Origin of the sequence: Flavobacterium sp. (genome assembly GCF_040383245.1) — a bacterium.
GTDB lineage: Bacteria > Bacteroidota > Bacteroidia > Flavobacteriales > Flavobacteriaceae > Flavobacterium.
This window is the reverse complement of the sequence record NZ_JBEIDX010000017.1, coordinates 1-56,305: the sequence shown is the minus strand read 5'-3', so window position 1 is coordinate 56,305 and position 56,305 is coordinate 1. Positions and strand designations below refer to the sequence as shown.

At 33.5% G+C, this 56,305-nt stretch carries 47 protein-coding genes, 2 tRNA genes and 1 pseudogene; 28 read left to right on the top strand and 22 right to left on the bottom strand.

Annotated elements, in window-relative coordinates:
* A pseudogene (locus tag ABWO08_RS08215) lies at positions 1–139 on the bottom strand (30S ribosomal protein S12); the annotation flags it as partial.
* Positions 140–428: 289 nt separating this feature from the next.
* Between ABWO08_RS08215 and ABWO08_RS08210 the strand changes: the two are divergent.
* From ABWO08_RS08210 to rlmB, 4 genes are all read left to right on the top strand, one after another.
* Entirely contained in the window at positions 429–2,093 is a 1,665-nt protein-coding gene (locus tag ABWO08_RS08210) for a BamA/TamA family outer membrane protein (protein ID WP_353085054.1), read from the top strand.
* A 93-nt stretch (positions 2,094–2,186) separates the two neighbouring features.
* On the top strand, positions 2,187–5,288 hold the full coding sequence (locus tag ABWO08_RS08205) for a SusC/RagA family TonB-linked outer membrane protein (RefSeq protein WP_353085053.1): 3,102 nt from the start codon (positions 2,187–2,189) through the stop codon (positions 5,286–5,288).
* A 6-nt stretch (positions 5,289–5,294) separates the two neighbouring features.
* A complete protein-coding gene (locus ABWO08_RS08200; protein ID WP_353085052.1) occupies positions 5,295–6,872 on the top strand; it encodes a RagB/SusD family nutrient uptake outer membrane protein in 1,578 nt (525 codons plus the stop codon).
* Between the two features lie 73 nt (positions 6,873–6,945).
* On the top strand, positions 6,946–7,680 hold the full coding sequence (gene rlmB, locus ABWO08_RS08195) for a 23S rRNA (guanosine(2251)-2'-O)-methyltransferase RlmB (RefSeq protein ID WP_353085051.1): 735 nt from the start codon (positions 6,946–6,948) through the stop codon (positions 7,678–7,680).
* Here the strand turns inward: rlmB and ABWO08_RS08190 are convergent.
* Positions 7,677–8,450: a rhomboid family intramembrane serine protease gene (locus ABWO08_RS08190; protein ID WP_353085049.1), complete on the bottom strand. Its 774-nt coding sequence runs from the start codon at positions 8,448–8,450 to the stop codon at positions 7,677–7,679. The genes rlmB and ABWO08_RS08190 overlap by 4 nt on opposite strands.
* Before the next feature lie 179 nt (positions 8,451–8,629).
* Here ABWO08_RS08190 and ABWO08_RS08185 point away from each other — a divergent pair, with 179 nt between their 5' ends.
* Positions 8,630–9,907 carry a replication-associated recombination protein A gene (locus ABWO08_RS08185; RefSeq protein ID WP_353085048.1) on the top strand — a complete coding sequence of 426 codons (1,278 nt, stop codon included), beginning with the start codon at positions 8,630–8,632 and terminating at the stop codon, positions 9,905–9,907.
* Here ABWO08_RS08185 and ABWO08_RS08180 read toward each other — a convergent pair.
* The 10 genes from ABWO08_RS08180 to hpt form a co-directional block, all read right to left on the bottom strand.
* Entirely contained in the window at positions 9,904–10,617 is a 714-nt protein-coding gene (locus tag ABWO08_RS08180) for a hypothetical protein (RefSeq protein WP_353085046.1), read from the bottom strand. The genes ABWO08_RS08185 and ABWO08_RS08180 overlap by 4 nt on opposite strands.
* Complete coding sequence (locus ABWO08_RS08175) at positions 10,617–11,300, bottom strand: YjjG family noncanonical pyrimidine nucleotidase (RefSeq protein WP_353085044.1); 684 nt, start codon at positions 11,298–11,300, stop codon at positions 10,617–10,619. The genes ABWO08_RS08180 and ABWO08_RS08175 overlap by 1 nt, the downstream gene beginning before the upstream one ends.
* A gap of 3 nt (positions 11,301–11,303) precedes the next feature.
* Positions 11,304–11,987: a RadC family protein gene (gene radC, locus ABWO08_RS08170; protein WP_353085042.1), complete on the bottom strand. Its 684-nt coding sequence runs from the start codon at positions 11,985–11,987 to the stop codon at positions 11,304–11,306.
* A gap of 55 nt (positions 11,988–12,042) precedes the next feature.
* A complete protein-coding gene (locus ABWO08_RS08165) occupies positions 12,043–13,398 on the bottom strand; it encodes a UDP-N-acetylmuramate--L-alanine ligase (protein WP_353085040.1) in 1,356 nt (451 codons plus the stop codon).
* A 2-nt stretch (positions 13,399–13,400) separates the two neighbouring features.
* Positions 13,401–14,099 carry a tetratricopeptide repeat protein gene (locus tag ABWO08_RS08160; protein ID WP_353085038.1) on the bottom strand — a complete coding sequence of 233 codons (699 nt, stop codon included), beginning with the start codon at positions 14,097–14,099 and terminating at the stop codon, positions 13,401–13,403.
* A 128-nt stretch (positions 14,100–14,227) separates the two neighbouring features.
* Entirely contained in the window at positions 14,228–16,375 is a 2,148-nt protein-coding gene (locus ABWO08_RS08155; RefSeq protein WP_353085036.1) for a S46 family peptidase, read from the bottom strand.
* A 54-nt stretch (positions 16,376–16,429) separates the two neighbouring features.
* Positions 16,430–17,701: a zinc-dependent metalloprotease gene (locus ABWO08_RS08150; RefSeq protein ID WP_353085034.1), complete on the bottom strand. Its 1,272-nt coding sequence runs from the start codon at positions 17,699–17,701 to the stop codon at positions 16,430–16,432.
* Positions 17,702–17,755: 54 nt separating this feature from the next.
* Positions 17,756–18,790 (bottom strand): GTPase ObgE, encoded by a 1,035-nt coding sequence (gene obgE / locus ABWO08_RS08145; RefSeq protein ID WP_353085033.1) that lies wholly within the window; start codon positions 18,788–18,790, stop codon positions 17,756–17,758.
* Positions 18,791–18,900: 110 nt separating this feature from the next.
* Complete coding sequence (locus ABWO08_RS08140; protein ID WP_353085031.1) at positions 18,901–19,473, bottom strand: adenylate kinase; 573 nt, start codon at positions 19,471–19,473, stop codon at positions 18,901–18,903.
* Between the two features lie 25 nt (positions 19,474–19,498).
* Positions 19,499–20,029: a hypoxanthine phosphoribosyltransferase gene (gene hpt, locus ABWO08_RS08135; protein ID WP_353085030.1), complete on the bottom strand. Its 531-nt coding sequence runs from the start codon at positions 20,027–20,029 to the stop codon at positions 19,499–19,501.
* A 98-nt stretch (positions 20,030–20,127) separates the two neighbouring features.
* Here hpt and ABWO08_RS08130 point away from each other — a divergent pair, with 98 nt between their 5' ends.
* From ABWO08_RS08130 to ABWO08_RS08115, 4 genes are all read left to right on the top strand, one after another.
* The gene (locus ABWO08_RS08130) at positions 20,128–20,661 is read left to right on the top strand and encodes a HEAT-like fold family protein (RefSeq protein ID WP_353085028.1); all 534 of its coding nucleotides are present in this window, start codon (positions 20,128–20,130) and stop codon (positions 20,659–20,661) included.
* Positions 20,662–20,697: 36 nt separating this feature from the next.
* A complete protein-coding gene (locus ABWO08_RS08125; protein ID WP_353085026.1) occupies positions 20,698–21,843 on the top strand; it encodes a 5-(carboxyamino)imidazole ribonucleotide synthase in 1,146 nt (381 codons plus the stop codon).
* A 10-nt stretch (positions 21,844–21,853) separates the two neighbouring features.
* Positions 21,854–22,339 (top strand): 5-(carboxyamino)imidazole ribonucleotide mutase, encoded by a 486-nt coding sequence (gene purE / locus ABWO08_RS08120; protein ID WP_353085024.1) that lies wholly within the window; start codon positions 21,854–21,856, stop codon positions 22,337–22,339.
* A 127-nt stretch (positions 22,340–22,466) separates the two neighbouring features.
* Positions 22,467–24,491 (top strand): M3 family metallopeptidase, encoded by a 2,025-nt coding sequence (locus ABWO08_RS08115; RefSeq protein WP_353085022.1) that lies wholly within the window; start codon positions 22,467–22,469, stop codon positions 24,489–24,491.
* A gap of 30 nt (positions 24,492–24,521) precedes the next feature.
* Here ABWO08_RS08115 and ABWO08_RS08110 read toward each other — a convergent pair whose 3' ends face one another.
* The gene (locus ABWO08_RS08110; RefSeq protein WP_353085020.1) at positions 24,522–25,295 is read right to left on the bottom strand and encodes a hypothetical protein; all 774 of its coding nucleotides are present in this window, start codon (positions 25,293–25,295) and stop codon (positions 24,522–24,524) included.
* A 172-nt stretch (positions 25,296–25,467) separates the two neighbouring features.
* Between ABWO08_RS08110 and gcvP the strand changes: the two genes are divergently transcribed.
* From gcvP to ABWO08_RS08075, 7 genes are all read left to right on the top strand, one after another.
* A complete protein-coding gene (gene gcvP / locus ABWO08_RS08105; protein WP_353085018.1) occupies positions 25,468–28,311 on the top strand; it encodes an aminomethyl-transferring glycine dehydrogenase in 2,844 nt (947 codons plus the stop codon).
* A 114-nt stretch (positions 28,312–28,425) separates the two neighbouring features.
* Positions 28,426–28,812, top strand: coding sequence for a group III truncated hemoglobin (locus ABWO08_RS08100; RefSeq protein WP_353085016.1), 387 nt, complete (start codon positions 28,426–28,428; stop codon positions 28,810–28,812).
* A 115-nt stretch (positions 28,813–28,927) separates the two neighbouring features.
* On the top strand, positions 28,928–29,986 hold the full coding sequence (locus ABWO08_RS08095) for a 3-oxoacyl-ACP synthase III family protein (RefSeq protein WP_353085014.1): 1,059 nt from the start codon (positions 28,928–28,930) through the stop codon (positions 29,984–29,986).
* Between the two features lie 108 nt (positions 29,987–30,094).
* Entirely contained in the window at positions 30,095–30,619 is a 525-nt protein-coding gene (locus tag ABWO08_RS08090; RefSeq protein ID WP_353085012.1) for a methyltransferase, read from the top strand.
* Entirely contained in the window at positions 30,620–31,468 is an 849-nt protein-coding gene (locus ABWO08_RS08085) for a glycosyltransferase family 2 protein (protein ID WP_353085010.1), read from the top strand.
* A gap of 82 nt (positions 31,469–31,550) precedes the next feature.
* Complete coding sequence (locus ABWO08_RS08080; RefSeq protein ID WP_353085009.1) at positions 31,551–32,300, top strand: MlaE family ABC transporter permease; 750 nt, start codon at positions 31,551–31,553, stop codon at positions 32,298–32,300.
* A complete protein-coding gene (locus ABWO08_RS08075) occupies positions 32,297–33,067 on the top strand; it encodes an ABC transporter ATP-binding protein (RefSeq protein WP_353085007.1) in 771 nt (256 codons plus the stop codon). The genes ABWO08_RS08080 and ABWO08_RS08075 overlap by 4 nt, the downstream gene beginning before the upstream one ends.
* Before the next feature lie 46 nt (positions 33,068–33,113).
* Here ABWO08_RS08075 and ABWO08_RS08070 read toward each other — a convergent pair whose 3' ends face one another.
* From ABWO08_RS08070 to ABWO08_RS08060, 3 genes are all read right to left on the bottom strand, one after another.
* Positions 33,114–33,716 (bottom strand): SprT-like domain-containing protein, encoded by a 603-nt coding sequence (locus ABWO08_RS08070; RefSeq protein WP_353085005.1) that lies wholly within the window; start codon positions 33,714–33,716, stop codon positions 33,114–33,116.
* 2 nt (positions 33,717–33,718) lie between these two features.
* Entirely contained in the window at positions 33,719–34,396 is a 678-nt protein-coding gene (locus ABWO08_RS08065) for an SDR family NAD(P)-dependent oxidoreductase (RefSeq protein ID WP_353085003.1), read from the bottom strand.
* Positions 34,397–34,484: 88 nt separating this feature from the next.
* The gene (locus ABWO08_RS08060; protein WP_353085001.1) at positions 34,485–35,621 is read right to left on the bottom strand and encodes an acyl-CoA dehydrogenase family protein; all 1,137 of its coding nucleotides are present in this window, start codon (positions 35,619–35,621) and stop codon (positions 34,485–34,487) included.
* Between the two features lie 94 nt (positions 35,622–35,715).
* Here ABWO08_RS08060 and ABWO08_RS08055 point away from each other — a divergent pair, with 94 nt between their 5' ends.
* From ABWO08_RS08055 to ABWO08_RS08045, 3 genes are all read left to right on the top strand, one after another.
* Positions 35,716–36,783, top strand: coding sequence for an anhydro-N-acetylmuramic acid kinase (locus ABWO08_RS08055; RefSeq protein WP_353084999.1), 1,068 nt, complete (start codon positions 35,716–35,718; stop codon positions 36,781–36,783).
* Between the two features lie 67 nt (positions 36,784–36,850).
* Positions 36,851–37,990 carry a Na+/H+ antiporter NhaA gene (nhaA, locus tag ABWO08_RS08050; protein ID WP_353084997.1) on the top strand — a complete coding sequence of 380 codons (1,140 nt, stop codon included), beginning with the start codon at positions 36,851–36,853 and terminating at the stop codon, positions 37,988–37,990.
* 55 nt (positions 37,991–38,045) lie between these two features.
* Positions 38,046–38,996 (top strand): energy transducer TonB family protein, encoded by a 951-nt coding sequence (locus tag ABWO08_RS08045; RefSeq protein WP_353084994.1) that lies wholly within the window; start codon positions 38,046–38,048, stop codon positions 38,994–38,996.
* Between the two features lie 47 nt (positions 38,997–39,043).
* Here ABWO08_RS08045 and ABWO08_RS08040 read toward each other — a convergent pair whose 3' ends face one another.
* On the bottom strand, positions 39,044–40,327 hold the full coding sequence (locus ABWO08_RS08040) for a UDP-N-acetylmuramoyl-tripeptide--D-alanyl-D-alanine ligase (protein ID WP_353084993.1): 1,284 nt from the start codon (positions 40,325–40,327) through the stop codon (positions 39,044–39,046).
* Positions 40,328–40,393: 66 nt separating this feature from the next.
* The gene (gene gldJ, locus ABWO08_RS08035; RefSeq protein WP_353084991.1) at positions 40,394–42,112 is read right to left on the bottom strand and encodes a gliding motility lipoprotein GldJ; all 1,719 of its coding nucleotides are present in this window, start codon (positions 42,110–42,112) and stop codon (positions 40,394–40,396) included.
* Positions 42,113–42,309: 197 nt separating this feature from the next.
* On the opposite strand from gldJ, the gene porU reads away from it, so the two are divergent.
* The 5 genes from porU to ABWO08_RS08010 all read left to right on the top strand — a co-directional run bounded on the left by porU (position 42,310) and on the right by ABWO08_RS08010 (position 50,728).
* Positions 42,310–46,143, top strand: coding sequence for a type IX secretion system sortase PorU (gene porU / locus ABWO08_RS08030; RefSeq protein WP_353084989.1), 3,834 nt, complete (start codon positions 42,310–42,312; stop codon positions 46,141–46,143).
* Positions 46,144–46,188: 45 nt separating this feature from the next.
* Entirely contained in the window at positions 46,189–47,400 is a 1,212-nt protein-coding gene (gene porV / locus ABWO08_RS08025) for a type IX secretion system outer membrane channel protein PorV (protein ID WP_353084987.1), read from the top strand.
* Between the two features lie 66 nt (positions 47,401–47,466).
* Positions 47,467–47,949 (top strand): cytidine deaminase, encoded by a 483-nt coding sequence (cdd, locus tag ABWO08_RS08020; RefSeq protein WP_353084985.1) that lies wholly within the window; start codon positions 47,467–47,469, stop codon positions 47,947–47,949.
* Positions 47,950–48,131: 182 nt separating this feature from the next.
* Complete coding sequence (pdhA, locus tag ABWO08_RS08015; RefSeq protein ID WP_353084983.1) at positions 48,132–49,130, top strand: pyruvate dehydrogenase (acetyl-transferring) E1 component subunit alpha; 999 nt, start codon at positions 48,132–48,134, stop codon at positions 49,128–49,130.
* Positions 49,131–49,132: 2 nt separating this feature from the next.
* Positions 49,133–50,728 (top strand): dihydrolipoyl dehydrogenase family protein, encoded by a 1,596-nt coding sequence (locus ABWO08_RS08010; RefSeq protein WP_353084981.1) that lies wholly within the window; start codon positions 49,133–49,135, stop codon positions 50,726–50,728.
* Positions 50,729–50,780: 52 nt separating this feature from the next.
* Here ABWO08_RS08010 and ABWO08_RS08005 read toward each other — a convergent pair whose 3' ends face one another.
* A complete protein-coding gene (locus ABWO08_RS08005; protein WP_353084980.1) occupies positions 50,781–52,010 on the bottom strand; it encodes a glycosyltransferase family 4 protein in 1,230 nt (409 codons plus the stop codon).
* 60 nt (positions 52,011–52,070) lie between these two features.
* On the opposite strand from ABWO08_RS08005, the gene ABWO08_RS08000 reads away from it, so the two are divergent.
* Positions 52,071–52,652, top strand: coding sequence for a MiaE family protein (locus ABWO08_RS08000; protein ID WP_353084978.1), 582 nt, complete (start codon positions 52,071–52,073; stop codon positions 52,650–52,652).
* A gap of 32 nt (positions 52,653–52,684) precedes the next feature.
* On the opposite strand, the gene ABWO08_RS07995 is transcribed toward ABWO08_RS08000, so the two are convergent.
* Entirely contained in the window at positions 52,685–53,080 is a 396-nt protein-coding gene (locus ABWO08_RS07995) for an ExbD/TolR family protein (RefSeq protein WP_353084976.1), read from the bottom strand.
* Positions 53,064–53,774 carry a MotA/TolQ/ExbB proton channel family protein gene (locus ABWO08_RS07990; RefSeq protein ID WP_502902961.1) on the bottom strand — a complete coding sequence of 237 codons (711 nt, stop codon included), beginning with the start codon at positions 53,772–53,774 and terminating at the stop codon, positions 53,064–53,066. The genes ABWO08_RS07995 and ABWO08_RS07990 overlap by 17 nt, the downstream gene beginning before the upstream one ends.
* 127 nt (positions 53,775–53,901) lie before the next feature.
* Here ABWO08_RS07990 and ABWO08_RS07985 point away from each other — a divergent pair, with 127 nt between their 5' ends.
* The 3 genes from ABWO08_RS07985 (at position 53,902) to ABWO08_RS07975 (ending at position 55,390) form a co-directional block, all read left to right on the top strand.
* Positions 53,902–55,122 carry a bifunctional folylpolyglutamate synthase/dihydrofolate synthase gene (locus ABWO08_RS07985; protein ID WP_353084974.1) on the top strand — a complete coding sequence of 407 codons (1,221 nt, stop codon included), beginning with the start codon at positions 53,902–53,904 and terminating at the stop codon, positions 55,120–55,122.
* Positions 55,123–55,187: 65 nt separating this feature from the next.
* Positions 55,188–55,262 (top strand) — tRNA-Val (locus tag ABWO08_RS07980).
* Positions 55,263–55,316: 54 nt separating this feature from the next.
* A tRNA-Val gene (locus tag ABWO08_RS07975) sits at positions 55,317–55,390 on the top strand.
* A gap of 96 nt (positions 55,391–55,486) precedes the next feature.
* Here ABWO08_RS07975 and ABWO08_RS07970 read toward each other — a convergent pair.
* Positions 55,487–56,284 (bottom strand): TPM domain-containing protein, encoded by a 798-nt coding sequence (locus ABWO08_RS07970; protein WP_353084972.1) that lies wholly within the window; start codon positions 56,282–56,284, stop codon positions 55,487–55,489.
* Positions 56,285–56,305: the final 21 nt, after the last annotated feature.

The following is a 56,305-nucleotide window of genomic DNA, read 5'->3' as shown; positions in this document are numbered from 1 at the left end:
AGTTTGGTTTTTTTGGAGTAGTTGTGTAAACACGCGTACATACACCTCTTCTTTTAGGACAAGAATCTAAAGCAACCGATTTACTCTTCTTAGTGATTTGAGTTCTTCCTGTTCTTACTAATTGTTGAATAGTTGGCATAATTAAATACTAAAAATTACTTGTTTATAAAATTCCCGCTTTTTACGGGGTTGCAAATGTAGTACTTTTTTTTAAATAAAAAAATCATAATTAATTAATTTTCAATAAGATTTCTCAACTAAAGAAAATTTATATTAAACTCTGAATTTTTGCGTTATTTTTACATCGGTAACAAAAATTCAAAAATGTTGGCTCTCTAGCCCCGATTGAAGCGGTTGCCTTGCACTAGCGTAAAGCGGGAATTACCTTCACCGATAAATCCAAATGCTTCGCTCAAAAAACAATACAATTGAATAGAATTAGTTTCATTTTACTTTTTTTGATTTCTCAAAATAGCTTTGGGCAGCAATTGTATTTGAAAATTATAGGCAATAATGAATTGCAAACAAAAACTATAGACAGTATTGGATACATCAAATCATTTAATGATGCCAAGGGTGTTTTGGATGAAACCAATTTGTTTTCAAAAAAGCTTTCCCAAGTAGGATTTTTAGAACACCAATTAATAGAAAATAAAAAGGTAAACGACAGCACTTTTTCATACCTCTATAATATAGGTGCAAAAACAAATTTCATACATATATATATAGGTAAAAATTTTGCGGCTGGAAATTGGAATTTATACACCGTAAAAAATGATACTTTAAAGTTGCCATTTGGCGAAAGTGAAGCCTTTTTAAATTATGCAATAAAAAAGTTGGAAACAGAGGGATTCTCAATGGCAAAAGTACAATTGAAGAATCTGAAAAAATACAGCAAATTCGTGACTGCCGATTTAAGCGTAACGTCGGACAAGAAAAGACAGCTGAACGATATTGTAATTAATGGTTATGACAAATTTCCGGAAGGTCATAAAAACAACTTGAAGCGACTTTACAAGAAACGGATTTTTAATCAAACAAATTTAGACAAGTTATATAAAGACATTTCGCAGTTTCAGTTTGTTAAACAAACTAAATATCCAGAGATTTTATTCACCAAAGACTCAACCAAAGTGTTTGTGTATGTAGAAAAAGCAAAGTCGAATTCATTTGACGGCTTTATTGGTTTTACAAATGACGAAAATAAAAAGTTGATTTTTAACGGATACTTAGATTTGACTTTAAACAACGCCATGAATAGCGGGGAAAAATTAGAACTTTATTGGAAAAGCAACGGTCAAGACCAAAAGACATTTCGTGTAGGCGCTGAAATTCCGTATGTTTTTAAAAGTCCGATTGGGATGAAAGTGCAGTTGCATATTTTTAAACAAGATAGTACGTTTCAAAATACACAAACAGCAATTGATTTTGGGTATTATTTTAACTACAATACCCGTTTGTATCTTGGCTATCAATCGGCAGAGTCTAGTGATATAAAAAATAGCAACACTTTATTATTAAGTGATTTTACAAATAAATTCTACACAAGCAACTTTGAATTTATAGCTTATAAAGAAGACGATTATTTATTTCCCGAAAAAAGTAACATTAACGTTAAAATTGGAGCCGGAAGTCGTAATTCAAAATTTCAAAGTAACAATCAGTTTTTTGGAAGCTTGAATGTTAGCCATAATTTTTATTTTAATCAGAAAAATATTATAAATATAAAAAGCTTCAATTACTATCTTCAAAGTGATGAATATATAATAAATGAACTTTATAGATTTGGAGGGATCAACTCTATTAGAGGTTTTAATGAGAATAGTTTACAAGGAAATCTGTTTTCATCCCTACTTACCGAATACCGTTTGGTGCTCTCGCCAAGCATCTACCTTCACTCAATAATCGATTATGCTCATTTTCAAGACAAAACAACCAACTTAAACGGCAATCTACTTGGCTTGGGATTTGGTTTTGGATTACTAACCAAAAACGGATTATTTAATTTTGTATACGCCAACGGAAGTACAAAAGATCAAGCGATACAAATATCTAATTCTGTTGTTCATATTAGTTTGAAGGCTACATTTTAAATTGAATTAAAATAAATTGAAAAAAATTAAGATAATATTAGGATAATTAAGATTAATTTAAGAATTTTGTTAAACTAACTAAATACTTATATTATGAAATCAAAGTTAAATTTATTATTAACGCTATTTCTATCGTTAATTATTCAAAATGCTTTAGCGCAAGAAAAAGTTGTTTCCGGGGTTGTAAAAGACGCTAACGGAAAAACTTTGCCTGGGGTTAACATTATCGTTAAACAAACCAAAACTAGTGCTCAAACTGATTTAGATGGAAAATATTCCATCAAGGCTAATGAAGGAAGTGTATTAGAATTTTCATTTGTTGGAAATAAAAATTCAACTATTACTGTAGGTAAAAGTAATTCCTACAACATTTTAATGCAGAGCAATTATGAGGTAATGGACGAAGTAGTTGTTGTGGGATATGGAACCCAAAAGAAAAAAGAAGTTACCAGTTCTGTATCAAAGATTAAAGGATCAGATATTCAAGGCTTGATAACTCCAAGTTTTGAAAGTCAGTTAGCTGGTCGTGCTTCGGGTGTACAAGTAACAACATCAACTGGAATAGTTGGTGCTGCTCCAAGAGTAAGAATTAGAGGTGTTGCTTCTATCAATTCTGGAACACAGCCCTTGTATGTAGTAGATGGCATCCCTATGTATTCAGGAGATCTAGGAGGATATGCTGATGCAAACGCTTTAGGAGATATTAATCCAAATGATATTGAATCTTTTGAAATATTAAAAGATGGAGCTGCCGCTGCTATTTATGGCTCAAGAGCTGCAAATGGAGTAATCCTTATAACAACTAAAAAAGGGAAAAAAGGTACAATGAGGGTAGACTACAATATTACTTCTGGTTTTGCTTCACCTTTTAAAACATTTGATTTATTAAAAACTGCAGATTTTTTAACTATTTCAAATGAAAAAAGAACTAATGCTGCACAAGCTCCATGGGCTGCTGGAAGTGATTATGATACGGATTGGCAAAGCGCAGTATTAAATAGAAGTGCATATCAAATGGATCATAATTTATCTTTTAATGGTGGAAATGACAAAACAAAATACTATATGTCAATGGGTTATTCTACTCAAGAAGGAGTTGCGGTATCAAATGAAATGAATCGTTACTCATTTAGAAGTAGTCTTGATCATCAAGTTGCTAATTGGCTTACAATTGGAGCAAATATTGGATTAACAAGAACAGAATATGATGGACTTAATACCGGTAGAAATTCATTGTCAGGTAATATGTTTAATGCCATTAGACAATTACCTAATACCTCTATTTATGATAGTTCAAACCCAACTGGATATAACATAAACTTATCAACTGGAAATGTAGGGCAAGGTACAAACTTGCAACCTGTAGGTGACAACATTTCAAATATTGCTTATGTATTAAATTTCAATAAATTTAAATCAAAAATTAACAGAACTATAATTAGTGCTTTTGCTTCTGCTGATATTGTAAAAGGTCTTAATTACAGATTTCAAGCAAGTGCTGATAATGCTATTACTGGTGGATTTTTATATTGGAACCCTATTCATGGTGATGGACGCGGATCTAATGGTAGATTACAAAATAGTAATACTGATTTAATGAGATGGAATACTCAAAACATATTAAATTACAATACAACTTTTTATGATAACCACAACATTTCTGCAACAGCAGTTGTTGAATATCAAAAAGAAAGAAATCAAAGTTTTTTTGGTGTAGGAACTAATTTATTAGATGAATTTTACAACCAAAACTTAGTTACAGGTTCTTATGGAACTCAAGAATCTGGAGGAGGAATTACCGAAATTGGAATTATGTCATATTTAGGAAGACTTAGCTACAATTATAAACAAAAGTACTTTATACAAGGTTCATTTAGAAGAGATGGTATTTCAAAACTTGCTCCAGAAACCAGATGGACTTCATTTACAGGATATTCTGCTGGTTGGAATATTGCAAAAGAGAGTTTTATGTCTAATCTAAATAAATATATTTCAGATTTTAAATTAAGAGCTTCTTATGCAGAAATTGGAAATACAGAGATTGGAACTTATCCATACCTAGGTCTTACTTCTGCTTCGCAATATGGGGCGTTAAATGGAATTGCTTTCACTCAATTCGGAAACGATCAATTACAATGGGAAACTAGTTTAAAGACAAACTTTGGAATTGATTTAGCTTTTTACAACAATAGAGTAAAACTAACTTTTGATTATTTCAAAAATGAAACTGATGGATTAATTTTAAATTCACCTGTTCCGCCTTCTTTAGGTGTACCTAATAATTCTATTAGCAAAAATATAGGATCAATGCTAAATGATGGTTATGAATTTGGTTTAGATGTAAATTTAATTAACAATCAAAATTTTAAATGGGATGTGAATGCTAACTTAACGCTTCAATCAAACAAAGTGACTAGTACTCCTAATGGAGTAGATTTAATTGGAGGTTCTTCAAGTGATGTTAATATTGCTCCAAATATAATTATAAGACAAGGTGAATCATTGAACTCTTTATATGGTTTTCAATATTGGGGTGTAAATCCAGCAAATGGATTCCCAGTATATTATAAAGCTGATGGTTCATTAGTACAAGGAAATCCTGCAAGTCAATCTTATTCAGTTTTTGATCCAAACAACCCTTCAAATACATCAACTGGAGCAACATTAACTCAAGCTGACAAAAAAATATTAGGAAATACAATACCGAAATATTTTGGTGGTTTCAGCTCAAGAATGTCATATAAGAATCTTGACTTAAGTTTCTTAATTCGTTTTAGTGGTGGTAACAAGATTTTTAACTCTACTCGACGTGAATTAATGAATCAAAACTTAAACAACAATGGAGCAGAAATATTAGGAAGATGGCAAAGTGCTTCAAATCCTGGAGATGGATGGACACCTATTTTATATGCTAACTCTAATACCTTTTTAAATCAATCAAGTAACGCTACAACAAGATTTGTAGAAGATGGTGACTTTATTAGCTTTGACAACATAACTTTAGGGTATAATTTTCCAAAAAAATTAATGGAAAAAATTAAAGTGGAAAATATTCGTCTTTTTATTCAAGGACAAAACTTATTTATGATCACAGATTATACTGGATTAGATCCTGAAATGGAAACAGCAGGAGTTGATATAAATGGAACTCCTAGAGGTACAATATTTTCAATGGGTATTAATGTAAAACTATAAAACAATATGAAAAAATATATAAAAATAATCTTATTAAGCTCAATTGCTTTAGGATTAAATTCTTGTAATGAAGATAATTTACTTGATTTAAAACCAATAAATCAAATCTCAGTTGACGACTCCTTTTCTACTCCAACTTTAATTGCTAGCACAATTAATGGTATGTATAATGCCGCAGCTATAGGTCAATATAACTCTACTAGCCCTAACGGCGGTAGAGGATACATTTGGGGAGCAGCGTTTATTCAACAAAATGATTGTAGGGGTGAAGATGTAGTAAATACACAGGCTTTTTATCAACTTACTTACACCACAACTTACGATACAGGAACAGCTAATAATGTGTATTATTGGGTAGATGGGTATCGATTAATTAATAGATGTAACCTAGCTATTGAGGGTATAACAAATGCAGTTAGCAAAGGTGTAATTTCAAGTGCAATAGGTGATGACTACATAGGTCAAGCTAAATTTTTGAGAGCAATTACTCATTTCGAGTTATTAATGCATTTTGCAAGACCTTATCAATTTACTGCCAATGCATCACATGCTGGAATTCCATATAGAGAAGTTGGCATTGATACACAAGCTGAAATTGATTCTGAAATTGTAAAAGGAAGAAATACAGTAGAAGAATGTTACACAAAGATTATTAATGATTTGAATGATGCTGAAATCAAAATTACAAATATTACTAAATCAAAAGCTACCAAAAATGCAGCAATAGCATTTAAAACTAGAGTTTATCTGCACAAAAGAGATTGGAATAATGTTATTTTAGAAGGAAATAAATTAACTAGTAGTGGACTTGCATTAACAACAAATCCTAAAGATCCATTTATATTAGCAAATAATCTTTCAAACACAGAAACAATATTTTCAATACAACACGCTGCAACACTTAACCCAGGAGTTAACGCAGCTTTAGCTTCTCAATATAGAAGAAGATTATTGGTTTGTATTAGTCCAATAATTTGGAGAGATCCTAGTTGGTTAACCGACGATAAAAGAAGAGAAGATAATTCTACTTCATCAAGTCCAGGAACTGGAATGGTATTTACAAATGCTGGAAGAAAATATACAAACAAATACACTGATGATGTAAATTATACAGATGCTGCACCTATTATTCGATATGCAGAAGTTGTTTTGAATATGGCAGAAGCACATGCGAGAAAATCTTCACCAGATTTAACATCTTCATTAACTTTATTAAATAGTGTTAGAAATAGAGCATTAGCTAATCCTACAACACAAGCTTATACTTCTACAACTTTATCAAATCAATCAGATATGGTAGGTGCTATATTAAAAGAAAGAAGAATTGAGTTTTTAATGGAAGGTCGTCGTTGGGGTGATATTCATAGACTTCAGGGTGATAATTTATTTCCTATAGATGGTATTCCAGCTAAATTAGCTAGTGGAAATCCAGCTGCTTCAACATTTACCTTGGGTACACCATATACAGGTCCTTATGGTTTAGCAAATATTCCATCTACTGACTTCAAATTTTTATGGCCAATACCTCAGTTAGAAACTGCTAGTAATCCAACTCTTGCAGCACAACAAAATCCAAGTTGGTAGTAAATATAAAAGTTAGTTATATTTATAAAAACCATCACTTTATTAGTGGTGGTTTTTTTTATACCTTTGCCCCATGGAAAAAGAAAATCAAATCTTCGGAATTAGAGCTATTATTGAAGCTATTAATGCTGGAAAAGAAGTAGACAAAGTGTTTATTCAAAGTGATGCTCAAAGCGAATTGATGCAAGAGTTGATGAAAACTATGAAAAAACACAGTGTGAATTTTTCTTATGTTCCTGTCGAAAAACTTAATCGATTAACACCAAATAACCACCAAGGTGCTGTAGCTACCATTGCTCCTATTTCGTTTATAAAACTAGAAACTCTAGTTGACAGTGTGGTAGAAAGCGGAAAAATGCCTTTGTTCTTAATATTAGACCAATTGAGTGATGCTCGAAATTTTGGCGCAATTATTAGAACTGCCGAATGTACAGGAGTTGACGGAATAATCGTTCAAAAGACTGGTTCTGCACCTGTAAATGGAGACACCGTAAAAACTTCTGCCGGAGCGGTATTCAATGTGCCTATTTGCAAAGTAGATCATATTAAAGATGCGATTTTTTACCTTAAAGGAAGCGGAATTAAAACGGTGGCTGCTACCGAAAAAACTGAGGATAGTATTTATGACATTACTTTAAACGAACCTGTTGCTATCATCATGGGAAGTGAAGACCGCGGAATCAATCCATCGGTATTGAAAATTGTTGACGCAAAAGCTAAGTTACCGATGTTTGGAACTATTGGCTCTTTAAATGTTTCTGTGGCTTGTGGTGCTTTTTTATATGAAACGGTGAGACAAAGAGGTTAATTTACATCTTCTTTTTCTGAATTTTCTTCCTTATAAATATACACATACTGTATAGGCTCAGTAATTTGCTCCTCTAATTCTTCTGGCGGTGGTGGCGGATTTACAAAATTTCCGTTTTCATCAAATCGTTTCATAAACGGATCGGTGCTTGGATCAAAATCGGGTTTTTCCCAATCGTACTGAATGTCTTTCACATAATCGGGAGTTTTAAACTTAACCGAAAAAACAAACCCTGTAATTAATCCTGCCAAATGTCCTTCCCAAGATATCGTTTTATCTATTTCAGGAAAAACATACCATACCATACCGCCATACAAAACTACAACTGCCATTGACAATGCCATCAATCTATAATATTGTGTTCGCAATCCTTTAAAGAAAATAAAGGAAACCAAAACATAAATCAATCCGCTTGCGCCAATATGGAATGATTCGCGACCAATAATCCAGGTTATTAATCCGGAAAGTAAAATTCCATAAACTAAAACCTTTAATGAAACTTCTCTATAAAAATAGATTAGTGCGGTAGTTAAAATAAAAAGTGGCAACGAATTATTTAAAATATGATTCAAATCGCCATGTAAAAACGGACTAAAAATTACCCCCTGCAAACCAGAAAAGGTGCGTGGTAAAATGCCATGTTGATTTAAATGTAAATGAAAATTGGAATCTAAATAAAAAACAAACCAAATCACAACCAACAAAAACGAAGGAATTATCCAAGTTGCTGGGGAAAATTTAAAATGATTTAGTTCGTTAGCGTGTCTCATAAGAAATTGTTGCTCTTAAATTTGTTTATCAAAAATACAACCAAAATAATTTTAATGCTATTTTGTCAGCGCATTCTTGTCATTCCGAAGTATGAGGAATCTCATTAAGTTATCAAGATTATACGATTTCTCTTTCGTAGAAATGACAAAAAAAGAGAATAAATATGTAATTTTACCCCATGGAAGCACCATTAGCCGAACGCATTCGTCCGCAGAAACTAGAAGATTACATTAGCCAATTACATTTAGTTGGACCTAATGGATCGCTTACGCAACAAATTGCGCGAGGGGTTATTCCGTCTATGATTTTTTGGGGTTCGCCAGGCACCGGAAAAACTACTTTGGCGCAAATAATCGCCAATCAAAGCAACCGTCCTTTTTATGAATTGAGTGCTATCAATTCGGGCGTGAAAGACATTCGCGATGTAATTGAAAAAGCCAAACAAAGTGGCGGATTGTTCACAGCTAAAAATCCAATTTTATTCATTGATGAGATCCATCGATTTAGCAAATCACAACAAGATTCATTATTAGCAGCCGTAGAAAAAGGCTGGGTAACTTTAATTGGAGCCACAACCGAAAATCCAAGTTTTGAGGTAATTCCGGCTCTACTTTCTCGTTGTCAGGTTTATGTGTTGAATCCGTTTTCTAAAGAAGATTTAGTGTCACTTTTAGACCGAGCGATAAAAAAGGATGCAATTATTTCTGCAAAGAAAATTAAAATCAAAGAATCCGAAGCACTATTGAGACTTTCTGGAGGTGATGGACGCAAGCTATTAAATATTTTTGAACTCGTTGTAAACGCAAGCCCTGAAGGTCAAATTGTGATAACAAATGACAAAGTTCTTGAATTGGTACAACAAAATACTGTTTTGTATGACAAAACAGGCGAACAACATTATGATATTGTTTCGGCATTCATCAAATCCATCCGCGGAAGCGATCCTAACGGAGCAGTTTATTGGCTTGCCCGAATGATTGAAGGCGGTGAAGATGTAAAATTCATTGCCCGACGCATGCTGATTTTATCTAGTGAAGATATTGGAAATGCAAATCCAACCGCTTTCATAATGGCAAATAATACGTTTCAGGCGGTTTCAACAATTGGTTATCCAGAAAGCCGAATTATTTTGAGTCAATGTGCCGTATATTTAGCAACTTCTCCAAAAAGTAATGCAAGTTATATGGCGATCAATGAGGCACAAGCGCTTGTAAAACAAACTGGCGATTTGCCAATTCCAATACATTTACGAAATGCACCAACCAAGTTAATGAAAGAGTTGGGTTATGGAGAAGAGTACCAATATTCGCATAATTATGCCAATAACTTTAGCGAACAAGAATATTTACCAGACGCCATTAAAGAAACGAAGTTATATGATCCTGGAACTAATTCCCGTGAAAATGGAACCCGTGAATTTTTAAAAAACCGTTGGAAAGATAAGTACGGATATTAAAATGTAATATTAATCAATTCTGATTTTAAAACATTCCCTTCATAATATTCAAAAAACCAATTGCTATCTTTTTTTAATAGCACACCTGAAATAGAATCTCTTTTAGCTAAATAAATATCTTTTGAAGTTGTTTTAAATAATTGAAATAACTTATAATCACTTGCTACAGTAATAAGATTATATCCGGTTTCTGTAGCAATTACATTATACTTTTTCTCAGCTATTTGACCTTGAGCAATTTCTTTTTGTAAAGGCTCACCAATCATACCAAGGCTTTTTTGAGAATTCTGAAACTGATGTGTTTTCAATATTGAAAAATTATCAAATGCCATTCTGAGTGCTTCATTGTAGGCAACTCTATACTCTTTTTCTTTACTTGTACCTTGTTCTGAAGTTGCAAGAATATTCCCTTTGCAATCTTTTATAGTTATTTTCAACTTGGTAATAAAGATAGTACTGTTTTCTGTTACATCTACAAATATTTTATTACAATAAGAAAGTATAAATTCATCAGGAGCAGCTTCATTGTGAAAATAAGTTTCGAAACCATATTTTTGAAGATACATTTTAGATAATGTATTTAAATTATGTGCGTTTTCCTCCTTTGAAAAAGCAAATTTTGAAGGCAAAATGGCATATTTATATTCGTTGAGATTTTGAGCAATTCCAACAAACGAACTCAATAAAAACAATACTAAATACTTTTTCATTATAAATAATTTTTAATTTCAATTAAATGAGTGACTTGCTTAATTCCACTTGGAACTTCTTTATTATTCTCGTTAAAATAGATCGCATCCATTCCAAAATTTAATGCGCCATTCACATCAGCATCTATGCAATCTCCAATCATAATGCTCTTTTGCTTGTCGGCATTAGCCGTATGCAAGGCAAATTCAAATATTCTTGGATTGGGTTTCTTAACCCCTGCCATTTCAGAGTTGGTGATGGTCTTAAAATACTTTTCGATACCTGAATTTTTCATCTTTCCGGCTTGAACTTCATGAAATCCGTTGGTAATAATATGCAAATTATATTTCGGCTCCAAATAATCTAAAATGGCAATTGCGCCATCAAAAAGATGATTGGATTCAGGCAAATATTTAATATATTCAACAGAAATCAAATCGATTAACTCATCGGAAATTTCATAATTTATTAGATCAAAAGTATCCTTCAACCTGCCATAACGCAACTCAGCTTGAGAAACTTTTTCATGTCGGTATAATTCCCAATATTTCAAATTTAAAGGAACATAATGCTTTAAAAAAACATCCAAATCAACTTGAATTTGATTCATCGCAAGCACTTTTTCAAATGCCAACGCAGAGTTTTTTTCAAAATCCCAAAGGGTATGATCTAAATCAAAAAAAATATCGGTAATGTGTTCCATTGGCTATAAAATTCCTTCATCTGCAAAGCTATAAAAACTGGATTCGGTTATGATTACATGATCCAATACCATAATTTCCATATGCTTTCCAGCTAATTGTAGCTTTCGGGTAATATCTTTATCCGATTCACTTGCAAGCAATTTTCCTGAAGGATGATTGTGGGTCAAAATTAGTGAAATTGCATTGTATTCTAAGGCCGTTTTAAAAATTATTCTAGTATCAACAACGGTGCCTGTCATTCCGCCTTTTGAAAGTTGGGCTTTATGAATTACTTTATTGGAATAATTCAAAAATAACACCCAAAATTCCTCATGTAACAACTCCCCTATTAGGGGCTGCATGATGTTAAATACCGCTTTACTGGATGTAATTTTTTGCAACTCCGCTGCATCTTCCGAGCGTCTGCGACGCCCTAATTCTAATGCTGCTGCGATCGAAATGGCTTTGGCTTCGCCAATTCCTTTAAAGTCCATTAACTGCTGAATGGAAAGCTTGCCCAATTGGTTCAAATTATTATTTGCAGAGGCTAAAATGCGCTGACACAATTGCACAGCACTTTCGTTTCTAGAGCCTGAACCTATTAAAATAGCAAGTAACTCCGAATCGGATAAAGCTGCTTTTCCTTTATGTAAAAACTTCTCTCTAGGTCGATCGTCTTCTGCCCACTGATTTATTGGAGTATACATATTTTGGCATATTTGAATTATACCTAAAATACGATTTTAAATCGGCATTAAAAAACTATTTCATCAAATCCTTAACCTCATCAAAGTTCAATCCTCCATAATTTCCTGAACTCATCAGTAACAAAGCGGAATTTTCAAAATTTTGACTGAATAAGAAATTCTTAAAATCGGAAGGATTGGTGTAAATAATCAAATCATCGCGCTGAAACGATTGTGCAATTTGATCGTAAGTCACTTCTTCTAGTTGCTTAATCTTAACTGCATCTGGCGAATAGAAAACCACAGCAACATCTGCAGCATCAAGAGCTCCCTGATATTCTTTAAGGAATTCGGCATTCAAACTACTATAAGTATGTAATTCCAAACAAGCAATTAAATTTCGATTTGGATATTGATTTTTTACCGCTTGAGTTGTAGCAGAAACTTTACTTGGTGAATGAGCAAAATCTTTGTAGGCAACTTTTCCTTTTCCTTCTGCGATTTTTTCTAATCGTTTGCTTGCACCTTTAAAGCTAGCGATGGCTTCATAAAAATCGGCTTCATCTACTCCCATACATTGGCAAACCCATTTGGCGCCAGCTAAATTATTTAAATTATGCGCTCCAAAAACCTCAATTGGCATTGGCCCTTCTGGTGTTTCCAGCATGGTTGTTCCATCTTCTACAGTATATGATGGAGTTGCATAAGGCATTCTACGAATGGAATTGGTAGTTTCTTCGGCTACTTTTTTAACCGTTACATCCTCTTCATTATAAACTAAAATACCGCCTTTGGTAATTTGGTTTACAAAGATTTCAAATTGCTCTACATAGTTTTCAAATGTTGGAAAAACATTAATATGATCCCAAGCAATCCCAGAAAGCAAAGCGATATTGGGTTGATATAAATGAAATTTTGGTCTTCTATCCATTGGAGAAGACAAATACTCATCCCCTTCTAAAACAATAAAATCATTGGTTTCCGTTAAATGCACCATGGTATCAAAACCTTCCAATTGTGCTCCAACCATATAATCCACCTCTATATTATGGTAATGCATCACGTGTAAAATCATAGAAGTAATGGTTGTCTTCCCGTGAGATCCACCAATTACAACTCGGGTTTTATTTTTTGACTGTTCGTATAAAAATTCTGGATAGGAATAGATTTTCAAACCCAATTCTTGTGCTTTAAGCAACTCAGGATTGTCAGCCTTAGCATGCATTCCAAGAATTATTGCTTCAATATCTTGAGTAATTTTTTCGGGGAACCAACCTAGTTCCATTGGCAATAATCCTTTCTTTTCTAGTCTCGATTTGGAAGGTTCAAAAATAGCATCATCGCTACCTGTAACTTGGTAACCTTTACTGTGTAATGCTAAAGCTAAATTGTGCATAGCTGCACCACCAATGGCTATAAAGTGTGTTCTCATTTTTACGATTTATTTTTTTCTTGGTACTTTTCTATTATTTTAATTGCCTTATCCGATTTATGTAATTTCACTTTGTAGAGTGCTAACATTCGTCCATAGGTGTTTTTTGAACCGCATAATTCTACTGCTTTTATATAGTTTAATTCGGCACTTTTATCTCTTTCAAAATATTCGTCAATTCGGCCTTTAGACAAGTAACCATCAACTGGAGATAATTTAATTAGTTCGTCTGCATAGCGTTGTGCTTTTTTTTCACTTCCTCCAAAAAGTGCAGGAACTTGAAGATAATATTCTATCAATGCCCATCTTGCATCAATATGAGTGGGATTTAAAGCGATTGTTTTTTCAAATGAATCTTTCATCTCGCCTATTAATCGAATCGCTACCCATTTGCCTCCGTCTTTTGATTTTAAACCTAAAGCGCCTCCATATTTGTAATAGTAATTCGCTTCTTTTGGCTTTAAATTTTTTAGTTTTTTATAATACCCAATTGCTTTATCCCATTCTTTAAAATGAATTGAAATATCGCCCAAATATTCAATTGTTTTTAATTGATTAGGGTTCTCTTTTAAAATAGTCTCAAATAGGGATTTTGCAAGCGTATATTTACCTTGATCATAAAGATTCTCTGCTTTCTCAAAACTAGTTTGAGAAAAAACAAATTGAGAAATCAATAAGAGAAATACAATCTTTGCTTTCATTATTTATTCCATGAGTTTGGAATAACAAATATACTTTAATTATTTATTTTTATGCTAATATGGATTTTATATGAATAAAAAACTCCGATCTTTTTAGGATCGGAGTTTTAAATAATTAGTGGTTTATATTACTTAACCAAAGTCATTTCGTCTACAATGTGTTTTGCATTTGAGAAATTTTCAATTACCCATAAAACATAACGAATATCTACATTGATAGTTCTTTGTAATTTTTTATCAAAAATAACATCACCAGCCATAGCTTCAATGTTTCCATCAAATGCTAAACCAATTAATTCTCCTTTTCCATTTAACACAGGAGAACCTGAATTACCTCCTGTAATATCATTATCAGTTAAGAAATTCACGTGTAGCGAACCGTCTTTATCTGCATAACGACCAAAATCTTTATTCTTGTTCATTTCTAATACACGAGCAGGTAAATCAAATTCTTGATCTCCTTTTTTGTATTTTTTCACTTGTCCTGCAAGTGTTGTAAAATTATTTACAACAGCATCATTTCTTTTATCAGCTGGAAGTGCACGAACTTTACCGTAAGTTAAACGTAAAGTTGAATTGGCATCTGGATATTTAATTGCTCCAATATTAGATTCTCTCAATCCTTCTACTAACAATCTAAAAGAAGCCGAGTAGTCATTTTGTGCTTTAGTTAATTCATCCGATCTTTTTCCAAAATGCGCAACCATATCACTTGATAAAGCATATAACGGATCACTTGCAAGCATCGCTTCACTTGGTAAATCCAAGAACGCTTTAATCTTATCTACAGAAGCAAAAATACTTAAATCAAAAGCAGCATTTACATACTTAGTGAAATCGCCATTATTTTCTGTAGTTAGTTTTTCAACAGCTGGAGCTAAAGAATAACCTGCTTTTTTAGAATACAAACCTAATTGAGCCGATAATATATCTTTCTCTGCAGGAATATGTAATTCTTTATACATTTCGGTTGCCATCTCCAAAATTTGAGGCGCTAATGTTGCACGCTTTGCAGCATCTGCTTTAGCATAAGAATCTAATTGTTTTCCTAAAGTTCTACTTATTGTTCCAAAGGAAGATGTTCTAAATAATTGTTGTAAGTAATTGTCATGACGCGATTTTTCATTTGTAATTGCATAAAACTTATTAATGTTTGAAATTACATTACCATATTTAGATTTATTTTCTGCTTTGTTAGCCCATTTATCAAACTTTGCTTCTTGAACGGCTTTAGATTTGGCTGTACCAAATTTTGTTAACGCGTCAATCATACCTTGACGGTTTTTCCAATAATTAGCAGTAGAAGCATATTTAGAAGCATATACAAGATTCAAAGCATCACTTTGATTCATGTATTTTTTCATTTGATCCATTCCTGTTTTTGCACCTTCAACCCATGCAGGGTATGCAAATTTCACATTTTGCTCAATTCCACCAGCCGGCATCCAACGGTTGGTTCTTCCTGGATATCCAAGAATCATAGCAAAGTCATTTTCTTTTACTCCACCTAAATTAACAGGTAAATAATGTTTTGGTTTTAATGGAACATTGTTTTCAGAGTATTCAGCTGGAGTTCCATCTGCATTAGCATAAACTCTAAACATAGAGAAATCAGCAGTATGACGAGGCCATTCCCAGTTATCAGTATCTCCACCAAATTTTCCTAAACTTTCAGGAGGAGTTCCTACTAAACGAACATCTTTATAATCTTGATAAACAAAATAATAATACTCATTACCTTGAAAAAACGGACGAACCGATACGGTATATTTTCCGCCTTCGTTATTTTCTTTTTCAATTTTAGCAATTTCAGCATTAATAGCTTTTTCTCTATCAGCTTCATTCATGCTAGCATTTACTACTCCTAATATTCTTTTTGTACAATCATCCATTCTTACAAAGAAACGAACATACAAACTAGATGGTTTCATCTCAGCTTTTTTATTTTCAGCCCAATAACCGTCTTTCAAATAATTCTTTTCAGCTGTAGATAATTCTGCAATAGCATCATATCCACAGTGGTGATTTGTTAATACTAATCCATCTTTAGAAATGATTTCGGCAGTACAACCTCCATTAAATTGAACAATTGCATCTTTCAAACTGTGGTGGTTGATACTGTAAATTTCTTCGGCTGTCAATTGCAAGCCCATTTTTTGCATGTCGCGGTGGTTTAATCTTTCGATAAACATTAAAAACCACATTCCTTCATCTGCTTTTACGCTCATTGGAATAAGCATTATGACAGCAATAAGGGATAAAATAATTTTTTTCATATTTAATTTATTTCAATTTTAGATAAATAACTTACCTTTTTTATTATATAATCCTTACTTTACTAATATTTTCTTTGTTAAAGTTGCACCATTACTTTTTATAGTAACAAAATACAAACCACTTAATGCATTATCTATTTGTATACTTTGAATTAAATCAGAATTTTGATTAAAATCCATATTATAAATTTCTCTGCCTAATGAATCAATAATTGATACTGAATAATTACCTATTTGTTCTTTTAATTGAATTGAAAATATACCTTTACTTGGATTTGGCACTATAGAAAAATTTGTATTAATAAATTCATTATTTGCTAATGTATTCATATTCAATTGAGAACCAATAATATTACTCCATGCTGTCATTCTATTAACTTGACCTTGAGTAAACATATACATACATGAATCTTCTACATAATCCATATAATTCATTGTTAACTGTGTAGTACCGCAATTAGTTGAAACAGATCCAGAAGGATCACAATTATAATAAGGGGTATCTGCTGATGGAGTATCACATACTTTATCACCAGATGTAGCACAATTACTTCCATCACAAGCTTTAAAAGTGTGATCTAAGTTAAAAAAATGTCCTAATTCATGAGTTAGTGTTCTTCCAAGATTAAATGGTGGAGAAGGGACATAACCAAGACAAGCTGAAGGGCTCCCTGATAAAGATGTACTAAATGAATTATTATCAATAACCACTGTCATTCCTGAAGATGGTGAGCCTCCCAGAGGAGAATAACCTAAAATCCCCGATGTAAGATTTCTAACTACTAAATTACAATACCCTGCCCAAGTACTATCAGTATCTGCATTTGATAAAAAATCTGTACCAAAAGTAATCGCTGGATTACCATTTGTTGGAAATCCAAGTCCAGTGCCTGTTGGATGATTAAGTGTTGCAATTTCAAAAACAACATTCATATTTCCATAATTGGTATCTGGATAAAAATCTTGATCATTAACCCAATTTGACAAATCAGAATTAGTAGCATTATAATCTGCATTTAATATAGCTACTTGTTTTTGTGCAAGCAGAATTAAACAACTTCGCAAGGATGCATTTGTTGCTGATGCTACAACTGAAGGATAATGAACCGCTACTGGAATTCTAATTGTAGCAGCAGTAGATTTAGATTCATTAGAATTACTCAATCTTTGCAATTCATTTTCAAACTGTTGTTGCAAATCCAAATATTGTTCTTTTAATTGAGGATCAGCCATTATTCGTTGCATCTGTTGTTCCATTCCACAAGTTCTGTGTTGAGCAAATCCTAATTTAAATATAAAAAATGCTAAAATTAATTTGATTTTCATAATATATTATTTAGTTATTATTTTTTGTAAATATAAAAAATGTTATTTATTAAATTAAATTTTATGACTGTTTTCAGGTTTATCATCATCAACATTTAGCATTTCCCAAAGTTTATCTTTTAACTCGGTTAACCCCTGTTGGGCAACAGAAGAAATAAATAGATACGGAATTCCGATTTTGGATTTATCCAAAATTTGCTTCATTTCTGCCTTCAATTCATTGTCTAACATATCGCATTTAGAAATAACCAATAATCGATCTTTATCTAACATCTCTGGATTATAGCGACGCAATTCATCCAATAGAATTTCGTATTCTTTTTTGATGTCATCGGCATCAGCTGGAACTAAAAATAACAAAGTAGAATTTCTCTCTATATGACGCAAGAAATAATGCCCTAATCCTTTTCCTTCGGCAGCACCTTCAATAATTCCGGGGATATCTGCAATTACAAACGATTGAAATTCTCTATAAGCAACTATCCCTAAATTAGGTTTTAAAGTTGTAAAAGGATAATCTGCAATTTTTGGTTTAGCAGAAGTTAAAACCGATAACAAAGTAGATTTTCCTGCATTTGGGAAACCAACTAACCCCACATCAGCAAGTACTTTAAGCTCTAGAATTACATCCAATTCAGAAGATGGCATTCCGGGTTGTGAATATCTTGGTGTTTGGTTGGTTGAACTTCTAAAATGCCAGTTTCCTAAACCACCTTTTCCACCTTGCGCTAAAATTTGAACTTCATCGTGCTCGGTAATTTCAAATAAAATTTCTCCGGTTTCTATATCTTTAACTACCGTTCCCAGAGGCACTTCTACAATTTTATCTTCTCCATCGTGACCGGTGCTTCTTGAACTTCCACCATCTCCACCATGTCCCGCGCGAATATGCTTAATAAATTTTAAATGGAATAAAGTCCACAAACTCTTATTTCCTCTCAAATAAACATGACCTCCACGACCTCCATCGCCTCCATCAGGACCACCTTTTTCAATGAATTTTTCTCTATGTAAGTGCGTAGATCCTTTACCTCCTTTTCCGGAAGTAACATATATTTTTACATAGTCTACAAAATTTCCTTCTGTCATTTTATTTGATTTTGGTTCACTAAGAAAATAACAAACCTATTAAAGCTAATTCTGCTTCAAAGATACAACTACATTTTTTAGGAATAGTTACTATTGGTTATTCAATAAAATTAAAACTTATCGAAAACCAAGTTCAATCTTTCAGTTACTTCAGCAATGGTACCAATACCATTTACTGCATGAAATTTACCTTGACCTTTGTAGTAATCCATTAAGGGAGCGGTTTTTTCATTGTACTCTTGGTAACGATTTCTAATTTTTTCTTCGTCTTGATCATCAGGTCTACCCGAAGTTTTTCCTCTTTCTAATAAACGAGCAACCAATATTGAATCATCAGCATCAAGGGCAACAGTAGCTGTAATTTTTTGTCCTTTTGTTTCTAAAAATTGATCAAGTGCTGCTGCTTGCGCTAAAGTTCTTGGAAAACCATCAAACAAAAATCCAGCAGAATCTGGGTTTTTATCCACTTCACTTTGAAGCATTTGAATAGTTACATCATCAGGAACCAAATCACCTTGATCCATATAGGTTTTGGCTAATTTACCAAGTTCGGTGCCATTTGAAATGTTATATCTAAAAATATCCCCTGTAGATAGGTGAGTCAAATTGTATTTTCCTTTTAAAAATTCGGCTTGTGTGCCTTTTCCTGCACCTGGTTTTCCGAAAAGAACAATGTTAATCATTTGTATATTTAATTTTAAGTTTGTGTTATTGCACTAATTGATATACATCGGCTAAATTTCTTCCTAATCCATCGTAATCTAAACCATATCCTACAATGAATTTATCTGGAATTCTAATACCAACATAATCTATTTTAATGTCTTTTTTATATGCATCTGGTTTGAAAAACAAAGTAGCAATTTTTAGATGTTTTACTTTTTTGTCTTTAAAAATGGCTTTCAATTCTTCAATGGTATTTCCGGTATCTACAATATCTTCAACAATTACCACCGTTCTGCCTTCCAGATTTTCATTAATACCGATTAATTGCTTTACTTCATTTGTGCTTTGCGTCCCTTCATAAGAAGCCATTTTTACAAAACTCACTTCGCACATTCCTCTATATTTCTTCATCAAATCCGACAAAACCATAAACGAACCATTTAGAACTCCAACAAAAATCGGAATTTCATCAAAAAAATCATCATCCATTTGCTTGGCCATATTTGCAATTGCAAAATCAATTTCTTCTGACGAAATAAATGGCTCAAAAGTTTTATCGTGTAGATGGATCATTAAGATGTTTTTTGAAATTTAAAGAGGCAAATTTACGAACAAATAACTATTTACTTACAAGTATTTTGACTTTTTTGTGAATATGCTATATTTACAAAATGAATGCAGAATATTACAATCTGATAGCCAAAAGTACCGCCCACAGAAAAAGCAGAGATGAAAATAAAGACTTCATTTTTGCAAATCCAAACTATTTAAGCGATTTAGTAGAAATTGCTTGCGACACCAAAGACAAAAACCATCACAAAGCCTGTTGGATTTTAGAACTGATTTGTGAAGAAAAAATGTATTTATTTATACCTTATTTAGATAAATTTTGTGACACATTACAACATTACAAATCTGATTCTGCTATACGTTCTATTTCTAAAATTTGTTTATTTCTAACCAATTCTAAAAAATATTCATTAACAGAAAATCAAGAAGATAAGATAATTGAGGCTTGTTTAGATTGGCTGATTGAATCTAACAAAGCTGCAAATGCTGCATATACTATGCGAGCTTTATACAACCTCAGTAAAAAACACAAATGGGTAAATGAGGAATTAAAAATTTTACTTCAAAGAGATTGTAGCTTTCAAACCCCAGGTTATAAATCGGCAGTAAAAGATATTTTGAAGCGATTGAAATAATTTTCAAATGTTTATCTTTGCGCAAACACAACACAAATGAACTACTTTTCTTCCGATTTTAAACTTGGAATTCTAGGTGGAGGTCAATTAGGCAAAATGCTACTTGCTGAGGCTAGAAAATTTGACATTCAAACCTATATTTTAGATTCAAGCAAAGACGCACCAAGCCAATTTGGAGCTTCACAATTTTTCACCGGAGATTTAATGGATTACACTGCCGTTTATGAATTTGGCAAAAAAGTAAACCTTTTAACCATTGAGATTGAAAATGTAAATTTAGACGCTTTAGACAAATTGGAAGCAGAAGGTTTACCCGTTTTTCCTTCACCAAAAACCTTACGTTTAATTCAAAACAAAGGAGTTCAAAAAGATTTTTATGTTGCGAATTCTATTCCAACTTCCAAACACAAACGATTTGAAAATTTAGATTCACTTAAATCTGCAATCGATTCTTTAACTTTCCCATTTGTGTGGAAGTGCACCCAATTTGGTTACGATGGCAACGGAGTAAAAGTGGTTCGCTCGAATTCCGATTTAGATAATTTGCCTAATGTAGAATGCATTGCAGAAGAAATGGTGCCGTTTAAAAATGAATTGGCGGTTATTGTTGCGCGATCTGTATCTGGAGAAATTAGCACCTACCCTGTAGTTGAAATGGAATTCCATCCCGAAGCCAATCAAGTAGAATACGTACTTTGTCCAGCACGAATTGAGGAGAAAGTTGCCCAAAAAGCCCGAGAAATTGCGCTAAAAGTTTCCGAAGCTTTTAATCATGTTGGTTTATTGGCAGTTGAAATGTTTCAAACTGACAACGATGAAATTTTAGTCAATGAAGTGGCGCCAAGACCTCACAATTCAGGACATCACACCATTGAAGCCAGTTATACTTCACAATTTGAAAACCATTTACGCGCCATATTAAACCTACCTTTAGGAAATACTGCTAGTAAAGTTGCCGGAATTATGGTAAATTTGGTCGGTGAAGAAGGATTTTCAGGCCCTGTGACCTATCAAAATATTGAAAAAATAATGGCCATAGACGGGGTAACCCCTCACATTTATGGTAAAAGAGAAACAAGACCTTTTCGAAAAATGGGACATGTAACGATTGTAAATGAAGACATGGCAGAAGCAAGAAAAATTGCAGAAGAGGTTAAGAATAGTATTCGAGTGATTAGTTAAAAAATAAATTATGAGTAAAGTAGCCATAATAATGGGAAGCATATCCGATATGCCTGTGATGCAAGAAGCCATCGACATCTTAAAAGGATTTGACATCGAGACCGAAGTAGATATCGTTTCGGCACACAGAACACCCGAAAAACTTTTTGATTTTAGCAAAAATGCCCACACGCGTGGAATTTCAGTAATCATTGCCGGTGCCGGTGGTGCTGCGCATTTACCCGGAATGGTCGCTTCCATGTCGCCACTTCCTGTAATTGGCGTTCCCGTAAAATCAAGCAATTCTATTGATGGCTGGGATTCGGTTTTGTCTATTTTGCAAATGCCGGGCGGCGTTCCTGTTGCAACTGTTGCCTTAAACGGTGCAAAAAATGCCGGAATTCTTGCCGCACAAATCGTCGGAAGTGCTGATAAATGCGTGCTTGATAAAATTGTTTTCTACAAAGAGAGCCTTAAAGAAGCCGTAAATAAAGCAGCAAACGAATTGAAAAAATAGTTTTTTTTGAAGCTATTCCTGCTATTCGTTTCAATCTTTGCTTAACAGCAAAGGATTTTCACTGCTATCAGGGCTAAGACTACTCCTTTTTTACATACCTTAACACAATAAATGCGCCTTTTTCAAAATGAAAATAGTAACTGCACCTTTTCAAACCAAACACAATACCGCACCTTTTTCACAAATAAAACTAGAAGATTATTTGCCTGCTTTTATAGAAAATATTGCTTCTGCAAGAGCAGAAATAGATGCCATTGCCACTAATCTTGAAGCACCAACTTATGAAAACACGATCGTTGCTTTAGATTTTTCGGGAGAACAATTGGATCGCTTATCTTCAATATTCTTCAATTTAAATTCGGCGGAAACTTGTGACGAAATGCAAAAAATCGCGCAAGAAGTTTCTCCGTTATTAACCGAATTCAGTAACGATGTGGCTTTGAATGAAAATTTATTCAAGCGTGTAAAAGCCGTTTACGATCAAAAAAATTCGTTAACCTTAACACCAGAACAAACCACACTTTTAGATAAAAAATTTAAAGGTTTTTCCAGAAACGGGGCGCTACTGAATGAAGCAGATAAATTGGTTTTACGAGAAATAGACACCGAGTTAGCCAAATTAAAACTGACATTTGGTGAAAATGTTTTGGCCGAAACCAACAACTACCAACTTCACATAACCAATGAAATCGATTTAAAAGGCCTACCGGAAGGAGCCAAAGAAATGGCGCGTTCATTAGCAAAATCTAAAGAATTAGAAGGTTGGGTTTTCACACTAGATTTTCCAAGTTATTTGCCATTTGTAACTTATGTTGAAAATCGTGAATTACGAAAAGAAATAGCGATAGCTGCCGGTAAAAAAGCATTTCAAGACAACGAATTCGACAACAAAGAAAATGTAAAACGAATTGTTTCTCTACGTCATAAAAGAGCCAAACTGTTAGGCTACGAATCGCATTCGCATTTTGTATTGGAAGAAAGAATGGCTCAAAATCCAGAAAAAGTAACAACTTTTTTAAATGATTTATTGCAAAAAGCCAAACCTGCAGCACAAAAAGAATTTGAACAATTAACTGCTTTTGCCAGAGAATTAGACGGCTTTGAGCAACTTGAAAAATGGGATGGCGCCTATTATTCTGAGAAGTTAAAACAAAAATTATTCAGCTTAGATGACGAATTACTTAAGCCTTATTTTCAATTAGAAAAGGTTTTAAATGGAGCGTTCATTATTGCAGAAAAGTTATTCGGAATTACCTTCAAAGAAGTTTTTGACATTGACAAATACCACGAAGATGTTCAAACATTTGAAGTATTAGATGAAAAAAATAATTTAGTTGCTATTTTCTACTCCGATTTTTTTCCAAGAAAAGGAAAACGCAATGGCGCTTGGATGACTTCGTATAAATCGCAAGTGATAAAAAACGGAATCAACGATAGACCTCATGTTTCTATCGTTTGTAATTTCACTCCGCCTACCGAAACCAAGCCTTCCTTATTAACCTTTAATGAAGTAACCACTTTGTTTCATGAATTTGGTCACGCCTTACACGGAATGTTGGCTAATACTACTTATCCGAGTTTGTCGGGAACTTCAGTATTTTGGGATTTTGTGGAATTACCAAGTCAAGTGATGGAAAATTGGTGCTATGAGCCTGAGTCTTTGGCGCTATTTGCAAATCATTATGAAACAGGAGAAATTATTCCGCAAGCCTATGTAGAAAAAATCAAAGAAAGCGCCAGCTTTTTAGAAGGTATGGCTACGATGCGTCAATTGAGTTTCGGAATTTTAGATATGGCTTTCCATGCAGTGAATCAAGAAATTGCTGATGTTAAAGCATTTGAAAAAGAAGCAATGGATAATGCCGCATTATTTCCTGATGTAGCAGAAAATTGCATGAGCGTTTCCTTCTCCCATATTTTTCAAGGAGGCTATTCATCTGGATATTATAGTTATAAATGGGCAGAAGTTTTGGATGCCGATGCCTTTGCTTATTTCCAAGAAAAAGGAATTTTCAACAAAGAGGTGGCTACTAAATTCAAAGAAAATGTACTTTCTAAGGGCGGTACCGAGTTGCCAATGGATTTGTATAATAGATTTAGAGGTCAGGAACCCAATGCTGATGCGTTATTGAAACGAGCCGGATTATTATAAGATACCAACCGAAGTTTTACTTCGGTTTTTTTATTGCCAAATTAATAGCAAAATCAACCAAAATATAGGCACACTTTCTACCCAAAAATTGGTGTAATATTTATTGCGTTGTTTCGAAGAAAAATGAATAAAAATCACAGTTATTAATCCAATAAACAAAGAAATTAGAGAACTATTAGTTTTCAAAAACTCCAAAACCATAAAAGGAATTATAAATAACATTCCAAATAACTTGGTTTTATTTATGCCATATTTTTGAGGAAATGTTTGTAACGAAATTGGATCCTGAAAACTATCCATTATTTCAAATGGAATTAACAAACTGGACAATAATAAAAATCGTTGGATGCAATTTATTACTAAATCCATTTCGATAACTTTTACATTGGCAAAGGGAATAAATATCGAAATATAAGTAACTACAAGACTTACAAAAAACAATTTTAGTATTCCGAATTTTCTAATAAACGGATAAATTAATACCAATATTCCCGATACTAATAAATGCATCCGAATCGCATTTGAAAGATTAATATATTGATAAATCAATCCATAAAGTGAAAAAATTGAAACGAATAGAATGGCATAATTTTTAACCGAATGATAATTTCCTTTCCAAAAAATTTCCCCATATTTTAGAAAATTATATCCCAAAATTGTTGCAAAAAAAACACTAAATGATAAAGTTGGATTTGGATTTAAATTGGCTGTGTTTTCTGTAATTTTAACCAAACAAAAAACGGCAAAGCCAACATGAATGGATGATTGAATGTAAAAATCGAGAAGCCGCTGAAGAAATTTCATTTCACAAAAATAGCCAATCTGTTAATAAGACCTCTTTTTGGTTGAAAAATTCTCAAAATATTACAACTTGTTTAATGAAAAAATAGAAGTTTAATAATTACTTTTGTTTGCTCAAATAAGAACTGTTTTTGGTTCTTTCAACACAACACAAACTTATCTTTATTTCTAATAAATGAAAACAGACGCATTTGCTTTACGCCACATAGGTCCTCGTGAAAATGACCTACAACGCATGTTTAAAACCATTGGGGTAGAAAACTTAGATCAATTAATTTCAGAAACAGTTCCAAACAACATTCGTTTGAAAAAAGAATTGGATTTGGATGCGCCAATGACAGAATATGAATATTTAAGTCACATTCAGGAATTAGGAAAAAAGAATAAAGTTTATAAATCGTATATCGGTTTAGGATACCATCCAACTATTGTACCTGCTGTTATTCAGAGAAATATTTTTGAAAATCCGGGTTGGTATACTGCTTATACTCCGTATCAAGCAGAAATTGCACAAGGAAGATTGGAAGCGATTTTAAACTACCAAACTACCATAATTGAACTAACCGGAATGGAAATTGCCAATGCTTCCTTATTGGATGAAGGAACTTCTGCTGCAGAGGCTATGGCGCTATTATTTGATGTTAGAACTAGAGATCAAAAGAAAAACAATGTAGTTAAATTTTTCGTTTCGGAAGAGGTATTACCACAAACCATCTCGGTATTGCAAACGCGTTCTACTCCAAAAGGAATCGAATTAGTAATTGGAAATCACGAAACTTTCGATTTTTCTGAGGAATTCTTTGGAGCAATTTTACAATATCCTGGAAAATACGGACAAGTACATGATTATGCTGGATTTATTACAAAAGCACATGCTGCAGAAATAAAAGTAGCCGTTGCTGCCGATATTTTATCCTTAGTTACCTTAACTCCTCCGGGAGAAATGGGCGCTGATGTTGTAGTTGGAACTTCGCAACGCTTCGGAATTTCGATGGGTTATGGAGGTCCTCACGCTGCATATTTTGCAACCAGAGAAGAATACAAACGTTCGATGCCAGGAAGAATCATTGGAGTTACCATTGATGCAAATGGAAATCGTGCATTAAGAATGGCATTAGGAACTAGAGAACAACACATTAAAAGAGAAAAAGCGACTTCTAACATTTGTACAGCACAAGTTTTATTGGCTGTAATGGCAGGAATGTACGCTGTTTTTCACGGTCCAAAAGGATTGAGATATATTGCAAATAAAGTTCATGCTTCGGCAGTGACTTTGGCAGATGCCTTAAATAAATTAGGGGTTTATCAAACCAATACTTCCTTCTTTGACACCATTTTGGTAAAAGCAGATGCTACAAAAGTAAAAGCGGTAGCTGAAAAACACGAAGTAAATTTCTTTTATGTTGATAGCGAAACAATTTCAATTTCTTTAAATGAAACTACTTCTTTAAAAGACTTAAATCAAATTGTTTCTGTATTTGCGGAAGCAGTAAATAAAGAAAATGTAACCATTAGTGAATTAACTAACACCACTAATTACCCGGCTTCTTTAAATAGAACTTCTACTTTTTTAACACATGATGTTTTCAATAATCATCATTCTGAATCGCAATTAATGCGTTACATTAAAAAATTAGAACGCAAAGATTTATCTTTAAATCATTCGATGATTTCTTTGGGATCTTGTACAATGAAGTTAAATGCAGCTGCCGAAATGTTGCCGTTATCTATGGCAAATTGGAACAGCATTCACCCATTTGCTCCAATTGAACAAGCAGAAGGATACCAAATCATGCTTAAAAAATTAGAACACCAACTTAATGTGGTAACAGGTTTTGCAGGCACTACTTTGCAACCGAACTCGGGAGCACAAGGAGAATATGCAGGACTTATGGCTATTAGAGCCTATCATTTATCAAGAGGTGATCACCACAGAAATATTTGCTTAATTCCATCATCGGCACACGGAACCAATCCGGCTTCGGCTGCTATGGCAGGAATGGAAATTATTGTTACTAAAACAACTCCAGAAGGAAATATTGACGTAGAAGATTTAAGAGCTAGAGCAATTGAGCATAAAGACAATTTATCTGCATTAATGGTTACCTACCCTTCTACTCACGGAGTTTTTGAAAGCACAATTATTGAAATTACGGATCTAATCCATGAAAATGGAGGTTTGGTTTACATGGATGGAGCCAATATGAATGCCCAAGTTGGATTAACAAATCCGGCTACAATTGGCGCAGATGTTTGCCATTTGAATTTACATAAAACCTTTGCAATTCCTCACGGAGGTGGAGGTCCTGGAGTGGGTCCTATTTGTGTAAACGAAAAATTAGTTCCGTTTTTACCAACCAACCCTATTATCCCTACTGGAGGAAATCAAGCAATTACAGCTATTTCTGCTGCGCCATTTGGATCGGCATTAGTTTGTTTAATTTCTTATGGATACATTTCGATGTTAGGGTCTGAAGGATTGACCAATGCTACTAAATATGCAATTCTAAATGCCAATTATATGAAAGCGCGTTTAGAGGATCATTACCCAGTATTGTATTCTGGAGAAATGGGAAGAGCGGCACATGAAATGATTTTAGATTGCCGTGCTTTCAAACAACAAGGAGTGGAAGTTACCGATATTGCAAAACGTTTAATGGATTATGGTTTCCACGCACCAACGGTTTCGTTCCCAGTTGCTGGAACTTTAATGATTGAACCTACAGAAAGTGAAGATGTAGCCGAATTGGATCGTTTTTGCGATGCCATGATTTCTATCAGAAAAGAAATTGAAAAAGCAACTGCCGAAGACCATAATACGGTTTTACACAATGCACCACATACTTTAGCAATGCTAACTTCAGACACTTGGGAATTCCCTTACACTCGTGAGCAAGCAGCGTTTCCACTAGATTATATTGCAGATAATAAATTCTGGCCAAGTGTTCGTCGTGTAGATGATGCTTACGGAGATCGAAATTTAGTTTGCAGCTGTGCTCCAATCGAAGCATACATGTAATAAAAACTCGAAAAATAAAAAAGGTTTCAATTAATTGGAACCTTTTTTTATTAAACATGACATTAATCAAGATTACACTTTTATAAAAAGTAATTTTGTATAAATTTTATTCTTATGAACGACATTCAAAACCAAGACGATTTATATAAAGTTGTAGATGAGTTTTACAAAAAACTCTTAGCCGATAAAGCGATCAGTTATATTTTTACTGATGTTGTGAAAATTAAACTAGAAGAACATTTACCAGTATTAGTCAGCTTTTGGTCGCAATCCATTCTTGGAACAGGAGGCTATTACAATAACCTTACCCAAATTCATTTGGATGTGAATGCTAAATCTTATCTATCAAAAGAACTTTTCGAAATTTGGCTTAATCATTTTGAAAATGCCATTGACGAAAATTATCAAGGTATAAATTGTGAACGCATGAAAAACCAAGCGCACAATTTATCAACGGTTATGCAAATTAAGATTGCAAAAGAAAAAGATGAAAAATTATAGTATTATTAATTTTGCAATCTATTTATTAAATAATTAATAATAATTTATGGTTTTTATTATTCTGCAGAAAAGATTAAAATAAAATCAATAAATTCGTTACAATAATTATAAAGATATGAATATAAAAATCACTGGATCTGGAAGTTACATCCCAACCGTAACCATAAAAAATAAAGACTTTTCAAATCATGTATTCTTAAATGAAGACGGTTCTAATTTTGCATTACCAAATGATGTTATTACTGAAAAGTTTTATGGAATTACGGGGATTCAAGAACGAAAGTATGCCTCTGATGAATTAACTACTTCTGATATCGCTCTTATTGCCGCAGAAAAAGCAATAGCAGATGCCAACTTAGATCCAGAAACATTAGATTATATCATTTTTGCTCACAATTTTGGTGATGTTAATAAAGGTGCAATTCAATCGGATATGCTTCCAAGTTTGGCAAGTAGAGTAAAACATAAATTAAGAATAAAAAACCCAAAGTGCATTGCTTACGACATGCTTTTTGGTTGCCCAGGTTGGGTTGAAGGCGTAATTCAAGCACAAGCGTATATCAAAGCCGGAATGGCAAAAAAATGTTTGGTGATTGGCGCAGAAACCTTATCTCGAGTTGTAGATCCGCACGATAGAGACTCAATGATTTATGCCGATGGTGCTGGTGCCACAATCATTGAAGCCACTAATGAAGAAGGCGGAATATTAGCTCATGAAACGGCTACTTACACTTATAATGAAGCGCATTTTTTATTTTTTGGAAAATCATTCAACAAAGAGCACGATCCAAATGTGAGATACATAAAAATGCATGGGAGAAAAATTTACGAATTTGCACTTTCCAATGTTCCAAAAGCAATGAAGGAATGCCTTGATAAAAGTGGAGTTGACATCAGTCAATTGAAAAAAATCTTAATTCACCAAGCCAACGAAAAAATGGATGAGGCTATAATTCAAAGGTTTTATAAACTTTATGACCAACAAATGCCCGACGAAATTATGCCAATGAGTATTCATGAGTTAGGAAACTCAAGTGTAGCAACAGTTCCAACCTTATTTGACTTACTTATTAAAGGAAAAATCAAAGATCAAAGCATTAACAAAGGTGATGTTATTTTATTTGCATCCGTTGGTTCTGGAATGAATATTAATGCCATCGTTTATAAAATGTAATTCAAGAAAAGCGATTTTTGTTTACTTCTAAAAGTCTAAAGTTTCAGGTTAAATTACTAAATTTACAGACTGTTTTCAAATGAAACAATAAACTTGAAACAAATTAAAATGTACGAAAAAACCTATCCTAATAAACGCTTTAAGCATACCTTAGAATTTATACAAAAACATGTAGCAACTTCCGAAACTATTTTTGATTTAGGTGTTCCGAATCCTTTTTCAAAAATAATGTTAGAAAATGGATACACAGTAAAGAACACCTCTGGGGAAGATTTAGACAATGATGTTTCTGCGTTACAAAATCAAGATTATTCTGTTTTTACTGCATTTGAAATTTTTGAACATTTATTAAATCCGTATACCATTTTACAAAATGTAAAATGCGATAAACTTTTAATTTCTATTCCGTTACGCTTATGGTTTTCTCCTGCATATAGAAGCAAAACCGACATGTGGGACAGACACTACCACGAATTTGAAGATTGGCAATTGGATTGGCTTTTAGAAAAAACAGGTTGGAAAATCACAGCCAGAGAAAAGTTTACACACCCAGTAAAAAAGTTTGGTTTCCGTCCACTGTTACGCTATTTTACTCCGAGATATTATATGGTTTACGCTGAAAAAGTAAAATAAATGAGATACTACATCGTAATTCCTTCTCACAACGAAGAAGAATTTATTGCATTAACACTACAATCGCTAGTTGAACAAACGGTTTTGCCAGCAAAAATTGTGGTTGTAAATGATAATTCAACAGACAACACTGCAACTATCGTTTTAAAATTTGCATCTAAATTTCCATTTATCTCTTTGGTAAACAAAACTTCTGATGCACTTCATTTACCTGGAAGCAAGGTTATTCAAGCTTTTCAGGCGGGATTTGAAACATTAGACGAGAATTATGATTTGATTGTAAAAGCTGATGCCGATTTAATTTTTCCAAATAATTACTTTGAGACAGTAATTTCTCATTTTCAATCGGATGACAAAATTGGCATGGCAGGTGGATTTGCTTACATTGAAAAAAATGGAGAATTCATCCTTGAAAACCTTACGGATAAAGACCACATTAGAGGTGCATTCAAAGCCTATAGAAAAGAAGCTTTCATCCAAATTGGAGGCCTGAGAGCGGCTATGGGTTGGGACACAGTTGACGAATTACTTTGCAAATTTTACAACTGGAAAGTAGTTACAGACTCTTCTTTAAAAGTAAAACACTTAAAACCAACTGGCGCAAACTATAATAAAACTGCACGATACAAGCAAGGAGAAGCCTTTTACACCTTAGGCTATGGATTTTTAATTACGGGTATTGCTTCGGCTAAATTAGCAATGATGAAGAAAAAACCGTTGTTGTTTTTTGATTACATCAAAGGATTTTGGATGGCTAAAAAAAGTAATAAAACAATGTTAGTCACTCCCGATCAAGGGAAATTCATTCGAAATTATCGATTAAAAAAAATGAAAGAGAAATTATTTTAATCGATATATTGAACCTAAACAATTAAACAAATTATAGTACATTTACAACTAATTATTCCAGCAATTTGATTCTCAAAAATAAATGATACTTCTTAGATACATATCGCAAATTGGAAGGTACTTCTTGATGCTAAAAGAGGTATTCAACAAGCCAACAAAATGGTCTGTAATGCGCGGATTAATTTTTAAAGAGATTGACGATTTGATAATTGGATCTTTAGGAATTGTTGCATTCATTTCCTTTTTTGTTGGAGGTGTTGTTTCCATTCAAACGGCTTTAAATTTAACCAATCCATTAATCCCAAAACAATTAATAGGATTTGCTACCAGACAATCTATAATTTTAGAATTTGCTCCAACATTTATATCCATAATTATGGCTGGTAAAATGGGTTCTTTCATCACATCAAGTATAGGAACAATGCGAGTTACTGAGCAAATCGATGCACTTGAGGTAATGGGAGTAAATTCATTAAATTATCTTGTATTTCCAAAAATCATCGCCTCCCTACTGTACCCATTTTTAATAGGTATTGCTATGTTTCTTGGTATTCTTGGAGGTTGGATCGCTGGGGTATATGGTGGATTTGTAGCTAGTAATGAATTTGTTACCGGCCTCCAAACTAATTTTATTCCGTTTCATATAACCTATGCTTTTATAAAAACAATGGTTTTTGCATTTTTACTTTCTACAATCCCTTCATTTCATGGATATTACATGAAAGGTGGTGCACTAGAAGTAGGTAAAGCAAGTACCGTTTCATTTGTTTGGACAAGTGTTGTGATTATTGTGGTCAACTATATTTTAACTCAATTACTATTAACATCATGATAGAAATAAAAAATATAGAAAAATCATTTGGTGATAATAAAGTTTTAAAGGGAATTTCGACCATTTTTGAAACTGGAAAAACCAATTTAATTATTGGTCAAAGTGGCTCTGGTAAAACCGTTTTGTTAAAATCTTTATTAGGAATACACACTCCTGAAGTAGGAACTATATCATTTGACGGTAGAATTTATTCTGAATTATCCGATGATGATAAAAGAGCATTAAGAACAGAAATTGGAATGGTTTTTCAAGGTAGCGCCTTATTTGATAGTATGACTGTGGAAGAAAATGTTGGTTTTCCATTAAGGATGTTTTCCAATAAAACAGCTGCCGAAATAAAAGAGCGTGCCGACTTTGTTATTCAAAGAGTGAATTTAACAAATGCTCACCATAAAAAACCTTCAGAATTATCAGGTGGAATGCAAAAGAGAGTTGCCATTGCACGAGCTATCGTTAACAATCCAAAATATCTTTTTTGTGACGAACCTAACTCTGGATTAGACCCCAAAACAGCAATATTAATTGACAACCTAATTCAGGAGATTACCCAGGAATATAATATTACTACGGTTATAAATTCCCACGATATGAATTCGGTTATGGAAATTGGTCAAAAAATAATATTACTTAAAGAGGGATTATTAGCTTGGGAAGGCACAAATAAAGAAATTTTCAAAACTGACAATGAAGCAATTGTTGACTTTGTATATTCTTCAAATTTGTTTAAAAAAATCAGAAAGGCACAAAACAAAGAAGAGCAACAATAATCTATTTATTTTTCGCCAAAGAAGTGATTCTAATTATATCTACTATTTATCCTGGTATAATTTCTACTTCTGCATTGGCATTAAACAAAAATACTCTTCCTGTTTTTACTTCCAAACATTCGTAACGCTTGGTTCGAAGCCCTTTTTTTTGAAATATTCTGCCATTTTTTATTCTAAATAAACTTCCACTTGGCACTTCATGAATAAAATGAATATCGGGTTTTCTTTCGTCAAATTGTTTTAGTGCAAATGCTAATTTAGCATCGGTGTCGCTACTAGCGGTAGGATTTCTAAAATGATTCGCAACTAAAGGCAATACTGAATTAGGAAAAATTTCTGGACGAATAAAAGGAACCATTAACCTCTGAAAAGTTATTTTCCATTCAACACCATGCGGCAAAATTTTTCTTCCAAATTTTTCAAAAGCTACTAAATGTGCGATTTCGTGAATAAGGGTAATTAAAAACCGGTATTTATTTAGATTGGCATTTACGGTAATTTCGTGTTTTCCCGAAAGTCCTTTTCGATAATCACCGTGGCGTGTTTGCCTTTCGTTTACAATTTTTAGATGTACCCGATTGGCCTTGATTAACTCAAAACAAGTTTCGACTGCGTGTTCGGGTAAATATTTAGCTAAGACTTCACTCAAAATTAGGGCGTTGTAGAAGAAACTTGTAACACTTTGCCGTTATAATATTTATTACCCGTCAAAGCAAAGTTCATAATATAATCGGCCATTTCTAAAGCAGTAGTTGGAGCATTATATCCAGGAAAGGCCTCTTGCAACATTTCGGTTTGAACCGCACCAAGTGCCAATACATTAAATGCAATTCCTTGTTCTTTATACTCTTCTGCCAATAATTCAGAAAGTGTAATTAAGGCTCCTTTACTAGAACTATAAGCTGCTAAACCTGGGAATTTCATACTTCCCTGAATTCCACCCATAGAACTTATTGAAACTACATGGCTACCTGAATTCATATAAGGAATACAAACTTGGGTTAAATGAGCCACTCCAAAAACATTTACTTTATATACTTTTTCAAAATCATTTGGAGTGATTTTCAAAAAGGGTTTATTCACCAAAATCCCTGCATTATGAATCACTACATCCACTTTTTTCCATGTGTTTTCTATAAAAGCAGCAACTTCTTGCAGCTGTTTCTCTGAAGAAATATCTACAGAGAGACAAGTTATATTTGGATTTCCTAACAATTGAGGTGCTACTGTTCTTGAAATAGCTGCCACTTGATGCCCTTGGGAAGCAAACAATAAGGCCAATTCCAATCCAATTCCACGAGAAGTTCCGGTAATAATTACATTTTTCATACAGCGATTTTACAAATGCTAAATTAATAAAAATACCCTTTCAAAAACGAATTTCTGAAAGGGTAAAATAATTTGATTTAATAGGTTGCTATGACAATCCTCTTGAAATTACAATACGTTGAATTTCAGAAGTTCCTTCATAAATTTGAGTAATTTTAGAATCACGCATCATTCGTTCTACATGGTATTCGGCAACATAACCGTTTCCGCCATGAATTTGAACTGCTTCATTAGCCACTTCCAAAGCAATTTCAGAAGCATATAATTTGGCCATAGCTCCCGAATGAGCAATATCTTTACCTTCATCTTTTTCACAGGCCGCTTTCATTACTAATAATTTGGCTGCAGTAACTTTTACATACATATCGGCTAATTTAAATGCAATAACTTGGTGGTTAAAGATTTCTTTTCCGAATGCTTTTCTTTCATGCGAATATTTTAATGCTAATTCGTAGGCACCTGTTGCAATTCCTAAGGCTTGCGATGCAATACCGATACGACCCCCATTTAACACATTCATTGCGAATGCAAATCCGAAACCATCTGCACCAATTCGGTTTTCTTTAGGTACTTTCACATCATTGAATAGTAAAGAATGGGTGTCGCTTCCGCGAATTCCCATTTTTTTCTCTTTGGGACCAATATCAAATCCTTCCCAACCTCTTTCAACGATGAAAGCATTGATTCCTTTATGTCCTTTTTCAATATCTGTTTGAGCAATAACTAAATAAGTTGAAGCTGAAGATCCGTTGGTAATCCAGTTTTTTGTTCCGTTTAACAAATAGTAATCACCTTTATCAATTGCGGTAGTTTTTTGAGAAGTAGCATCACTTCCTGCTTCTGGTTCAGATAAACAAAAAGCACCAATTACCTCCCCTTTTGCAAGCGGAACTAGGTATTTCATTTTTTGTTCTTCGTTACAATATTTTTCCATTCCAGCACAAACAAGTGAATTGTTAACCGACATAATAACGGCTGAAGATGCATCTACTTTGGCAATTTCGGTCATTGCCAAAACATAAGAAACACTATCCAATCCTGCACCACCGTATTTTGGATCAACCATCATTCCCATGAAACCAAGTTCACCCATCATTTTAACTTGCTCAGTTGGAAATTTCGAATGTTCGTCTCTTTCAATAACTCCAGGTAATAATTCGGTTTGAGCAAAATCTTTAGCGGCTTGCTGAATCATTAAATGTTCTTCGGTTAGATTAAAATCCATATTTTTGAGTGATATTATTTGATAATTACTTAATTTTAGACCTCAAAAATAGAACAATTTTATTAATTTCTCAAACGATTTCGTAATTTTAAAAATGATTAAAGAAAACTATCGTGTTATTGGCGTCATGTCAGGCACTTCGCTAGACGGAGTTGATTTGGCAGAGATAGAATTCAATTTGAAAAATCAAAAATGGAGTTATAAAATAACAAAAAGCGAAACCGTTTCATACTCTCCAGAATGGGTAATAAAGCTAAAAGAGGCGATGAATTATTCGGAAGCAGAATTAATTCAATTAAATGAAAATTACACCGATTTATTAGGAGAACTAATTAAATCATTTATAGAAAAAAATGAGATTTCAAATCTCGATGCCGTATGTTCTCATGGGCATACTATTCTTCACCAACCCCAAAATGGATTTACTTTACAAATTGGAAACTTACCCAAAATCGCCAAAATTATTAATGAAAAAGTAGTTTGTGATTTTAGAGTTCAGGATGTTCAATTAGGCGGACAAGGTGCGCCTTTAGTTCCAATAGGAGACCGCATATTATTTTCAGAATTTGATTATTGCTTAAATTTAGGTGGTTTTTCTAATGTGTCTTTTGAAGAAAATGGCAACCGAGTGGCCTTTGATATTTCACCCGTAAATACTGTTTTGAATTTTTATGCCAATAAATTGGGATTGGATTATGATGATAAAGGTACCAATGCTCGAAGCGGAAAATTGAATTTAGATTTGTTGAATGAATTAAACGCATTAGAATATTACAAAAAACCATTCCCAAAATCACTAGGATTTGAATTTGTTAAAGAAGTTGTATTTCCATTAATTGAAAAACATTCTATTAAGGTAGAAGATAAAATGCACACTTTTACGGAGCATATTGCAGTACAAACTAATTTGGCATTAAATAAGAAACAAGGCAAAATGCTAATAACAGGCGGCGGTGCTTACAACGATTTTTTAATTGAACGCATGCAATTTCATTTACCTAAAATTGAAATTATCATTCCAGATAATAATACCTTAGAATTCAAAGAAGCCTTAATATTTGCGCTTTTAGGTGTGTTAAAATTAAGAAACGAGATTAATGTTTTAAGCAGTGTTACAGGAGCTAAAAGCGATCACAGTAGTGGAATAATATATAAATATTGAGGATATATAAATTAAGACTAACTTATCTGCATTTACTTTTAAAAAATCAGAATAAAAGTACAATTAAATGAAAAGAACAAAACTTTTTCTTTCTTTTTTTAATAGCGAAAAAGCAGGGGGATTGGTTATGCTGCTCTGCACAATCCTATCTTTACTCCTTGCAAATTCAATATATTCGGAAGGGTATAATTCAATTTGGCATTTTACAATTGCGAGGCATCCCATTGAATATTGGATTAATGATGGATTAATGGCAATTTTCTTTTTATTGATTGGATTAGAATTAGAAAGAGAACTTTATATTGGTGAATTATCTAAAATTAAAGATGCTATCCTACCACTTAGTGGAGCTGCTGGAGGCATGATCATTCCTGCAATAATTTATATTTTATTTAATAATAATACCCCATTTCAAATGGGATTTGGTATACCAATGGCAACCGACATTGCCTTTGCAATTGGAATATTATCCCTTTTAGGAAATCGAATTCCGTTATCTTTAAAAATCTTTTTAACTGCATTAGCAGTAATAGATGATTTAGGAGCAATTTTGATGATTGCGCTCTTTTACACCAAAACGATTTACTTTCTAAATCTAGCAATTTCATTAGGTGTTTTTGGATTGCTATTGGTACTCAATCGACTGAAAGTAACTAATTTGCTTTTGTATCTAATTGGAGGGGTTATAATGTGGTATTTTATGCTAAATTCGGGTGTCCATGCTACCATTACCGGAATACTTTTAGCTTTTGCAATTCCTTTTGGAGACGGAAAAGAAAAATCTATTTCTTATAAACTTCAAAGTTGGCTGCATTATCCCGTTGCTTTTGTAATTATTCCACTATTTGCTTTATGTAATACCGCGATAACTATTGGTAATGATTGGTTACATATTATTTCAGAACCGTATTCTTTGGGAATTTTATTTGGATTAACTTTAGGAAAACCAATTGGTATAATCTCTTTTGTTTATATAGCAATTAAACTTAAACTAACTAATCTACCCAAAGGTATCAATTGGAGTAAACTAGCTGCAGTGGGATTTCTTGGCGGCATTGGATTTACCATGTCAATTTTCATTACGCTATTAGCTTTTGACAGTATTTTGGTGATAAACAATTCGAAAATCATAATATTAATAGCTTCCTTAATCTCGGGAGTTATTGGTTATATATTACTTAGCAGAAATTTCAAATCAGCTAAATAATTAATTTAAAATTCACAATTTTTAGTATCTTTAATCGTTAAATAAAAAAAGGTCTATGGGATTAACATCAATAGCAATAAAGAGTACGCTAAATTCATCTTTATCTGACAAAAAAAAGTCTGTGATACTAGCTACAATTGTTTATTGTATACTTCTTTGTATCTTATATTTAATTAGTTTTTGGCCTCCTTCGGACGAAGAACTTTTAGCTATGACAGGTGGCGGAGGTGGTGGCGGAGTTACTGTTAATTTTGGTGACACTGATTTAGGTTCGGGAGCTAATTTTGACAGCAAAGAACTCGATATAAAATCCAACACAAAATTAGTTGCAGTTGAAGAAACACCTCAAGAAGATATCATTTCTCAGGATGCTGAAGCAGATAAAACGGATGTGGTTATCCCTAAAAACGAACCTGTAAAAAACCCTAAAGTAATTACCAAACCAGAGGTTGTAAAACCGGTTGAAGTAAAAAAACCGGTGGAACGAAAAGTGGATGATGCAGTGGCTAATCTTTTAAAAGGAAACAAAAAGGGAGGCGATGGAAATTCTAAATCTGCAGGAAATCAAGGTCGTGAAAACGGTGATATTAATTCAAAAGGATACTCAGGTAATGGTGGTTCAGGAGGTGGTTCTGGCGGAGGCAACGGAAGTGGTAATGGCACAGGTACTGGAGCTGGAAATGGTTCTGGAAGTGGCGGTGGAAACGGAAGTGGTAATGGAAAAGGAAATGGATCAGGGTATGATTTAAATGGAAGAATGGCAATTAGCAAGCCGCAACCTATTTACAATTGCAATGAAGAAGGGACCGTAGTTGTGCAAATTACCGTAAATAAAGATGGTAAAGTGATAGAAGCTAAACCTGGTGCAAGAGGCACAACAAATACCGCATCTTGTTTAGCATCTCAAGCAAAAATAGCGGCATTAAATACTAAATGGAGTCCAAGTCCAGATGGAACTGAAAAACAAGTTGGTACAATTAAATATAATTTTAGTCTACGAAATTAAGTTGCAATCAAAAGAAAAAAAAGCTCCAAATGATGGAGCTTTTTTATTTAAATATATTCGAGCACTCTCTCTAGTGCCATCCCTCGAGAACCTTTAATTAATATAGTTTTGTTTTTAAACTTGCTTGATTTTAGAAATACTGTAAATGCATCAAAATCCTTGTGAAAACTGAAATTGGTTTGCTCTACTTTATTTGAATAAAAATCGTTTCCAATAAAATAACAGGCAACCGACTCATTCGGTTTTAAATAATTAACTATTGATTGATGTTCTGCAAGACTTTCTTCGCCCAATTCAAACATATCACCAATAATAATTACTTTATCGGTTTTATCCAATTGCAAGAAATTTTGCAAAGCCACAAGCATGCTACTAGGATTTGCATTATATGCATCTAAGATTATCTCGTTAGAATTTTTATTTAACAATTGCGATCGATTATTTTCAGGAATATAACTTTCAATAGCCTCCTTAATATCTTTATCTGCAACCTCAAAATAAGTTCCAATAGTAATTGCTGCACTAATGTTATTCGCATTGTACAAACCAATTAAATTGGACTTAACTGTAAGTTCGTGAAATTGCACTTCAACTAATGGATTGGCAATAACATTAGAAATTCCAGTTGATACAGTAGCGGAATTTTGACCAAAAGTAATTCGATCCATAGTACTAGTTTTATCATTTTGAATTGCATCATCTAAATTTACAAACACTTTTTTGTTGTTTGATTTAAGATAAGTATACATTTCGCTTTTGCCTTTTATCACTCCTTCTACTCCCCCAAAACCTTCTAAATGAGCTTTTCCAAAATTGGTTATGTAACCATAATCTGGCAAAGCAATGCCGCACAAAAACTCAATTTCTTTTTGGTGGTTGGCACCCATTTCAACGATTCCAATTTCGGTTTCTGAATTGAATGAAAGCAAGGTTAATGGAACACCAATATGATTATTTAAATTACCAATAGTGGCTTTGGTATTATACTTTTTAGACAATACAACATTTATCAACTCTTTGGTAGTAGTCTTCCCATTACTTCCGGTTAAAGCAATAATTGGAATCTTTAAATATTCGCGATGGAATTTAGCTAATTGCTGTAAAGCAGTCAAACAATCTTCAACAAGTATAGTTCTACCATCAATAAAATAATCCTTATTGTCAATTAAAACATAGGAAGCACCGTTATCTAATGCCTCTTTTGTGAAGGTGTTTGCATCATAGCGCTCCCCTTTTAATGCTACGAATAATGAATTAGGTGTAATTTTTCGAGTGTCAATTACTACCGAAGAACAGCTGGTAAATAGTTTATGAATTTCACTGATTGTCATTATAAATCTATTTTAAAAAACAAAAAGCCCTAATAAAAGGGCTTTTGCTATATTTAATTTTAAATATTATCTTTTTTTATTTCTAGCAGATTTTTTGAAATCTGATTTTGGACCAACTCTAGACATTGCACATCTAAATCCAATATAATCTGTTGCCATATCTTGTGGGAAATATCTTCTTTGTGCAGGATCTAACCAATACGCTCTGTCTCTCCAAGAACCCCCTTTATAAACTCTAACATCGTCGTTTACCAATGTAGTTCTTTTATTTGAACGGTCATATTTACGAATCATGTTACCAATACTATCTGTAGAAACATTGTGTACCGGTGAATCATACATTTTTTGATCTTCTCTTAATTTTCCGTCACCTTCTTCTGAAGAACCAAAATCAAAATATCTAGATGATTGTTTGTCACCATCTCTATAGTTTTTAAGATCACTCTTATCAAAGTTTTGTCTTAAATAAGTTTCTTTATCATCAACAGGAACTTGAGCAATTTGACCAGAAAAATTTCTTGCAATTAATTTACCATTAGATAAAGTATCAAATTTTTGAGTTTCTGGAGTGATTAATTCAACTTTACCGTCAGTACCAATTTTATTTTTCATGAATTCGTTACCTCTAAAGTAATTGAAGTCATTTGCTTCATCATCAACAATTGGACGGTAAACATCAGCAACCCATTCTGCAACGTTTCCTGCCATATCATACAAACCAAAATCATTTGGTGGATATGATTTTACTTTATTAGTAATATCTGCATTATCATCAGACCATCCAGCGATTCCACCGTAATCTCCTTTTCCTTGTTTAAAGTTGGCCAACTGGTCACCTTTAATTTGTCTTTTACTTGTACGAGTATAACTTCCAGACCAAGGATATTTCTTTTGACCTTTATACGTATTGTATTCTCTTTGACCAATATCTGCTGCTGCTGCATATTCCCATTCAGCTTCAGTTGGTAATCTATATTCTGGTAATATAATTCCAGAAGATCTTTGAGCATAAACATTAGTAGCAGGTTTGTTTACTCCACCAGGTCCTTTAGAACCACCTTTACCAGCAGCTTTTGAATTTTTTCTACCTTTAAGTACGATTTTATCATCACCACCAAAAGTTTTTGAAGGAGCTGCTAAATAAGTATCTGTACTAAAAGTTGATTCAGCTTTTACATCAACAACTTTCGCATCTTTTTTCAAGTAACCTTCTCTTTCTAATACCGATTCATTTACACGGTCTGTTCTCCATTTACTAAATTCTGTCGCTTGAATCCAATTAACTCCAACTACAGGATATTCAGCATGAGCTGGATGTCTCAAGTAATTGTTAGTCATTGTTTCATTATAACCTAAACGGCTTCTCCAAACTAAAGTATCTGGTACAGCACCTTCGTAGATGTTTTTATAATTATCTTGATCTGGCGGAAATACTCTTTTTATCCAATCCAAATACTCCATATACATCATGTTAGTAACTTCCGTTTCATCCATGTAAAAAGACATTACATGTTGTTGATTTGGAGTATTATTCCAATCATGCATTGGATCGTCTTGAACTTTACCCATTGTGAAAGTTCCACCTTCAACTAATACAAGTCCAGGAGCAGTTTCTTGCTTCTTGTATTTAGAGGCATATTGAAATCCTCCTTTTTTATCATTGATTTTCCAACCTGTTGCTTTAGAACCAGAATTAGAACTTGATTTTTTGCTACAACTTGTAATACTAACTGTAATTACTAATACAAGTAACAATCTGATTGCCATAAATTTGTTTACTTTCATACTTAAGTAGGTAATAAATTTCGAGCCGCAATATAAGAATTAACCTTGAAATTGCAACAACTTTTTTAAAAATTAGAAAAAATATTTTTCAACATATTTTAATAACGCATCACGTTATTTATTATTGCATAAACTAATTATTAATTTTAATTTTACCCAATAGTAATATTTACAACTTATTTTCGTTTTCATATTCAATGAAAAATATTCTTGCTTTAATTTTTATACTTTCAAGTTGCATTGCAAATGCTCAACAAAGCGGTACAATCTTAATTGATTGGATCGCTAAAACAGAATATGCAATCGAAGAAACCAAGTTACAAATTCCTCAATTTTCATCAGATAGTTATAATTTTAACTTTCATAATAGATCGTTGCTTTTCATAAAGAAAATCCCTGTAGATTATATTATTAATGAAAATTCACTTCAAATTAACAATATTGTTTACGAATCCATTTCTGAATCTCAAATTGGAGATTTATCTAAATCGGAAATAAATAACACAATAAAAGCTTCAGTAAAAGCAATAAACTCTAGAGATCAAAATTATTGCTACCTTTCGTTTTTGCCAATAATTAAAGACGAATCTGGATATAAAAAGGTGCTGTCTCTAAATTATTATTTCACTAAAACTTCGTTTGAAAATAGATTTGTTTCAAATAATTCAACTTCTGCAATTACCAATTCGGTTTTATCAACTGGAACCTGGAAACGATTTTATATTGAAAAATCTGGGGTTTACAAAATCACTAAAAGCTTTTTATCTGATTTAGGTTTTAATCCAAACTCTATAGATCCACAAAAAATTCAAATATATGGTCTTGGAGGTAGAATGGCTCCATTATCAAATAATGCTCCGTATCCAAACGACCTAACTGAAAACGCCATTCAGGTTGCAGGAGAATCTGACGGCGCTTTTAATGACGGTGACTACATACTATTTTATGGCGAAGGAATGGATAATTGGAGCACAGAAAACAACACCAATTTAAATTTATATGCCGACAAATCTTATTACTATATTACCGTTGGAGCTTCAAATGGCAAAAGAATAAATGCAATTTCTGAGCCAACTGGAACACCAACAACTACAATAACTTCGTTTGATGATTACCAATTTCACGAAGTTGATTTAATTAATATTGGTCGACTAGGAAGAACATGGTTTGGAGAAGATTTTAGCACAAAAAACGAACAAACTTTTGATTTCTCATTTCCAAATATTGATACAAATACCCCAGCTAGCATAGCAATTCATACCGGAGCTAATTCGGTTGTTACTACTTCTTTTGTTGCAACTGCAAATGGAGCAAATCTAGGTACATTAAACATGGTAGATGTAACATTGAATTCTGGAAAAGCTGCAGCAGAGGGAAATTTACCCTCAAATACTACATTTCCTGCAACCACAAATATTAGTATTAAACTAAATTACAACAACAATGGAGTGCCAACTTCCAAAGGGTATTTAGATTACATCAATATAAAAGCAAAAAGTAATTTGGTTGGCTTCGGAAAACAATTTCGATTTACTTATAATGCTGCAAGCACATTAACTGGAATTGGGCAATATCAATTCTCTAATGCAACCGGAATTTCTCAAGTTTGGGATATAACTGATATTTACAATGTAGGTTCTTATGCTAATAACGGACAAAGTAATTTTTCGTTTAAAACAAACTTAGGGCAAGCAAAGAATTATATCGCAGTTGATTTGTCGGACACATATTCTCCCTCTAAAGATTCGAACTCATCGGTTGCTAATCAAAATTTAAAAGGAACCATATTTAACAATAATCAAGGCGTTTTTCAAGATATAGATTATTTAATCATTACCCCTCGTTCTTTAAATTCCCAAGCAGAAAAATTGGCGAATTTTCACAGAAATTATTCTGGAATAAATGTTAAAGTGGTCAATTTAGACTTAATTTATCAGGAGTTTGGTGGCGGAAAACAAGACATTGGCGCGATTAGAAATTTTATTAAATATGTTTATCAAAATGCTTCATCATCTGCTAAAAAAGTTAAATATGTAAATCTTTTTGGAGATGCATCATTTGATTTTAAAGATCGAATTCGAAACAACACCAATATTGTTCCGATTTATCATGCCGTAAACAGTTATTATGAAACTGCTGCTTCTTTCTCTTCAGATGATTATTTTGTGATGATGGATTCTAATGAAGGAAACCTTGATATTAGTTATGGCGCTCCAGATATTGCAGTTGGTAGAATGCTAATTTCATCTGCTCAGCAAGCTGAAGAAATGGTAAATAAGGTAATCGAATATCATGACATAAAATCCTATGGAAGTTGGAGAAATAATTATGTTGCCATTTCAGACGACACTGATAAAAATGGAGACGGTGTTTTACAAACTGCTCAAAACACCCTAACAGATGTAATTTATGCCAATACCCCTAATGTCAATTTCAAGAAAATCATATTAGATGCCTACCAACAAGAAACTTCTGCAGGTGGAGATCGCTATCCAAAAGCAAAAGAAGAATTAAACAATTATTTTGAAAAAGGCGCTTTAGTATTTAATTTTTTAGGTCACGGAGGTGAAGACGGTCTTACTGGAGAACGACTTTGGGACAAACCTGACGGATCCAATTACTACAACCAATATAAATATCCTTTATTTATTACAATTACCTGTCAGTTTACACGATTTGATAATCCGTTTCGTCCAACAGCAGGTGAATACACCTATTGGAATCCTAAAGGTGGTGCCATTTCATTAGTTTCAACAACTAGAGAAATCAGTTATGCTTTTGATTTTAACACTTCGCTATCTTCATTTTTATATTCTTTTGGAAACGCTCCAAGAGTATCAATTGCAGAAGCATTAAGATTAGCAAAAAGCGTTAGCAATGCAGACGGATCTGCGATTCGGGTAACTTCCTACATTGGTGATCCAGCATTAATGTTGGCCATACCAAAACCAAATATTGTATTAACAAAAATAAATGATGTACCCATCACACAGCCAATTGATGACTTAAAAGCTTTGAGTTATGTAAAACTAAGTGGTGAAGTACATGATGAAAACGGTTTATTGCTGTCAAATTTTAATGGTGAAGTTGCCATTAATGTATTTGACAAGAATTATACTCAAATGACATTAAATAATGATGGATACAGCCCTCCTATTGCGCTAAATAATCTTGGAGAAACAATTTTTCGTGGAAATGCATCGGTTTCTAATGGACTGTTTGAAATAGGATTTGTAGTTCCTAAAGACATCAAAATTCCACTTGGAAACGGAAGAGTTAGTTTTTATGCTAAAAAAAATCAGGTGTTAGAAGATAAAACAGGTCATAATTTAACCATTAAAATTGGCGGAATAAATACCAATGCAGTTGCTGATGTTACACCGCCAAGGGTGCGTCTTTACATGAATGACGAAACATTTATAAATGGAGGAATTACGAATGAATCGCCCTTTTTTCTTGCATTTATAGAAGATGAAAACGGAATAAATACAGCAAGTGGCATTGGCCATGATATCGTAGCAATTTTAGATGGTGATGAGACCAAGCCTTATATTTTGAATGATTATTACGAAACCGAACTGAACAATTATAAAATAGGAAAAATCCGATTTCCTTTTCGAAATTTAACTGCCGGATTACACACAATTACATTCAAAACATGGGATGTATATAATAATTTTATTTCAACTGAAATTCAATTTGTAGTTGCCAATAGTCAAGATGTAACTTTAAGTAATGTGTTAAATTATCCAAATCCGTTTGTAAATTACACACAATTTTGGTTCAGCCATAATAAACCTTTCGAACCCCTAGAAGTGCAAGTTCAAGTTATGACAATCACAGGTAAAATTGTGAAGACAATCAATCAAATAGTAACAACTGAAGGTTTTTTATCAAGAGAAATTACTTGGGATGGGAAAGATGATTTTGGGGATAAAATTGGTAAAGGCGTATACATTTATAAATTAACTGTAAGATCAACCATTTCAGATAATCAAGCTGAAAAAATAGAAAAACTTGTAATCCTATAAGAAAATACTATATTTGTTAATTAATTAAAACATAAAATGAAATCAATGTTTCAAAAAAATCAAATACTAAAAAATTTTTATTCAAATAAAAACACCTTAATTTTATTGTTAGTTTGTTTTACAAATCTTTCTATTTATGCACAAGAAAGAGTAATTACAACCGGAGTTCCTTTTCTATTGATAGCTTCTGATGCTAGAGCAGCAGGTATGGCAGACCAAGGGGTAGCAACTTCTGCTGATGCGTATTCGCAACAATGGAATCCAGCTAAATATGCATTTGCAAATGACAAACAAGGATTTTCAATTAGTTATACTCCTTACTTAACCCAATTGGTAAACGATATTTCGCTAGGTCAAGTAAACTATTACAATCGAATTTCTGAAAGAAGTGCATTTGCAACAAGTTTACGTTATTTTAGTTTAGGTGAAATAGAATTGAGACAAAATTTTGATGACCCTGCAAATGTGGTTAAACCCAATGAATTAGCATTAGACGGTTCTTATTCTCTTAAATTAAGTGATCATTTTAGCATGGCTGTTGGAGGAAGATACATTAGATCCAATTTAAAAATTGCTGATGTTAATTCGGATGCTGTTCCAGGATCTTCTTTTGCTGTTGATGTGGCTGGTTTTTTTCAATCTGAAGAGATCGCATTTAATGAATTTAATGGAAGATACCGATTAGGGTTTAATTTCCAAAATATGGGACCAAAAATTAGTTATGATAATACTAAAAATGACATCACTTCTAATTATTTGCCAGCAAATATGCGAATTGGGGGAGGTTTTGATTTTATACTAGATGAATACAATAAAGTAGCGTTGAATGTGGAATTTGCCAAATTGATGGTGCCAACTCCTCTAGAATTAAAGGATGTAGATGGGAATGGAATCATTGATAATAACGATCAATCAATAATTAATACCGAATATAAAAATATCAATTGGGTATCTGGAATGTTTCAATCATTTGGAGATGCTCCAGGAGGCATGTCTGAGGAGTTAAAAGAAATCACTTATTCTGTTGGAACTGAATATATGTATCAAGATTCATTCGCGTTTAGAATGGGTTATTTCCATGAAAGTCCTGCAAAAGGAGCAAGAAAATTCTTTACTCTTGGTACCGGTTTTAAATATAATGTCGTTAAAGTAGATGTTTCTTATTTATTCAATGCATCAAACATTAAAAGTCCTTTAGAAAATACGCTTCGTTTTTCTCTTACATTTAATTTTGGAGAAAAATACGATGACCTTTAATAGCTAAATACAACAAATTTACAATCCAAATTTCATTGAAATTTGGATTTTTTTTCCGCTATAATTATGAAAGAAATAAATATTACGACCACATTTAAAGTTTTTGAAGATCAAACTCAATTGCCAGAGAACATTCAATCTTTGGTGCAACAAGCAATTGAAATTAGAAAAAAGGCCTATGCTCCTTATTCACATTTTAGAGTTGGCACTGCCATTGCATTAGACAATGGCAAAATTGTGTTGGGATCCAATCAAGAAAATGCAGCCTACCCTTCAGGGCTTTGTGCAGAAAGAGTTGCCATTTATCAAGCCGGTGCCATTTATCCAGAGGCTAAAATAGTTACGATAGCAATTTCGGCAGCGTCAGATAGTAACCCAACCCTAACTCCTATCCCACCCTGTGGTTCTTGCCGACAATCTATAGCTGAATATGAATTTAAACAAGATGCTCCAATAGAAATATATTTTATGGGAGAATCGGGTGAGGTATACAGATCCAATTCAATAAATAATTTATTGCCCTTATCTTTCAATAGCACCTCACTTTAGCTATATCGATGTAGTTGATATTTTTGATTAAACAATTTATAAATTGTAATAATTTGAGCGCTATTAATTTTTACATCTACATACAATATCTTACTTTTGCAATTCGTAAATTTGTGAAAAGCAATTTATTGCATCAGAAATAAATAAATAAAATATTAAATAACATCCGTAATTCACTAAAAATGAAAGAGATTACTAAAGAAGTCTATTTAAAATGGTATGAAGACATGCAGTTTTGGAGAAAATTTGAAGACAAATTAGCTGCAGTATATATTCAACAAAAAGTAAGAGGTTTTTTACATTTATATAACGGACAAGAAGCAGTTCTTGCAGGTGCTCTTCATGTAATGGATTTATCTAAAGATAAAATGATCACGGCTTACCGTAATCACGTTCAGCCAATAGGAATGGGAGTAGATCCTAAAAAAGTTATGGCAGAGCTTTACGGAAAAGTTACCGGCACTTCTAAAGGTATGGGTGGATCAATGCACATTTTTTCTAAAGAACACGGATTTTTTGGTGGTCACGGAATTGTAGGAGCTCAAATTCCTGTTGGCGCAGGTATGGCTTTTGCCGATAAATATTTCAATACTGGCGGAGTTACCTTAACCTATTTTGGAGATGGTGCTGCTCGTCAAGGATCGCTTCATGAAGCATTTAACATGGCTATGACATGGAAGCTTCCTGTTGTATTTATTTGTGAAAACAATGGATATGCCATGGGAACTTCAGTAGAAAGAACGGCTAACCATACCGATATTTGGAAATTGGGTTTAGGATATGAAATGCCTTGCGGACCAGTTGACGGAATGAACCCAGTGAAAGTAGCTGAAGCAATGACTGAAGCTATTGAAAGAGCGCGTCGTGGAGATGGACCAACATTTTTAGAAATGAAAACGTACCGTTATAGAGGTCACTCGATGTCGGATGCGCAATTATATCGTTCAAAAGAAGAAGTAGATGAATATAGAAAAATTGACCCAATAACTCAGGTTTTAGATATCATCAAAGAAAAAAAGTATGCTACAGATGCAGAAATTGAAGCTATGGATCAAAGAGTAAAAGATTTAGTTGACGAATGTGAAAAATTCGCAGAAGAATCTCCTTACCCAGAAGCACAACAATTATATGATGTGGTTTACGAACAAGAAAATTATCCATTCATTTCTCATAGATTATAATCATGGCTACAGTAATTACAATGCCTCGATTGAGCGACACGATGACCGAAGGGACAGTTGCAAATTGGCTAAAAAAAGTTGGAGACACTATTAAAGAAGGAGACATTTTAGCAGAAATCGAAACCGATAAAGCTACAATGGAATTTGAATCTTTCAATTCAGGTGTTTTATTACACATTGGAATTGAAGCAGGAAATTCAGCTCCAGTAGATTCTTTATTAGCTATCATTGGAAAAGAAGGAGAAGATATTTCTGGTTTATTATCAGGTGCGGCTCAAGCAGCAGCGCAGGCAGCTCCAGTAGCAGAAGCACCAGCTGCAACACAAGCGGCGGTAGCAATACCTGCAGGCTTAAAAGTAATCACCATGCCACGTTTAAGTGACACGATGACTACAGGAACTGTTGCAACATGGTTGAAAAAAGTTGGAGACACTGTTAACGAAGGTGATATTCTTGCTGAAATCGAAACCGATAAAGCAACAATGGAATTTGAATCTTTCAACGCAGGAACTTTATTGTTCATTGGAATTCAAGAGGGGGAATCGGCTCCAGTAGATAGCGTATTAGCTATTATTGGACCTGCGGGAACTGACATTACAGGAGTTGCAGAAAATTTTGGAAAAGTAGAAGCGCCAGTTGCTCAGATTGCTGAACCAGTTAAAGCTCCAATGGCAGCAACTTCTAATGTTTCAACTACAACTTCAAATGACCGAATATTTGCTTCACCATTAGCAAAACAAATTGCAAAAGATAAAGGAATTAACCTTTCTCAAATAAATGGTACAGGTGAAAATGGTAGAATCACTAAAAGTGATGTAGAAAACCACAATGCTTCAGCACCAGCTGTTGCTTCACCATCCGTTTCCCATTCTGAACAAACAGTTGCAGCTGCAAAACCATTTGTACCTGCTGGAGAAATGGTAACCGAAAAAATCAACAATTCGCAAATGCGAAAAATTATTGCTAAAAGATTGGCAGAATCTTTATTTACTGCTCCACACTACAATTTAACTATTGAAGTGAGCATGGATGAAGCAATGAAATCAAGAGCAATGATCAATGCCGTTCCGGATACCAAAGTTTCATTTAACGACATGGTAATTAAAGCTTGTGCAATGGCGTTAAAAAAACATCCAAAAATCAATTCACAATGGAATGAGGAGGCGATTACCATTAATCACCATGTGAATATTGGAGTTGCTGTGGCTGTAGAAGATGGATTAGTGGTTCCTGTTTTAAAATTTACCGATGCCATGAGTTTATCTCAAATTGGCGCTGGTGTTAGAGACTTAGCCGGAAGAGCAAAAACGAAAAAATTACTTCCAAACGAAATGGAAGGAAGCACATTTACTGTTTCAAACCTTGGAATGTTTGGTATCGTTGAATTCAATTCGATTATCAATCAACCAAATTCTGCAATACTTTCTGTTGGTGCAATCATTGAAAAACCAGTTGTGAAAAACGGACAAATTGTAGTTGGAAATACTATGATGCTTTCTTTAGCGTGCGACCACAGAACTATTGATGGTGCTACTGGAGCTCAATTCTTACAAACATTAAAACTGTTTATAGAAAACCCAGTTACTATGTTAGCTTAATACTAAGTTATATTCATATAAAAAACCCGCTTCAAAAAAGCGGGTTTTTTATTTATATCTTTTTATTCTTTTCCTCAATCCATTTACTCATGTACTTGGTACTTGAATTTAAATGAAATTGCAAAATAGATCCCATAAAATTGGAATTTCGGTGTTGTTTCAAATTTTCTTTTATTGAATACACACGATTAATAAAATCATTTTCAAATGAGGACTTTTGGTATCGATTTCCTACAATTAGGTATCCATTTTCCTGACTTTTTTCCCAAAGAACAACATCCGAATAGAGTGCAATTGCAGAGGCTACAAACTCCTTTGGATCATCCTTAACAAACCCATTCCATTCTAAATCACCGGCCATAGCTTCAGCGCCAATTGAAGAAGTAACACTTGGAGTTCCGCATTGCATAGACTCCAATAATTTACCTTTTATCCCAGCTCCAAAACGAAGCGGGGCCAACATGACTCTTGCATTCTTTATTACTTCAGCAGCATCTTCTGCCCTACCCAAAACCTGAAAGTTAATTTTAGAATTATTCAACTGCATCACTTTATCATTTGGATAGGCACCATAAACGAACAATTTAGCTTCTGGTAATTTTAAATGTAATGAAGGCCAAATCGTATTGGCTAAGTAACAAACACAATCTAAATTGGGTTCATGTAGAAAATTACCAATAAAAACAAAATCAGCTCGATTTTCAAACGAAGGATTGTCATCGAGTTGCTCCGAAAATAGTGGCAAATAAAACAATAACTCGTTATCAATTTTAAAATGTGTGTGCAACAAATCCATTTCAAATTCGGAAACCATTAAGGTTAAATCGCATCGCAGAATACTCGCAATTTCTCTTTTTGCAACATCCGAAAACAAATCATCAAAAGTAAATTCTCGATTTTGCTTTACAGCCAATTGTCGCGCCTGACGCAAACAATGCAAATCTTCGGTATCGAGTATTTTTAAAGCATCTGGACAACATTCTGAAACGCGCCAACCAAATTGTTCTTCTACCATAAATCGATCGAATAAAACAATTTCAGGATTTAATTCTTTAATAAATTCATCAAACGAAGAAGAATTCAACTCAATGTTTTGGATAGAAATTCCGATACGGGTAAGATCTTCAGAAAATTCCAGATTTTGCGCCGTACTTGCAAAAGTGACATTATAATTTGCAGCAGCAAACAAATCAATCAATTGCATCATGCGACTTCCGGCAGCCGAAGATTTTGGCTCGGGCCACACAAAACCAAGAATTAATAAACTTTTAGATTTTACCATAATTTCGAATTCAATTACAAAGAAAAGACTTAATTTTGCATATATCAAAATACAAAGCAAATGTTAGGTCTAAAATTAGTAACCGACCCAAGATGGGTTACCATAGTCGAATCAAATATTGAAGAAATTCTTACCGATCATGCTTGGTGCGAACAAAAAGCCGCTACTAATATTATTACAATTATTACTTACAATTCGGAGCACGAAGAACTTGTAACCGACTTGTTAGAAATTGCAAAAGAAGAATTAGAACATTTTCAAATGGTGCACAACATCATTAAAGAACGCGGACTAAAACTAGGCCTTGAGCGCAAAGACCATTATGTAAATGAGCTTTTTAAATTCATGAAAAAAGACGGGAGCAGAAACGATTCATTTATTGATCGTTTGTTGTTTTCGGCGATGATTGAAGCTAGAAGTTGCGAACGCTTTAAGGTTTTATCTCAAAATATTAAGGATCCAAAATTAGCTGAATTTTATAGAGAATTAATGATTAGCGAAGCTGGACATTATACCACTTTCTTAAAATTTGCTAGAAAATATACTGAAAAAGTGGATGTAGATAAGCGCTGGAAAGAATGGTTGGAATTTGAAGGCGAATTAATTTCCAATTATGGAAAAGCAGAAACCGTTCATGGGTAATAAATAAAAAAGGCAGTTTAAAACTGCCTTTTTTATTTTGAATTATTAGTTGCAATCACAAACTTCAATTTGTTTTTCACTCCTATTTGAAGTACATCAACTAAATCCTGCACTTGCAAATTAAATGGAATTCGAACTACAACCGTTTGGTCTTTTGATGCTCCCATTTTAGAAAGCAATGTAGTTTCTAAATCGGCAAATGCTATTTCTTCCTTATCCAAATAATACCGTTTATCTTCTGTGATAGACAAACTAATAAGCTGTTTGTTGGTCTTTTCACTTGTTTTAGATTTTGGTAAGGTCATTTTAATCACATTTGGATTTGCTAATGTTGAAATAATTAAGAAAAACAAAAGCAAAAAGAACATGATATCACTTAACGACGAAGTAGCTACTTCGGCATGAAATCGTTTATTTCGTTTTACCATTTGGACGCTGAATTATATTAACAAAATCTAATACTTGTTTTTGAATGCTTAACGCAAAACTGTCAATTTTACCATTAAATAAATGATACGCCGAATAGGCAATAATTCCCACAACCAATCCAGCACCAGAGCTAATCATTTTTTCATACAAACCTCCAGAAATATTACCAATACTAATATCTTCGGTTTGAGAAATGCTATAAAATATTTTAATAACTCCAGCGATCGTTCCAATAAAACCAAAGGTTGGTGCAATACCAGCAATTAAACCTAATTGACCTAATTTGCGTTCCATTCCACCAATTTCAATATTTGCAGCACGCTCCATATTTGATTCAATTTCAGAAATAGGTCTTCCAATAGTTAATATTCCTTCGCGAAGCACATAACCAGAGGCGGTTCCATTTCTTTCTGCAATATTTACTGCTCCATCTAAATTTCCTGCATTTAAATTATCGCGGATATCGCGAACTAAATTCGGATCCATAACAGCCCGTTTATAAATATATAAATAACGTTCGATAATCAAATAAAAAGTATAAAATAACAAAAGAGCTATCGGAATAAGGAAAAATCCTCCTTTAAAAATAAATTCTAATACTGTAATTTCATTCGTTTTTACGGTACCTTCTATTACAGCACCAGTGGCTTGAGCAATTGTATCGTTTTGCACTTGTAGAAAAAAATTCATCATACTTTTTTATTTTTGATTTAGTTATTAAAAATAATCTCAAATTTGCACTAAAGATAATTTCTAATATAATAGTAAACTACAAATTTGGAAAAATATTTTGTATTAGATTTTTTTATTCTAAAAATAAATGAATTACCAAGAAACAATCAGCTGGCTTTTTAATCAATTACCTGTATACCAACTACAAGGGGCTTCTGCTTATAAAGAAGATTTAACCAATACGCAGTTGTTGGCAGCACATTTAAATCATCCCGAAAAGGAATTGAAATGTATTCATGTCGCCGGCACTAATGGAAAAGGTTCAACTTCACATTTACTTGCATCCATTTTACAAGAAGCGGGATATAAAGTTGGTTTGTATACTTCACCACATCTTAAAGATTTTAGAGAACGAATAAAAATCAACGGTGAAGAAATAGCAGAAGATTTTGTTTGTGAGTTTGTAGAAAAAAACAAATCTTTTTTTGAAGAAAACGAACTCAGTTTTTTTGAAATGACAGTGGGATTGGCATTTGAGTATTTCCAAAAAGAAAAAACCGATATTAATATTATAGAAGTTGGAATGGGCGGAAGATTGGACGCTACAAACATCATAACGCCATTGGTTTCAGTAATTACAAATATCGCCAAAGACCACACCCAGTTTTTAGGCACAACTTACTCCAGCATTGCCAAGGAAAAAGCCGGAATAATTAAAGAAGTAATTCCTGTGGTAATAGGAGAATATAATGAGGAAACTAAATTAGTTTTTATAGAAAAAGCAAAACAAACAAATTCGGAAATTTATTTTGCTTCCGATTTAATAACCGAAACCTATCCTTCTAAATTGCTTGGAGATTATCAAAATGCAAATAAAAAAACGGTGTTGCAAACCATTCGAGTAATTCAAGCGCAAGGTGCGTTTTTGCTTTCTGAGGAAAACATTAATAAAGGATTCCTAAATGTAATTGCTAATACGGGATTGCAAGGAAGATGGCAACAACTTGGTGTTGAGCCAAAAACAATTTGTGACACTGCGCATAATTCTCATGGATTGAAGGTAGTTTTGAATCAAATTAAAAAAGAAAGTTACCAAAAACTTCATATTGTTTTAGGCGTAGTTAATGATAAAGATTTGGACGAAATACTACCCTTATTTCCTTTGGAAGCTGAATATTATTTTTGCAAACCCGGAATTTCCCGAGGGTTGGACGCTTCAATTCTAAAAGAAAAAGCAAATAAAAAACAGCTTGTAGGCAAAGTATATAATTCTGTTTCAAACGCTTATCAAGCTGCAAGAGAAAATGCCCATAAAAACGACTTCATTTACATTGGCGGAAGCACCTTTGTAGTTGCAGAAGTTTTATAAAAAATGTTTGCTAGATTAAAAAATAGCCCTATATTTGCACCCTGATTAATGAGAAATCAAAAATCGGGCGATTAGCTCAGCTGGTTCAGAGCACCTCGTTTACACCGAGGGGGTCGGGGGTTCGAACCCCTCATCGCCCACAAAGCAAGTCCTACGACTTGCTTTTTTTATGGACTTCGTTCTGTAAATTGTATGGGTCATTAACTCAGCGGTTCAGAGTGCTACCTTGACAGGGTAGAAGTCACTGGTTCGATTCCAGTATGACCCACAAAAACAAAAGCCTTTCGTAATAGAAAGGCTTTTTTTATGGTTTATGATTTCTTTTTGACCGTTAAAACGACCTGAAGGGAAAGTAACGATGCGTCTACCAATCGCCGCTGGCACCGCCACCGCCAAAGCCACCGCCGCCGCCAAAGCCGCCCCAGCCTCCAGAGGAGGAGCCACCACCCCAGCCGCCGCCAGAACCTCGTCCCAAGCTGCTGAGTATGATGATGTCGGCCAAATCGGGACCGCTGAATCCGCTGCCGCCACGCCCACCGCCACCGCGTCTATTTCGCGAAGCAATGGCAATGATAATGATAAAGACAAGTAAAAAGATAAAAAAGATGATGCCACCCACCAAGGTGTCACCCGACTTGCCTTTACGATCGTTTTTGTATTCGCCTTTAAGCGTTTTGAAAATCGCTTCGGTTCCCGATTGAATCCCACCATAATAGTCCCCTTTTTTGAAAAAAGGTTTCAGGTCTCGTTCAATGATACGACGCGACTGCGCATCCGTAAGGAGATGTTCTACACCATAACCCGTTGCAATCGTCATTTTCCGATCCTCTAGCGCAATAAGAAGTACCACGCCATTGTCTTTCCCTTTTTGACCAATTTCCCACGCTTGTCCCAAATCGGTAGCGTACCGGTTGATGGATTCGCCCTGGGTAGTTTTAACCATCATCACAAAAATCTCGGTCGAGGTGCTGTCGGAGTAAATCTTTAGCTTTTCATATAATGAAGCCAATTCTGCTTTCGACAACGTTTGGGTGCTATCGATAATCGGGGGGATAAATCCTGGTTTTTTGGGTAGGGTAACCTGCGCCAAACTGCATTGATGCACCGCCAATAAGGCCATAAAAAGTAGGAACTGTGCGAGTTTATATGCCAACTTTATCATCCTTTTGAAATTTCATTGGTT

Bases quoted from the DNA above. Each gene is read 5' to 3' on its own strand.
- ABWO08_RS08205 (WP_353085053.1), top strand. From the start codon at position 2,187: ATGAAATCAAAGTTAAATTTATTATTAACGCTATTTCTATCGTTAATT.
- ABWO08_RS08200 (WP_353085052.1), top strand. From the start codon at position 5,295: ATGAAAAAATATATAAAAATAATCTTATTAAGCTCAATTGCTTTAGGA.
- rlmB (WP_353085051.1), top strand. From the start codon at position 6,946: ATGGAAAAAGAAAATCAAATCTTCGGAATTAGAGCTATTATTGAAGCT.
- ABWO08_RS08190 (WP_353085049.1), bottom strand. From the start codon at position 8,450: ATGAGACACGCTAACGAACTAAATCATTTTAAATTTTCCCCAGCAACT.
- ABWO08_RS08185 (WP_353085048.1), top strand. From the start codon at position 8,630: ATGGAAGCACCATTAGCCGAACGCATTCGTCCGCAGAAACTAGAAGAT.
- ABWO08_RS08180 (WP_353085046.1), bottom strand. From the start codon at position 10,617: ATGAAAAAGTATTTAGTATTGTTTTTATTGAGTTCGTTTGTTGGAATT.
- ABWO08_RS08175 (WP_353085044.1), bottom strand. From the start codon at position 11,300: ATGGAACACATTACCGATATTTTTTTTGATTTAGATCATACCCTTTGG.
- radC (WP_353085042.1), bottom strand. From the start codon at position 11,987: ATGTATACTCCAATAAATCAGTGGGCAGAAGACGATCGACCTAGAGAG.
- ABWO08_RS08165 (WP_353085040.1), bottom strand. From the start codon at position 13,398: ATGAGAACACACTTTATAGCCATTGGTGGTGCAGCTATGCACAATTTA.
- ABWO08_RS08160 (WP_353085038.1), bottom strand. From the start codon at position 14,099: ATGAAAGCAAAGATTGTATTTCTCTTATTGATTTCTCAATTTGTTTTT.
- ABWO08_RS08155 (WP_353085036.1), bottom strand. From the start codon at position 16,375: ATGAAAAAAATTATTTTATCCCTTATTGCTGTCATAATGCTTATTCCA.
- ABWO08_RS08150 (WP_353085034.1), bottom strand. From the start codon at position 17,701: ATGAAAATCAAATTAATTTTAGCATTTTTTATATTTAAATTAGGATTT.
- obgE (WP_353085033.1), bottom strand. From the start codon at position 18,790: ATGACAGAAGGAAATTTTGTAGACTATGTAAAAATATATGTTACTTCC.
- ABWO08_RS08140 (WP_353085031.1), bottom strand. From the start codon at position 19,473: ATGATTAACATTGTTCTTTTCGGAAAACCAGGTGCAGGAAAAGGCACA.
- hpt (WP_353085030.1), bottom strand. From the start codon at position 20,029: ATGATCCATCTACACGATAAAACTTTTGAGCCATTTATTTCGTCAGAA.
- ABWO08_RS08130 (WP_353085028.1), top strand. From the start codon at position 20,128: ATGAATGCAGAATATTACAATCTGATAGCCAAAAGTACCGCCCACAGA.
- ABWO08_RS08125 (WP_353085026.1), top strand. From the start codon at position 20,698: ATGAACTACTTTTCTTCCGATTTTAAACTTGGAATTCTAGGTGGAGGT.
- purE (WP_353085024.1), top strand. From the start codon at position 21,854: ATGAGTAAAGTAGCCATAATAATGGGAAGCATATCCGATATGCCTGTG.
- ABWO08_RS08115 (WP_353085022.1), top strand. From the start codon at position 22,467: ATGAAAATAGTAACTGCACCTTTTCAAACCAAACACAATACCGCACCT.
- ABWO08_RS08110 (WP_353085020.1), bottom strand. From the start codon at position 25,295: ATGAAATTTCTTCAGCGGCTTCTCGATTTTTACATTCAATCATCCATT.
- gcvP (WP_353085018.1), top strand. From the start codon at position 25,468: ATGAAAACAGACGCATTTGCTTTACGCCACATAGGTCCTCGTGAAAAT.
- ABWO08_RS08100 (WP_353085016.1), top strand. From the start codon at position 28,426: ATGAACGACATTCAAAACCAAGACGATTTATATAAAGTTGTAGATGAG.
- ABWO08_RS08095 (WP_353085014.1), top strand. From the start codon at position 28,928: ATGAATATAAAAATCACTGGATCTGGAAGTTACATCCCAACCGTAACC.
- ABWO08_RS08090 (WP_353085012.1), top strand. From the start codon at position 30,095: ATGTACGAAAAAACCTATCCTAATAAACGCTTTAAGCATACCTTAGAA.
- ABWO08_RS08085 (WP_353085010.1), top strand. From the start codon at position 30,620: ATGAGATACTACATCGTAATTCCTTCTCACAACGAAGAAGAATTTATT.
- ABWO08_RS08080 (WP_353085009.1), top strand. From the start codon at position 31,551: ATGATACTTCTTAGATACATATCGCAAATTGGAAGGTACTTCTTGATG.
- ABWO08_RS08075 (WP_353085007.1), top strand. From the start codon at position 32,297: ATGATAGAAATAAAAAATATAGAAAAATCATTTGGTGATAATAAAGTT.
- ABWO08_RS08065 (WP_353085003.1), bottom strand. From the start codon at position 34,396: ATGAAAAATGTAATTATTACCGGAACTTCTCGTGGAATTGGATTGGAA.
- ABWO08_RS08060 (WP_353085001.1), bottom strand. From the start codon at position 35,621: ATGGATTTTAATCTAACCGAAGAACATTTAATGATTCAGCAAGCCGCT.
- ABWO08_RS08055 (WP_353084999.1), top strand. From the start codon at position 35,716: ATGATTAAAGAAAACTATCGTGTTATTGGCGTCATGTCAGGCACTTCG.
- nhaA (WP_353084997.1), top strand. From the start codon at position 36,851: ATGAAAAGAACAAAACTTTTTCTTTCTTTTTTTAATAGCGAAAAAGCA.
- ABWO08_RS08045 (WP_353084994.1), top strand. From the start codon at position 38,046: ATGGGATTAACATCAATAGCAATAAAGAGTACGCTAAATTCATCTTTA.
- ABWO08_RS08040 (WP_353084993.1), bottom strand. From the start codon at position 40,327: ATGACAATCAGTGAAATTCATAAACTATTTACCAGCTGTTCTTCGGTA.
- gldJ (WP_353084991.1), bottom strand. From the start codon at position 42,112: ATGAAAGTAAACAAATTTATGGCAATCAGATTGTTACTTGTATTAGTA.
- porU (WP_353084989.1), top strand. From the start codon at position 42,310: ATGAAAAATATTCTTGCTTTAATTTTTATACTTTCAAGTTGCATTGCA.
- porV (WP_353084987.1), top strand. From the start codon at position 46,189: ATGTTTCAAAAAAATCAAATACTAAAAAATTTTTATTCAAATAAAAAC.
- cdd (WP_353084985.1), top strand. From the start codon at position 47,467: ATGAAAGAAATAAATATTACGACCACATTTAAAGTTTTTGAAGATCAA.
- pdhA (WP_353084983.1), top strand. From the start codon at position 48,132: ATGAAAGAGATTACTAAAGAAGTCTATTTAAAATGGTATGAAGACATG.
- ABWO08_RS08010 (WP_353084981.1), top strand. From the start codon at position 49,133: ATGGCTACAGTAATTACAATGCCTCGATTGAGCGACACGATGACCGAA.
- ABWO08_RS08005 (WP_353084980.1), bottom strand. From the start codon at position 52,010: ATGGTAAAATCTAAAAGTTTATTAATTCTTGGTTTTGTGTGGCCCGAG.
- ABWO08_RS08000 (WP_353084978.1), top strand. From the start codon at position 52,071: ATGTTAGGTCTAAAATTAGTAACCGACCCAAGATGGGTTACCATAGTC.
- ABWO08_RS07995 (WP_353084976.1), bottom strand. From the start codon at position 53,080: ATGGTAAAACGAAATAAACGATTTCATGCCGAAGTAGCTACTTCGTCG.
- ABWO08_RS07990 (WP_502902961.1), bottom strand. From the start codon at position 53,774: ATGATGAATTTTTTTCTACAAGTGCAAAACGATACAATTGCTCAAGCC.
- ABWO08_RS07985 (WP_353084974.1), top strand. From the start codon at position 53,902: ATGAATTACCAAGAAACAATCAGCTGGCTTTTTAATCAATTACCTGTA.
- ABWO08_RS07970 (WP_353084972.1), bottom strand. From the start codon at position 56,284: ATGATAAAGTTGGCATATAAACTCGCACAGTTCCTACTTTTTATGGCC.